General features: G+C 63.4%; 61 protein-coding genes (2 of these 61 cut by a window edge). 39 read left to right on the top strand and 22 right to left on the bottom strand.

Going from position 1 to position 55543, the window contains the following annotated elements; genetic code table 11:
• The 5 genes from ACO06J_RS03345 to ACO06J_RS03325 all read left to right on the top strand — a co-directional run.
• On the top strand, positions 1–31 hold the 3' end of the coding sequence (locus tag ACO06J_RS03345) for a hypothetical protein (RefSeq protein ID WP_421759279.1). 1877 nt of this gene lie to the left of the window's left edge; only the last 31 of its 1908 coding nucleotides appear in the window; the start codon falls outside the window, past its left edge; its stop codon occupies positions 29–31.
• Positions 32–167: 136 nt separating this feature from the next.
• A complete protein-coding gene (locus ACO06J_RS03340; protein ID WP_421759278.1) occupies positions 168–596 on the top strand; it encodes a CBS domain-containing protein in 429 nt (142 codons plus the stop codon).
• Between the two features lie 370 nt (positions 597–966).
• Positions 967–1614, top strand: coding sequence for a Spy/CpxP family protein refolding chaperone (locus tag ACO06J_RS03335; RefSeq protein ID WP_421759277.1), 648 nt, complete (start codon positions 967–969; stop codon positions 1612–1614).
• Between the two features lie 222 nt (positions 1615–1836).
• On the top strand, positions 1837–3069 hold the full coding sequence (locus tag ACO06J_RS03330; protein ID WP_421759276.1) for an aminotransferase class V-fold PLP-dependent enzyme: 1233 nt from the start codon (positions 1837–1839) through the stop codon (positions 3067–3069).
• Positions 3070–3093: 24 nt separating this feature from the next.
• Complete coding sequence (locus ACO06J_RS03325; protein ID WP_421759275.1) at positions 3094–3996, top strand: DMT family transporter; 903 nt, start codon at positions 3094–3096, stop codon at positions 3994–3996.
• Here the strand turns inward: ACO06J_RS03325 and ACO06J_RS03320 are convergent.
• Positions 3989–4384 carry a DUF2147 domain-containing protein gene (locus ACO06J_RS03320; protein WP_421759274.1) on the bottom strand — a complete coding sequence of 132 codons (396 nt, stop codon included), beginning with the start codon at positions 4382–4384 and terminating at the stop codon, positions 3989–3991. The genes ACO06J_RS03325 and ACO06J_RS03320 overlap by 8 nt on opposite strands.
• Before the next feature lie 340 nt (positions 4385–4724).
• Here ACO06J_RS03320 and ACO06J_RS03315 point away from each other — a divergent pair, with 340 nt between their 5' ends.
• Positions 4725–5333, top strand: coding sequence for a thymidine kinase (locus ACO06J_RS03315; RefSeq protein WP_421762441.1), 609 nt, complete (start codon positions 4725–4727; stop codon positions 5331–5333).
• Entirely contained in the window at positions 5323–5712 is a 390-nt protein-coding gene (locus tag ACO06J_RS03310) for an acyl-CoA thioesterase (RefSeq protein ID WP_421759273.1), read from the top strand. The genes ACO06J_RS03315 and ACO06J_RS03310 overlap by 11 nt, the downstream gene beginning before the upstream one ends.
• A 4-nt stretch (positions 5713–5716) precedes the next feature.
• On the opposite strand, the gene ACO06J_RS03305 is transcribed toward ACO06J_RS03310, so the two are convergent.
• On the bottom strand, positions 5717–6718 hold the full coding sequence (locus ACO06J_RS03305; RefSeq protein ID WP_421759272.1) for a MerR family transcriptional regulator: 1002 nt from the start codon (positions 6716–6718) through the stop codon (positions 5717–5719).
• A gap of 225 nt (positions 6719–6943) precedes the next feature.
• Here ACO06J_RS03305 and ACO06J_RS03300 point away from each other — a divergent pair, with 225 nt between their 5' ends.
• From ACO06J_RS03300 to arfB, 3 genes are all read left to right on the top strand, one after another.
• The gene (locus ACO06J_RS03300) at positions 6944–7570 is read left to right on the top strand and encodes a peptidase inhibitor family I36 protein (protein WP_421759271.1); all 627 of its coding nucleotides are present in this window, start codon (positions 6944–6946) and stop codon (positions 7568–7570) included.
• A gap of 126 nt (positions 7571–7696) precedes the next feature.
• Positions 7697–8332 carry an SH3 domain-containing protein gene (locus tag ACO06J_RS03295; protein WP_421759270.1) on the top strand — a complete coding sequence of 212 codons (636 nt, stop codon included), beginning with the start codon at positions 7697–7699 and terminating at the stop codon, positions 8330–8332.
• A 63-nt stretch (positions 8333–8395) separates the two neighbouring features.
• Positions 8396–8854: an alternative ribosome rescue aminoacyl-tRNA hydrolase ArfB gene (arfB, locus tag ACO06J_RS03290; RefSeq protein ID WP_421762440.1), complete on the top strand. Its 459-nt coding sequence runs from the start codon at positions 8396–8398 to the stop codon at positions 8852–8854.
• Between the two features lie 65 nt (positions 8855–8919).
• Here the strand turns inward: arfB and ACO06J_RS03285 are convergent, their stop codons facing one another.
• Positions 8920–9072: a hypothetical protein gene (locus tag ACO06J_RS03285; RefSeq protein WP_421759269.1), complete on the bottom strand. Its 153-nt coding sequence runs from the start codon at positions 9070–9072 to the stop codon at positions 8920–8922.
• Between the two features lie 176 nt (positions 9073–9248).
• Between ACO06J_RS03285 and ACO06J_RS03280 the strand changes: the two genes are divergently transcribed.
• Positions 9249–9929: a DsbA family oxidoreductase gene (locus ACO06J_RS03280; RefSeq protein ID WP_421759268.1), complete on the top strand. Its 681-nt coding sequence runs from the start codon at positions 9249–9251 to the stop codon at positions 9927–9929.
• A 111-nt stretch (positions 9930–10040) separates the two neighbouring features.
• On the opposite strand, the gene ACO06J_RS03275 is transcribed toward ACO06J_RS03280, so the two are convergent.
• Positions 10041–11015 (bottom strand): NAD(P)-dependent alcohol dehydrogenase, encoded by a 975-nt coding sequence (locus ACO06J_RS03275; protein ID WP_421759267.1) that lies wholly within the window; start codon positions 11013–11015, stop codon positions 10041–10043.
• Between the two features lie 261 nt (positions 11016–11276).
• Between ACO06J_RS03275 and ACO06J_RS03270 the strand changes: the two genes are divergently transcribed.
• Both ACO06J_RS03270 and ACO06J_RS03265 read left to right on the top strand, forming a co-directional pair.
• Positions 11277–11654, top strand: coding sequence for a VOC family protein (locus ACO06J_RS03270; RefSeq protein WP_421759266.1), 378 nt, complete (start codon positions 11277–11279; stop codon positions 11652–11654).
• 46 nt (positions 11655–11700) lie between these two features.
• Positions 11701–12660: a homocysteine S-methyltransferase family protein gene (locus tag ACO06J_RS03265; protein ID WP_421759265.1), complete on the top strand. Its 960-nt coding sequence runs from the start codon at positions 11701–11703 to the stop codon at positions 12658–12660.
• Between the two features lie 111 nt (positions 12661–12771).
• Here the strand turns inward: ACO06J_RS03265 and ACO06J_RS03260 are convergent, their stop codons facing one another.
• Both ACO06J_RS03260 and ACO06J_RS03255 read right to left on the bottom strand, forming a co-directional pair.
• Positions 12772–13590 (bottom strand): type ISP restriction/modification enzyme, encoded by an 819-nt coding sequence (locus ACO06J_RS03260; RefSeq protein WP_421759264.1) that lies wholly within the window; start codon positions 13588–13590, stop codon positions 12772–12774.
• Positions 13527–16001, bottom strand: a complete 2475-nt coding sequence (locus ACO06J_RS03255) for a type ISP restriction/modification enzyme (protein WP_421759263.1) — start codon at positions 15999–16001, stop codon at positions 13527–13529. Before ACO06J_RS03255 ends, ACO06J_RS03260 begins: the two co-directional genes overlap by 64 nt.
• A gap of 356 nt (positions 16002–16357) precedes the next feature.
• Here ACO06J_RS03255 and ACO06J_RS03250 point away from each other — a divergent pair, with 356 nt between their 5' ends.
• The 4 genes from ACO06J_RS03250 (at position 16358) to uvrB (ending at position 21351) form a co-directional block, all read left to right on the top strand.
• Entirely contained in the window at positions 16358–16975 is a 618-nt protein-coding gene (locus tag ACO06J_RS03250; RefSeq protein WP_421759262.1) for a hypothetical protein, read from the top strand.
• Positions 16962–17315, top strand: a complete 354-nt coding sequence (locus ACO06J_RS03245) for a transcriptional regulator (protein WP_421759261.1) — start codon at positions 16962–16964, stop codon at positions 17313–17315. Before ACO06J_RS03250 ends, ACO06J_RS03245 begins: the two co-directional genes overlap by 14 nt.
• Positions 17316–17837: 522 nt before the next feature.
• Complete coding sequence (uppS, locus tag ACO06J_RS03240) at positions 17838–18530, top strand: polyprenyl diphosphate synthase (protein ID WP_421759260.1); 693 nt, start codon at positions 17838–17840, stop codon at positions 18528–18530.
• Between the two features lie 442 nt (positions 18531–18972).
• The gene (gene uvrB, locus ACO06J_RS03235) at positions 18973–21351 is read left to right on the top strand and encodes an excinuclease ABC subunit UvrB (RefSeq protein ID WP_421762439.1); all 2379 of its coding nucleotides are present in this window, start codon (positions 18973–18975) and stop codon (positions 21349–21351) included.
• Between the two features lie 528 nt (positions 21352–21879).
• Here uvrB and ACO06J_RS03230 read toward each other — a convergent pair.
• Both ACO06J_RS03230 and ACO06J_RS03225 read right to left on the bottom strand, forming a co-directional pair.
• Positions 21880–22512, bottom strand: a complete 633-nt coding sequence (locus tag ACO06J_RS03230) for a DUF2290 domain-containing protein (RefSeq protein WP_421759259.1) — start codon at positions 22510–22512, stop codon at positions 21880–21882.
• Positions 22509–24626 carry a DEAD/DEAH box helicase gene (locus ACO06J_RS03225; RefSeq protein ID WP_421759258.1) on the bottom strand — a complete coding sequence of 706 codons (2118 nt, stop codon included), beginning with the start codon at positions 24624–24626 and terminating at the stop codon, positions 22509–22511. Before ACO06J_RS03225 ends, ACO06J_RS03230 begins: the two co-directional genes overlap by 4 nt.
• 550 nt (positions 24627–25176) lie before the next feature.
• On the opposite strand from ACO06J_RS03225, the gene ACO06J_RS03220 reads away from it, so the two are divergent.
• Positions 25177–25782, top strand: a complete 606-nt coding sequence (locus ACO06J_RS03220) for a hypothetical protein (protein ID WP_421759257.1) — start codon at positions 25177–25179, stop codon at positions 25780–25782.
• A 212-nt stretch (positions 25783–25994) separates the two neighbouring features.
• Here the strand turns inward: ACO06J_RS03220 and ACO06J_RS03215 are convergent, their stop codons facing one another.
• Positions 25995–26927 carry an IS110 family transposase gene (locus ACO06J_RS03215; RefSeq protein WP_421758802.1) on the bottom strand — a complete coding sequence of 311 codons (933 nt, stop codon included), beginning with the start codon at positions 26925–26927 and terminating at the stop codon, positions 25995–25997.
• A gap of 874 nt (positions 26928–27801) precedes the next feature.
• Complete coding sequence (locus tag ACO06J_RS03210; RefSeq protein WP_421759256.1) at positions 27802–29250, bottom strand: xylulokinase; 1449 nt, start codon at positions 29248–29250, stop codon at positions 27802–27804.
• A gap of 103 nt (positions 29251–29353) precedes the next feature.
• Between ACO06J_RS03210 and ACO06J_RS03205 the strand changes: the two genes are divergently transcribed.
• The 7 genes from ACO06J_RS03205 to ACO06J_RS03175 all read left to right on the top strand — a co-directional run bounded on the left by ACO06J_RS03205 (position 29354) and on the right by ACO06J_RS03175 (position 34965).
• On the top strand, positions 29354–30280 hold the full coding sequence (locus tag ACO06J_RS03205) for a substrate-binding domain-containing protein (protein ID WP_421759255.1): 927 nt from the start codon (positions 29354–29356) through the stop codon (positions 30278–30280).
• Between the two features lie 56 nt (positions 30281–30336).
• Positions 30337–31764: a sugar ABC transporter ATP-binding protein gene (locus tag ACO06J_RS03200; protein WP_421759254.1), complete on the top strand. Its 1428-nt coding sequence runs from the start codon at positions 30337–30339 to the stop codon at positions 31762–31764.
• Entirely contained in the window at positions 31761–32717 is a 957-nt protein-coding gene (locus ACO06J_RS03195) for an ABC transporter permease (RefSeq protein ID WP_421759253.1), read from the top strand. The genes ACO06J_RS03200 and ACO06J_RS03195 overlap by 4 nt, the downstream gene beginning before the upstream one ends.
• 148 nt (positions 32718–32865) lie before the next feature.
• Positions 32866–33183 carry a hypothetical protein gene (locus ACO06J_RS03190; protein WP_421759252.1) on the top strand — a complete coding sequence of 106 codons (318 nt, stop codon included), beginning with the start codon at positions 32866–32868 and terminating at the stop codon, positions 33181–33183.
• 143 nt (positions 33184–33326) lie between these two features.
• Positions 33327–33866, top strand: a complete 540-nt coding sequence (locus tag ACO06J_RS03185; RefSeq protein ID WP_421759251.1) for a pyridoxamine 5'-phosphate oxidase family protein — start codon at positions 33327–33329, stop codon at positions 33864–33866.
• Positions 33867–34044: 178 nt separating this feature from the next.
• On the top strand, positions 34045–34416 hold the full coding sequence (locus ACO06J_RS03180; RefSeq protein WP_421759250.1) for an SH3 domain-containing protein: 372 nt from the start codon (positions 34045–34047) through the stop codon (positions 34414–34416).
• 141 nt (positions 34417–34557) lie between these two features.
• Positions 34558–34965 (top strand): SH3 domain-containing protein, encoded by a 408-nt coding sequence (locus tag ACO06J_RS03175; protein ID WP_421759249.1) that lies wholly within the window; start codon positions 34558–34560, stop codon positions 34963–34965.
• A 23-nt stretch (positions 34966–34988) separates the two neighbouring features.
• Here ACO06J_RS03175 and ACO06J_RS03170 read toward each other — a convergent pair whose 3' ends face one another.
• On the bottom strand, positions 34989–35429 hold the full coding sequence (locus ACO06J_RS03170) for a hypothetical protein (RefSeq protein ID WP_421759248.1): 441 nt from the start codon (positions 35427–35429) through the stop codon (positions 34989–34991).
• 159 nt (positions 35430–35588) lie between these two features.
• On the opposite strand from ACO06J_RS03170, the gene ACO06J_RS03165 reads away from it, so the two are divergent.
• The gene (locus tag ACO06J_RS03165; protein WP_421759247.1) at positions 35589–35993 is read left to right on the top strand and encodes a DUF2177 family protein; all 405 of its coding nucleotides are present in this window, start codon (positions 35589–35591) and stop codon (positions 35991–35993) included.
• Positions 35994–36004: 11 nt separating this feature from the next.
• Here ACO06J_RS03165 and ACO06J_RS03160 read toward each other — a convergent pair whose 3' ends face one another.
• Together ACO06J_RS03160 and ACO06J_RS03155 are read right to left on the bottom strand one after the other, a co-directional pair.
• A complete protein-coding gene (locus ACO06J_RS03160) occupies positions 36005–36952 on the bottom strand; it encodes a DMT family transporter (protein ID WP_421759246.1) in 948 nt (315 codons plus the stop codon).
• 66 nt (positions 36953–37018) lie between these two features.
• Complete coding sequence (locus ACO06J_RS03155; RefSeq protein WP_421759245.1) at positions 37019–37327, bottom strand: hypothetical protein; 309 nt, start codon at positions 37325–37327, stop codon at positions 37019–37021.
• Positions 37328–37483: 156 nt separating this feature from the next.
• On the opposite strand from ACO06J_RS03155, the gene ACO06J_RS03150 reads away from it, so the two are divergent.
• Both ACO06J_RS03150 and uvrC read left to right on the top strand, forming a co-directional pair.
• Entirely contained in the window at positions 37484–38272 is a 789-nt protein-coding gene (locus ACO06J_RS03150; RefSeq protein WP_421759244.1) for an SDR family oxidoreductase, read from the top strand.
• A complete protein-coding gene (gene uvrC / locus ACO06J_RS03145) occupies positions 38233–40146 on the top strand; it encodes an excinuclease ABC subunit UvrC (RefSeq protein ID WP_421759243.1) in 1914 nt (637 codons plus the stop codon). Before ACO06J_RS03150 ends, uvrC begins: the two co-directional genes overlap by 40 nt.
• On the opposite strand, the gene ACO06J_RS03140 is transcribed toward uvrC, so the two are convergent.
• Both ACO06J_RS03140 and ACO06J_RS03135 read right to left on the bottom strand, forming a co-directional pair.
• Positions 40143–41264, bottom strand: coding sequence for a serine hydrolase domain-containing protein (locus ACO06J_RS03140; protein WP_421759242.1), 1122 nt, complete (start codon positions 41262–41264; stop codon positions 40143–40145). The genes uvrC and ACO06J_RS03140 overlap by 4 nt on opposite strands.
• Before the next feature lie 163 nt (positions 41265–41427).
• On the bottom strand, positions 41428–41571 hold the full coding sequence (locus tag ACO06J_RS03135; protein WP_421759241.1) for a DUF1127 domain-containing protein: 144 nt from the start codon (positions 41569–41571) through the stop codon (positions 41428–41430).
• 268 nt (positions 41572–41839) lie between these two features.
• Here ACO06J_RS03135 and ACO06J_RS03130 point away from each other — a divergent pair, with 268 nt between their 5' ends.
• The 5 genes from ACO06J_RS03130 (at position 41840) to ACO06J_RS03110 (ending at position 45015) form a co-directional block, all read left to right on the top strand.
• Positions 41840–42301 carry a MarR family winged helix-turn-helix transcriptional regulator gene (locus ACO06J_RS03130; RefSeq protein ID WP_421759240.1) on the top strand — a complete coding sequence of 154 codons (462 nt, stop codon included), beginning with the start codon at positions 41840–41842 and terminating at the stop codon, positions 42299–42301.
• A gap of 225 nt (positions 42302–42526) precedes the next feature.
• Entirely contained in the window at positions 42527–43600 is a 1074-nt protein-coding gene (locus ACO06J_RS03125) for a 3-deoxy-7-phosphoheptulonate synthase (RefSeq protein ID WP_421759239.1), read from the top strand.
• 149 nt (positions 43601–43749) lie between these two features.
• Positions 43750–44319: a CDP-diacylglycerol--glycerol-3-phosphate 3-phosphatidyltransferase gene (gene pgsA, locus ACO06J_RS03120; protein WP_421759238.1), complete on the top strand. Its 570-nt coding sequence runs from the start codon at positions 43750–43752 to the stop codon at positions 44317–44319.
• Positions 44316–44567 (top strand): molybdopterin converting factor subunit 1, encoded by a 252-nt coding sequence (gene moaD / locus ACO06J_RS03115; RefSeq protein ID WP_421759237.1) that lies wholly within the window; start codon positions 44316–44318, stop codon positions 44565–44567. Before pgsA ends, moaD begins: the two co-directional genes overlap by 4 nt.
• A 1-nt stretch (position 44568) precedes the next feature.
• A complete protein-coding gene (locus ACO06J_RS03110) occupies positions 44569–45015 on the top strand; it encodes a molybdenum cofactor biosynthesis protein MoaE (RefSeq protein ID WP_421759236.1) in 447 nt (148 codons plus the stop codon).
• A gap of 10 nt (positions 45016–45025) precedes the next feature.
• On the opposite strand, the gene ACO06J_RS03105 is transcribed toward ACO06J_RS03110, so the two are convergent.
• From ACO06J_RS03105 to ACO06J_RS03095, 3 genes are all read right to left on the bottom strand, one after another.
• Positions 45026–45868, bottom strand: coding sequence for a hypothetical protein (locus ACO06J_RS03105; RefSeq protein WP_421759235.1), 843 nt, complete (start codon positions 45866–45868; stop codon positions 45026–45028).
• A gap of 5 nt (positions 45869–45873) precedes the next feature.
• Positions 45874–46701 (bottom strand): hypothetical protein, encoded by an 828-nt coding sequence (locus ACO06J_RS03100; protein ID WP_421759234.1) that lies wholly within the window; start codon positions 46699–46701, stop codon positions 45874–45876.
• 133 nt (positions 46702–46834) lie between these two features.
• Positions 46835–47725 carry a branched-chain amino acid aminotransferase gene (locus tag ACO06J_RS03095; protein ID WP_421759233.1) on the bottom strand — a complete coding sequence of 297 codons (891 nt, stop codon included), beginning with the start codon at positions 47723–47725 and terminating at the stop codon, positions 46835–46837.
• A 139-nt stretch (positions 47726–47864) separates the two neighbouring features.
• Between ACO06J_RS03095 and ACO06J_RS03090 the strand changes: the two genes are divergently transcribed.
• Positions 47865–48386, top strand: a complete 522-nt coding sequence (locus ACO06J_RS03090; RefSeq protein WP_421759232.1) for a MarR family winged helix-turn-helix transcriptional regulator — start codon at positions 47865–47867, stop codon at positions 48384–48386.
• A gap of 37 nt (positions 48387–48423) precedes the next feature.
• Here ACO06J_RS03090 and proC read toward each other — a convergent pair whose 3' ends face one another.
• The 4 genes from proC to ACO06J_RS03070 all read right to left on the bottom strand — a co-directional run bounded on the left by proC (position 48424) and on the right by ACO06J_RS03070 (position 51132).
• Positions 48424–49242: a pyrroline-5-carboxylate reductase gene (gene proC, locus ACO06J_RS03085; protein WP_421759231.1), complete on the bottom strand. Its 819-nt coding sequence runs from the start codon at positions 49240–49242 to the stop codon at positions 48424–48426.
• On the bottom strand, positions 49239–49742 hold the full coding sequence (locus ACO06J_RS03080) for a YbjN domain-containing protein (protein WP_421759230.1): 504 nt from the start codon (positions 49740–49742) through the stop codon (positions 49239–49241). Before ACO06J_RS03080 ends, proC begins: the two co-directional genes overlap by 4 nt.
• Positions 49743–50077: 335 nt before the next feature.
• On the bottom strand, positions 50078–50791 hold the full coding sequence (locus tag ACO06J_RS03075) for a metallophosphoesterase family protein (RefSeq protein ID WP_421759229.1): 714 nt from the start codon (positions 50789–50791) through the stop codon (positions 50078–50080).
• Positions 50788–51132 (bottom strand): accessory factor UbiK family protein, encoded by a 345-nt coding sequence (locus ACO06J_RS03070; protein ID WP_421759228.1) that lies wholly within the window; start codon positions 51130–51132, stop codon positions 50788–50790. The genes ACO06J_RS03075 and ACO06J_RS03070 overlap by 4 nt, the downstream gene beginning before the upstream one ends.
• Positions 51133–51238: 106 nt before the next feature.
• Between ACO06J_RS03070 and lgt the strand changes: the two genes are divergently transcribed.
• The 5 genes from lgt to ACO06J_RS03045 form a co-directional block, all read left to right on the top strand.
• Positions 51239–52054: a prolipoprotein diacylglyceryl transferase gene (gene lgt, locus ACO06J_RS03065; RefSeq protein ID WP_421759227.1), complete on the top strand. Its 816-nt coding sequence runs from the start codon at positions 51239–51241 to the stop codon at positions 52052–52054.
• Positions 52047–53120: a class I SAM-dependent methyltransferase gene (locus ACO06J_RS03060; RefSeq protein ID WP_421759226.1), complete on the top strand. Its 1074-nt coding sequence runs from the start codon at positions 52047–52049 to the stop codon at positions 53118–53120. The genes lgt and ACO06J_RS03060 overlap by 8 nt, the downstream gene beginning before the upstream one ends.
• On the top strand, positions 53121–53900 hold the full coding sequence (gene pgeF, locus ACO06J_RS03055) for a peptidoglycan editing factor PgeF (RefSeq protein WP_421759225.1): 780 nt from the start codon (positions 53121–53123) through the stop codon (positions 53898–53900).
• A 139-nt stretch (positions 53901–54039) separates the two neighbouring features.
• Positions 54040–54972, top strand: coding sequence for a ribose-phosphate pyrophosphokinase (locus ACO06J_RS03050; RefSeq protein WP_421759224.1), 933 nt, complete (start codon positions 54040–54042; stop codon positions 54970–54972).
• Positions 54973–55112: 140 nt separating this feature from the next.
• Positions 55113–55543, top strand: partial view of a YciI family protein gene (locus tag ACO06J_RS03045; protein WP_421759223.1) — the 5' portion only. It continues 10 nt past the right edge of the window; the window shows 431 of its 441 coding nt (coding positions 1–431); it begins with the start codon at positions 55113–55115; the stop codon falls past the right edge of the window.

Here is a 55543-nt window from a genome sequence, read left to right as displayed (position 1 = left end):
CGATCTCAAGGCAGCAGCACCCACTAAGTAGTCACACGCGCTAACCCTTGGTCTTCGCAGCAGTTTTGCTGCGGAGACCACCTGACTGTCCACCGCTGCATCTTTCTGACTATTGTCCTCGTCTCTCTCCGGGCGCACAATGACGACCCGTGAGGAGGACCAATACGATGCAAGTCGACAATATCCTTCAGACCAAAGGCCATGACGTCATCACCGTCGAGGCCGGCGCCCCGCTCTCTGAAGCCGTGCGCATGCTCAACACCCACAAGATCGGTGCCGTCGTCGTCGTCGATGCCAAGGGCAAAGTCGCCGGCATCCTCAGCGAGCGCGACATCGTCCGCCGCCTCGACAAGGACCCGGTGGCACTGCTCGCCTCCCCCGTCCGCAACGCCATGACCGCCAAGGTGATCACCACCACGTCGGCTGCCTCCGTGTCGGACCTGATGGAGCAGATGACCCGCCACCGCATCCGCCACATCCCCATCGTCGACAGCGGCAAGCTGGTCGGCATCGTCTCGATCGGCGACGTCGTCAAACGCAAGATCGAGGAAGCCGAACAGGAAGCCCTGGCCCTCAAGGAATACATCGCCGGTTGACCGTCGAAATTCACGAGGAAGAAGGCCCCCTCACCCGGCCCTTCGGTCCGACCTCTCCCCCAGGGGAGAGGTAAGGCTGAGGCACGATCTAGCCGCCCCACACCTCTCCCTTTGGGGGAGAGGTCGACGCGTAGCGTCGGGTGAGGGGGCCTTTTCTGCGCCGCCTTCGGAAGCGTCGCACTGCGATCCCGGCACCGCAAAGACCGGTTCTGGCCACAGGCTAGGCAAGTTTGCAAAAGCCCCCCAAACCTCACCAAACTCTCCAATCCTTCACCTTCCGGCAACGCTGGGGATAGGCGAAGCGCTCTAGTTTGGTCTGCGTCGGGTTGGGTTGCCCGGCCATTGAGCAAACCACCTAGAGGAGACCACAATGACCCCTACCCGCGCCAGCGCCATCGCCGCGCTTGTTACCGCAATCAGCCTCACCTCGTTCGCCCCCGCTGCCTTCGCCGAAGGCCCGCAGCGCCCCGGCGACAATGGCGGCCAGCGCAATCACCGCATGCTTGAAGCCAAGGCCCAGCCTGGCGGCATGAAGCGCTTCGAACTCGTCGATTTCGCCTGCAACGCCAAGGCCGCCGACCGCATGGATGGCCGCTACGACAAGCTGGCCGAGCGTCTGAAGCTCACCGCCGACCAGCAGAAGTTGTTCGACACCTTCCGCACCACGGCACTCACGGCGCAGACCAAGTTCAACGACACCTGCAGCACCGTGCTGCCGGAAAAGTCTGCCGACAAAGCCCAGCGCCCTGATCCCATCACCCGCATGGAAACTCGCCTGAAGGTCGACGAAGCGCGCCTCGCAGCAATGACCAGCGTCCTCCCCGATCTCAAGGCCTTCTATGCCAGCCTCACCGACGCGCAGAAGCAGCAGCTGACCCGTGGCCATTTCGGCGGCCGCCCCGGTGATGTTGGCGACGCCGGTGATTTCGGCATGCAGCCCCCCGGCGCACCGGGTGCTCCCGGTGGCCCGATGGCTCCTGATATGCCGGCACCGGGCGATGACGGTTTGGACGGTTGACCTTCCTGAGGTGCGATCATTGGGACGAAACTCCCGCGTCACGATCGCACCGCTGACCAGGTGGTGACCGGAGGTCCCATGCCCCCAACCCAGTAATCCGGTCCACCAACCGTTCAATGAAGCCCCGGCCACCCTCGCCGGGGCTTCTTCCTTTTCCCCTGTTGCCCTTGGCGGGGGCGTCGGTTAACCAGATCAGGCCCTGCACACCGAGGCTTGCCCAAAATGACGTCTTCGCTGCCGCTCGATCCTGCCCTCATTCGCGCCGAGTTCCCGGCATTCGAACAACCGAGCCTCGAGGGTTGGGCCTTCTTCGAAAACGCCGGCGGCTCCTATATGTCGCGCCAGGTCTTCGACAAGCTGCAGCACTATTTCCTCGCCACCAAGGTACAGCCCTACGGCTTCTACCTTGCCTCGCGCGAAGCCGGCGCGGCCATGGACCTCTCCTACCGCCGCATGGCTCAGGCCATGAACGTCAGCCAGGAGTGGATCCATTTCGGCCCCTCCACCTCGGCCAACACCTACACGTTGGGCAATGCCTTCGGCGCCTGGCTCAAGGCGGGCGACGCTATCGTCGTCACCAATCAGGACCACGAGGCCAATTCCGGCGCCTGGCGCAAACTGGCCGACCGCGGCATCGTCATCCGCGAGTGGAAAGTCGACCCACAGACCGGCCACCTCGATCCCGCAGCCCTCGACAAGCTGCTCGATTCCAAAGTCCGCGTCGTCTGCTTCCCCCACGCCTCTAACATCGTCGGCGAGATCAACCCCGTCGCCGAGATCGTCCAGAAGGCCAAGAGCTTTGGCGCGGTCACCGTGGTCGATGGCGTCTCCTACGCCCCGCATGGCCTGCCAGACCTCCTCGCGCTTGGTTGCGATATCTACCTGTTCTCCGCCTACAAGGTGTACGGCCCGCATCAGGGCATTATGGCCATCCGTCCCTCGCTGGCCTCAGAGCTCCCCAACCAGGGGCACTTCTTCAACGAGACCCAGCCGCGCAAGCGCCTCGTGCCCGCCGGCCCCGACCACGCGCAGATCGCCGCGTCTTCAGGTGTCGTCGACTATCTGGAGCGCGTCGCCGCCCTCGCGCCGGATACCCCCGGCGCCACCCCGTTCGTCAAAGCCCACAACGCCATGCGCGCCCAGGAAGTGGCGCTCCTCGAGCCGCTCCTCGATTTCCTTCGGTCGAAAAATAACGTCCGCCTCATCGGCCCATCCGACCCGAACCTGCGCGCCCCGACCATCGCCCTCGGCCTCAACGAACTGGCGGTCACCGTTGCCGACCGTCTGGCCAAGCACAAGATCATGGCCGGTGGCGGGCACTTTTATGCCTATCGCCTGCTCGAGGGCCTCGGCATCAATCCTGGCCACGGCGTGCTCCGGCTCTCGTTCACCCACTACACCAGCCCGGCGGAGATCGATCAGCTGATCGCCGCCCTCGACGTCGAACTGAAGTAAGGCGCCGCCAGCCTTCATTCCCTGATGTCCCGCCCTGTCGCCGTCCTGTTGATGCTGCTCGCCACCGCGATCTGGGGGCTCGCCTTCGTGTCGCAAAAATCCGCCATGGAGAGCATGGGCCCGCTGACTTTTTCAGCCGCCCGCCTCTGGCTCGGCGCCCTCGCGCTCTCCCCGCTGGCGCTCCTGGAATACCGTCGGAAGCGGCCCAACGGCCCTGCCCTCACGCGGCGCCAATGGGGGCTCGTTGTCCTCCTGAGCGGAGTTTTCCTCTGCGCTTCGCTGCTGCAGCAATATGGCCTGCTGTTCACCACCGTCACCAACGGTGGCTTCCTCACGTCCCTCTATGTGCTCACGGTACCCATCATCGCCTGGGTTGCGCTCCGGCACCGTCCCCACCCGGTCATTTATGCCGGCGCACCCCTGGCTCTCCTCGGCATCTACATGCTGAACGGCGGCCTCGATGCCTTCAACCTTGGCGACGTCCTGCTCATCGTCAGCGCCGTGTTCTGGGGCGGGCACGTCTTTCTTGTCGGGCTCCTCGCCCGCGATACCGGACTGCCGGTTGTGATTTCAGCGCTGAGCTTCGGCCTCACCGCCATTCCCATCACCATTCTCTGCTTTGCTTTTGAAACGCCGACGCTCGCCGGCATGGCTGGCGGCTGGGTGCAGATCGCCTATGCCGGGCTGCTCTCGACGGGCGTGGCCTACACGCTGCAGGCCATAGGCCAGCAACACGTCCCATCCTCGAACGCCGCCATCATTCTCTCGTCGGAAAGCCTGTTCGCGGCGCTCGCTGGCGCACTGCTCCTCAACGAACGCCTGAGCATTCTCGGCTATGCGGGCGCAGCGCTTATCTTTTGCGCCATCATCCTCGTCGAAGCCGTGCCGGCGCTCAATGCGCGCCGGGCCCGGCCCGCCGCTACTTGATCCGATTGAGCTTGATCGTCTTGCACACCACCAGATAGGCGCAACCGCTCATTTCGAGCACGTCGGGCCCCTTGAGCGTGAAGGTCGCGTCCGCCGTCTGCCCGAAGAGGTTCAGCTGGCCTTGCCAGCTCTTGTCACCCTTGGGCTTAGCCCCATCGACGATATTTTTGCCCAGATACGGCCGGTTCTTGGGCTTGTCCGCTCCGGCGCGCAGCGCCACCAATTGCAGGCACAAGCGCTGTTGGTCGTCTCCGCAAAGCGTCGCCTGATAATCGGATTCCTTGTTGTCCGGCTGCCAGACCCCGACCACCGATGTGTCTACCGCCAATGCCGGCGCCGACAGCCCAGCCACCAGGGCCAGCGCCCCCATTACCTTGAAAACCTGCATGACTTGCTCTCCAAGTACCCTTGCGAGTGCCCACCCGTATCGCTTGGCTAGTCGCACATAGTGACGTGAATATGATCGCCGCGCGTCACATGAGTGTCACGTCTTAACAATAACTTACCAATACTCGGGTTGTCCCCCAACACCTCGGGTTTTTGCCGGCCGCTCCCGCCAACACTTGCGGCCGGAAACTTCCTGCGGGGCCACTGACGCCGCCAACCGTCCGCCCCGCGCCGATCCTATCTCGGCATCTGATCGGCCGCCCCCGCCAGGCGGCCGATTTTTTGTTGAGAGTGCCGCTTTGTCCTCGCAGCCGGGGCGCGGCTACGGCACAAAGGCCGCCATGGCCAAGCTCTACTTTTCCTACTCCACCATGAACGCCGGCAAGTCGACGCTGCTGCTGCAGGCATCCTATAACTATGTCGAGCGCGGCATGCGCACGCTGCTCTTCACCTCCTCGCTCTATGCCGAGGGCGATGTCGGGGTCATCTCCTCGCGCATCGGCATTTCTGCCCCTGCCGAAATGTTCAACAGCGAGGACGATCTGTTCCAGCGCATCAACGATCACGTCCAGGAATCAAAGATCGATTGCGTCTTTGTCGACGAAGCCCAGTTCCTCACTGCTGATCAGGTCTGGCAACTGGCGCGCGTCAGCGACCGCCTCGATATCCCGGTCATGTGTTTTGGGCTCCGCACCGATTTCCAGGGTAAGCTCTTCCCCGGCTCCTCCGAGCTTCTCGCCGTCGCCGATGAGCTGCGCGAGATTCGCACCATCTGCCACTGCGGCCGCAAGGCCACCATGGTGGTCCGCCGCAATACCGATGGTGGCGTGCTCACCGAAGGCAACCAGGTGTCGATCGAAAAGTCTGTCTATGTCTCGCTCTGCAGGCGACACTGGGAAGAAGAAATTGGCCGCTGGCCGCCCAAGGGACCGCTCCACCATGACCACTGATCTCGCCCCCGAGCCCGTCGGCACCCTCACCATCCGGACCCTCGCCATGCCCGCCGATACCAACCCGGCAGGCGATATCTTCGGCGGCTGGGTGATGAGCCAGATGGATCTTGCCGGCGCCATCGCCGCCGTCGAAGTGGCGCGCGGCCGCGTCGCTACCGTCGCCGTCGAAGCGATGACCTTCATCGCCCCGGTCAAGGTCGGCGATATCCTTTGCGTCTACACTCACGTTGAGCGCATCGGGAACACTTCGGTCACCATCAGCCTCGAAGCCTGGGCCCGTCGCAACCGCATCGCCGACCGCGTCAAGGTCACCGACGGCCGCTTCATCTACGTCGCTCTTGATGAAGCCGGCAACAAGCGCCCCATCCCCCGCTGACCGCTCACCCCACCTGCGGCCGAAAAGCCACCACACCCGCAGTCCTCGCCCGCACCTCTGGCGTCGCGAGGCACATCTCCAGCGCCTCGTATCCCGGCGCACCCGGATAGGGCTGCACCAGTATTGGCGGACTGTGATTAGCCGGGCAGTAAAGGATCGCCTCGCCGGCCCCCACCGCTGCGAGATCCAGAATGGCACTCGACCGCGTCATCAGGAACAGCGGCCGCGCCCCGGCCCCACCCGCCCGCAGGTATCCAATCACCGCCTCCTGTGTCGCCTGGTCCAGCCCGTCCTCGACCATGTCGACCACCACCGCGGTGGCGCCCTCAACATCGATCCCCTGTAGCAGAGCCACCAGGGCATCCGACACAGTAGCGCCCTCCTCGAGGAGCCACCCCAGAGCCCGATCGACAGCCGCGCTATTGCCTGCGTTACCGCGCTTGCGCTCCAGCCCGAGGAACACTCCATCCGGCAGTTCCTCTGCAATCCGCTTCGCCAGCCGTGTCTTGCCACTTCCCAATGGGCCAACAATGTAGGTGATCGGCCGCAGCGTATTGAGCTCGAACCACTCCCCGCCCCACGGCCACGGCAGCGCAAATCCAACACCAACTGGCCCCAGCTTCCCCAGCGCCTCGACAATCTCAACGACCGCCGGCCGCTCTCCCTCAGCCAGTCGCGCCCGCAGGCGCCGCAGATTTTCGATCGCCAATCCCAGATGGCCGGCGTCCCCCTCCAGCTTAGCCTGGTGCGCCGCCAGTACTGCCTCGAGCTCGGCGGGATTGCCTGCCAAGACGCGACTGACTTGAGCGAGGCTCAATCCAATCCCTCGCAGCGCCACCACCTCTGCAGCACGCTCCATGTCCTCCGGCCCATAAGCCCGCCACCCGGCGGCGGTGCGCCCCGGCGTCACAAGGCCACGCTGTTCATAGAGCCGCAGCGCCTTGGCCGAGACCCCAAGGCGCGCCGCCGCGGCAGACGAACTCAGGTATTGAGCAGAAGAACGCACGACTCACCTCGTTAGTGATTGACGGGCATATCCATCCGTCCTGTCCCAGGGGCCGGGTCAACCCCCGCCATTTATATCGATTTCCCCCGCGCCCAGGCGTATGACTGCTTTGCCGATGCCAACGTCTGGACGCCCACCGATTGGGCGACGCGGGACTTGGCGGGAAGAGACTAGGGAATTATTCCGCGCGGCAGACCACTGCCTGCGCCCAGAGGGAACAGCATCATGAAATCGATCTTCAAACTGGCCGCCGCTGCCGTCGCGCTGCTGGTGGGCCTGTCCGTGGCGCCGGCCTTTGCCGCCAACGCCTATGTCAACCAGACATCCAGCGTCTACAAGAAGGCCACCAGTTCCTCGGTTGTCATCAAGACCATCGGCAAAGGTTCGCTGGTGACCGTTCTGGACTGCCAGGGCAACTATTGCCTGCTGCAGCTGCCCGGCCCCGACGGCTGGATCAAGCAGAGCCGCCTGAGCGGCCTCAAGGGCGGCAAGCCCTCCTCCAACGTCCCGTTCAGTTTCGGCCTCAGCATTGGCGGCAACGGCAAACCCTCGATCTCCATCGGCATCGGCAACAACGATGAGCCCCCGGTGATCGTCGAAGAAGACAAGGTTTGCTTCTACAAGGGCGTCAACTTCACCGGCAGCAGCTTCTGCGTCGAGCCCGGCGACTCCGATGACGGCCTGACCGGCAGCTGGGATGACAACATCTCCTCGATCAAGGTCTACGGCGAAGCCGAAGTGACCGTCTGCAGCGACGAAGATCTGGACGGCATCTGCGCCAACATCCACTCGTCCAAGAAGTCGCTCCCCGGCGCGCTCGACGACGAAATTTCGTCCTACGAAGTCAACTGACCTCATATTTCGCCAGACATGAAGCGCCGTCCCCCAGGGCGGCGCTTTACTTTTGCCGAGGGGGAACCAGAGGCATTGGCGTGCGTTTGATCCATGCGGGAAGGTAATTCATTCCAAGGAACAAACATGACCCCCATCAAATCCCTCGGCTCAGTCGCAGTGCTGTTTGCCACGCTCCTCACGCCGTCGCTCGCGCAGGCTGCCACCGCCACCAGCGCTGTTAACGTCCGCAGCGCGCCCGTGAACGGCGCCATCGTTGACACCCTCCGTCCCGGCCAGCAGGTCGAAATCGACCGCTGCCAGTCGAACGGCTGGTGCTACGTGATCAAGTCCGGCCCCGACGGCTGGGTCTCGGCCAATTACCTCAGCAATGACGGCGAAGACGATGCCCTTCCGTCACGTCCGTCGCGCCCCAGCGCTGATGTCAGCATCGGATTCTCGGTTCCCGGCTTCAGCTTCCAGATCGGCAATGGCGGCTTCGACATCCGTCCCGATCGTCCGACACGTCCCGGCCGCAACGACCAGGTCTGCTTCTACGAGGACAACAACTTCCGTGGTGACAGCTTCTGCGCCCGCCCCGGTGAGCGCCTGAGCAGCATCGGCAACTGGAACGACGAGATTTCCTCGATCCGCGTCCGCGGCAATGCCGAGGCTCTCGTCTGCCAGGACAACAACTTCCGCGGCCGTTGTGTCGTCGTCACGCGCGACATCCGCAGCCTCGGCTCGGCCAACGACCAGATCTCCTCGATCCGCGTCCGCTAACCTCTGCCAATCGGGCGCCGCCTCACCGGCGGCGCCCCTCACATTTGACACGTCCTGTGTTAGATTGCGCTCCGCACCGGAGCCCGCGCCATTTCCGAATCCATTCCCATAACCGAAACGCTGAGCCTGCCGGTCAGCGAACTCGATATCACCTACACCCGCAGCCCCGGCCCAGGCGGACAGAACGTCAACAAGGTGTCGAGCGCCGCGCAGCTCCGCTTTGACCTGAAGCACTCCCCCTCGCTCCCCGATGCGGTCAAAATCCGCGCCGCCGAACTCGCCGGCAGCCGCTTCACCAAGGACGGCGAGATCGTCATCTTCGCCGCCCGCTTCCGCGCCCAGCCGAAGAACCGCGAAGACGCCATCAATCGGCTGGTCGAACTGCTGCGCGCCGCCAGCATCCGCCCGAAATTCCGCACGCCCACCCGCCCCACCCTCGGCTCAAAGAAACGCCGGCTGGAAACCAAGGTTCAACGAAGCGCCACCAAACGCGCCCGCAGCGGCAAGGTTGCGCTGGACTAACCTAGTTTCCCTCTCCCCTTGAGGGAGAGGGTGGCGCGCAGCGCCGGGTGAGGGGAAGTTCCCCCCTACAGCGTCAGCGGCACTTTCGGCACCATGTTGCCCACCAGCATCAACACCGCCAGCGTGCACAGGAACCCCGCACTGAGCGCGATCAGCTTGACCTGCATCGCACCAACGACCGCTCGCGCCGGGGGACCCGGCGGCATATTGGATGGCATGATCGGGGAAACCTTCCGGTTGAGGCGCGATCCTCGCGCCAAACCACGTTACGCCCTGCGCGACCCGATCCCTAGCGCATTCGCCCGCAGCGGCGGCTATACGTGCCAGTTGCGCTAGATCAACCTGTTGCCGACCATCCTTGCTAGTGTCGCCCCACACCCCACGTGAGCCACCCATGTCCACCATCCACGTCACCTACTTTTCCGATGTCCTCTGCGTCTGGGCCTATGTGGCGCAGCCGCGCCTTGAAGAACTCAAGCTCCAGCATGGTCACCAGATCGCGCTCGAATATCGCTTCTGCTCGGTCTTCGGCGACGCGCATTTCAAGCTCGATACCGCCTGGCGCGAGCGCGACGGCTTTGCCGGCTATGCCCGTCACGTGCAGACCACCGTCGAGCGCTTCGGCGCGCCGCTCCACCCCGACACCTGGCTGCGCACCCGCCCCGCCTCCTCGATGAGCCCGCACCTGTTCCTGCGCGCCATCATGGATTGGGAGCGCGAAGTGGTGGGCCCCGCCGGCGCCCTCGATCGCTCCGAACAGGCAATCTGGGCCCTGCGCAAGGGCTTTTTCGCCGATGGCCACGACATCGGCCGCCATCAGGTGCAGCGCGCCCTGGTCGCCCCGCTTGGCATCGACCTCGACGCCGTCGAACACCGCATTCTCTCCGGCTCCGCCTTCGCCAGCCTCGCCGCCGACTACCAGGAAGCCGAGAAATCCCGCGTCGAAGGCAGCCCCACCTTCATCCTCAACAACGGCCGCCAGAAGCTCTACGGCAATATCGGCTTCCGCATCCTCGACGCCAACATCCGAGAACTCCTGCGCCACCCCAACGCCGACGAAGCCAGCTGGTGCTGAGCCAGGCGCCGGCCCTGATCCTCCCCTGTCGAAGACGGGGGAGGGGGACCGCCGAAGGCGGTGGAGGGGGCGCGCCCCACGCTCGGTGTCTTGCCCCTCACCCAGCCCGCCCTACCCCGCCACCCGCAGCACCACGTTCCCCCGCTTGCGCCCACTATCCACATACCGATGCGCCTCAACGATCTGATCCAGCTCATATGTCCTGTCGATCACCGGCCGCAGCGCCCCCGCCTGCGCCAGGTCGATCGCGAAGGCCACGTCGGCGCTAGTCGGGGTGAAGCTGATCGGCAGCACCCGCGTGACGCTCCGCCGTCCGTTCTTTTTGGCATTCAGCATGCCCTCGAGGTCGACAATCACAAGCAGCAGCGTTCCGCCCGGCTTCAGCGCAGCGCCTGCCCGCTCGAACGGCGCGTTGCCGACACACTCGAAGATCACGTCGTAGCGTTCTCCGCTGGCAGCGAAATCCGTCTCTGCATAGTCGATCACCAGATCGGCTCCGAGGCTGCGCACCAGCTCGGCATTGCCTGCGCTGGTCACCGCCGTCACCACCGCGCCAAAATGCTTGGCGACCTGCACTGCCGCGCTCCCCACCGCGCCGGACGCGCCATTGACCAGCACCGCATCCCCCGGCTTGATCGGGCAGCGCCGGATGCACTCGGACACCGTATGCCCGCCGAACACCAGCGCCACCGCATCCTCAAAGCTCATCTCCGCCGGTTTTGCCACCAGCGCTGCATCCTGTTTGAGGCACACGTATTCGCCGTGCCCGCCAAAGTGCACACCGGTCAGCCCCACCACGGCATCGCCAGGGCTGAACCGCCTCACGCCGGCACCCACACCCTCCACTACGCCCGTCACATCCATCCCGAGGATCTTCTTGCGCGGCGCGAACACCCCCAGCACCAGCGGCCCAAAGAACCCTAGCCCCTTGGGCAGGTCCCGTGCCCGCATCCGGTGGTCCGCCACGCTGACGGTTGAGGCCATCACCTTGATCAGCACCTCTCCGGCCTGCGGCACCGGCTTCGGCACCTCCTCGATCCGCACCACCTCCGGCCCGCCAAATCGCCGATACACCGCCGCCCGCATCGCCTGCCCCTCCAGATCACGATGCAGATCAGATGGGGACCGCGCCGCAGATTGCAATTGTGTGCGGCACCGCATCGGTCAATTGCCGCTAGGAGTGTGACCGGGTGGAGATCTTCCGACCTGACCCGCACCCCACCCTCATGCCAGCGGCAACGCCCCTGAGCTTGTGTCGGCCGCTGGCGCGCCACTGGCGACATCGTTGCCTCGTTGGCGGTGGAGTCCTACAATCACTGCGCTCAACGTCATGCGAGGAGGCATGCCATGTTGTCACAGCGCAGTGTATACCCCACCATCCCGGCGTCAGACCTATCCCGCGCCCAGCGATGGTACGAAGAAAAGCTCGGAATGAAGCCGAGGCTCGTCGAGCCGATGGGCGCGATTTATGACGCCGGCGGCGGAACAGGCTTTCTCCTCTACCCGACATCCAATGCGGGTCAGGCCCCCAACACATTGATGACCTTTTCCTCAACGGACGTTCACGCCGACGTCGTTGCTCTTCGTGCACGCGGCGTCGTGTTCGAGAACTATGACTTTCCGGGCCTGAAGACTGTGGACGGCGTAGCCAAGTTCGGCGATCGCGAAGCGGCGTGGTTCCGGGACTCGGAGGGCAACATCCTTGCCTTGGGAAGTCGGGACTAGGGGAGCCGGTACGGGCTCGGTCATCTGCATTGCCGGGGAGGCGGGTGTGACGAGACGACGTGAACCACTGCCGCAGTTGAGTGGCACGCGCTACCTTACGGACGGTGGCGTCGAGACGCACCTGATCTTCAACGAGGGGCACGAATTGCCGCAATTCTGCGCGTTTGTGCTCAACGACAGCGAGGCCGGCCGCGAGGCGATGCGTGACTACTACCGTGCATACCTGCCGATCGCCCGGCGTGCCGGCCTGCCGTTCCTGTTTGATACCAATACCTGGCGGGCCAATCCCGATTGGGGTGCGCTGGTCGGTTATGACGCTAGCGGCTTGAGCCACGCCATTCGCACGTCGGTCTCTGTCTGCGAGGAGGTTGCGGCCGAGTTCGCTTCAGAGGGCGTGAGTTCCATCATCTCTGGCATGATGGGCCCGCGGCGGGATGCCTGGAAGTATGATGCGGTCATGACGATCGGTGAGGCGGTGGATTACCACGCGCCGCAAATCGAGATATTTGCCGACACCTCAGCAGCCTATGTGACCTGCCTGACGCTGACGAATGTTCCGGAAGGTGTCGGCATTGCCCGGGCCGCCGAAGCTGCAGGAATGCCGGTTGTCCTGTCCTTCACCCTTGAGACCGATGGCAACCTGCCCGGCGGGAAGCTCCTGCGGGAAGCGATCTCCGAGACGGACGACCTCACCGGCGGCTACCCCGCCTACTACATGATCAACTGCGCGCATCCGGTGCACTTCGACAGGTTGGCTGCGGCCGACACGGCAGGGCTCGCAAGAGTGATGGGACTTCGGACGAACGCCAGTGCGAAGAGCCATGCGGAACTCGACGAGTCCCCAACGCTTGATCGTGGCGACCCGCAGGACCTGGCTCGCCGCTATGCTGGCCTGCTCGGCTTGATGCCGCAAATCAGAGTCATCGGGGGCTGCTGCGGGACCGACCACCATCACATCTCGGCCGTCGTCGATCAGCTTGCCATGCAAACGCAGGGACCGCGATAGGCGGTGAGGGGTCCACTGATCCTCCCCTGTCGAAGACGGGGGAGGGGGACCAGCGAAGCTGGTGGAGGGGGCGCCCCAAGCTCCGTGCTTCCCTGCTCCCCCCAGCCCGCCCTACCGTCGCACTCGCTTCATCGCCTCGGTGATCGCCACCGTCTCGACACTCACCCGCGTCACCCGCCCGATCAGGTCGATCACCTTCTCCTTGTAGTCGGCAAAGCGGTAGGTGTTGAACTTCTCGCGGATCGTCGGGTCCTTGGGCGTCTTTTCCTTGTACTGGTCGAGGATCCACTCGACGCCCGAGCGATTGCCGAGCTTGTAGGTCCACACCTCTGGCGGAATCCCGCTGAGCTCGGTCTCGCTGTCGAGCCGTATGGTGCCATTGTCCTTGTCGGCCTTCAGCATCGCCTTGGGCTTGACGCCCGCCGCCTTGGCCCGCTCGTCCACCACATCGGCCCGCCGCACCGGCCAGGGCTCCACACTCTCGTAGCCGATATGCAGCGCCATCAGCCGCTCGCCCCAGCCCACCCAGCTCCAGAAATCGCGATAGAACGGAATGCGCGGAAACTCGCGCTTGAGGTTCAGCGCATATGTCTCGCGGTAAACCGGGTCATGCAGCACGGCATAGACGTAGTGGAAAATGTCATCCTTGCTCAGCTGCCGCCGCTCCTTCTTCCCCCTCTCCCCTCCGGGGAGAGGGTCGGGGTGAGGGGCAGTCGCGACGGATGAGGCCTGATCCTCCCCCGCCTGCGGGGGAGGACCAGCGGAGCTGGTGGAGGGGGCGGCAACAGGCTCAGAGTCCTCCGCTCCACCCTCGCCCCGCGCCGGATCAAGCCCCCCATTGACCCCATACGCCTTCTGGAACTGCTTCAGGCCCCAGTCGGTGATGTTGTCGATGCGGGTGCCGTCTTTAGTGAAACGGAAGCGGGCCACTTGCTGATAGGCGTCGATTGCCGCGCCGAAATGAAGTCAGCAGGACCATCGGTCGCAAGAATGCACGTACCCGTCCTCGAGCCCTTGTCGTTGAAAGCGATTGCACGGTTTTCTTCACCAAGGGGAAACATGCTCGAAAGCGATCCCAACTCATCGACAAAGAGAGGTGACTGGTAGAACCAGCGCGAAGCAAACGGACGATAGTTTGCTCGGCGGAGTCTCACACCATCAAACAGCTCGCGTCGGCCTTGCGACAGTCTCCGCTTGAGATTTCTTGACCACTTGATCGGCGCCGAGAATTCCTTCGAATCTGCGGGAACCGCGCTGTACCTGTCAGTCAGTAATTGCGCCTTGTTAGCTCCATCCGTCTCGGTTGTTGAGTATATCCACTCGTCTCGGTTTGTTGAGATACCAAGCGAGTAGTCCTTGAAGATCGCACGTTCGCGCGATGGCCAAGTGGTAGTCTTGGTTTCTTTATCGCCAATGGGTGCGAGGCCGTCCCAATCGTTCTCGGATTGCCCTACCCAGCTGTTTTGCTTGTCCGGCTCGATACGTTCAAACCCGAGCGTTTCCAACTTGGAGTTCGAGGGGAACGACAGCTTCTCTTCGGCGGTATCCAACTCAGGCCTTTGGAGGTACGCGATCCGAGCGCGAACTGCTCTTGACCTGCCTCGCTTCACCAAGAAGGAAATGGCGACACCGGTCTGGATACCGAACACATTGTGCTTTGTGCCAGACAGCTTTGGATTGGCGCGAACATCCCCGCCCAGGTCGACGACATAGATTTCGGAAAAGTCTTCTGCCAGCACCTTCCGAAAACCATCGAATGTTCGACTGTCGATAAACTTGCGATTGGTCACAAACGCAAGCACGCCCTCATCGCCTAACCGATCGCTCGCCCAGCGGAAGAACCGCGCATACATGTCGTAGAGCTTGGTCTTTTGCGCTGTGCTCTGCGCGATGTAGGTCGATTTGATCGCCGCATCGATGTGCGGATAGGTCCGGTTCTTGTTGTTGTCGTTCTCGTTCTGCTGGTTGGCGTTGTAGGGCGGGTTGCCGATGATCACCGAAATCTTGCGCCGATTCTGCCGCTTCACCCGCTCGATGTTCTCGTCCGATAGCCCGGCAAACAGATCATGCTGGTGGCCGCGCTTGACGCCCAGCCCGCCGATATTGTCCAGCGTGTCCACAAAGCAGAGATTGGGGAACTCGGCATATTGGCCGGTGATCGCGGCATACGTCGCCTCGATGTTGAGGTTGGCGACATAGTAGGGAAGGATAGCCACCTCGTTGGCGTGCAGCTCCTCCTTGTACTTTTTCTTGAGCTTGTCCGGCTGGCCGCGAAAATGCTCCAGCAGTTCGCAGATGAAGGTGCCGGTGCCCGTCGCAGGGTCGAGGATTTCGACGCCCTCGTCGATCAGCGCCTTGCCGAAATGCTTCTGGGTCAGCCAGTCGGCACCATCGATCATGAACTTCACGATCTCGTTGGGCGTATAGACCACCCCGAGCGTATCGGCCTTCTTCTTGTCGTAGACCTTATAGAAATTCTCGTAGATGACCTTGAGAAAGCTCTGCTTTTCGCTGTGCCTGGTGATCAGTGCCGCCGTCGAGCGGATCGTCGCGTAATAGGGCTGGATCGCTGCCAGCGTGTCGCGCTTGATCGCCCCGGTGAAGAACTCCGCCTCCAGCCGATAGAGCTCCTTGGCGATGTTGTTCTCGCGGTGGAAATCGCCCTCGTTGAACACATGGGCGAAGATTTCCTCGGTGAGGATGTGCTGGATCAGCATCTCGCGCACATCGGCTTCCCCGAGCGTGGGGTTGATGGTGTCCTTGGCGTGGGCAAGAAATACGTCAGCCGCCGTCTTGAACCCGGGATTTGTCGCATAGGCGCTGTCGATCTTGCCGCGCAGCGCCTCCAGCACATCAGGCAGGTCGGTCTTGAACTGCGCTACGGCCTTCCGGAACTCGTGGATTTCCGGCCGCTCGTGCTCGAAGAACAGCTTCAAGAGCCGCAGCAGTTCGTCGCCCTCGGTCATCTTGCAGCGCATCACAGGCTGGCGGTTCTGGATCAGCACGGCCTCGCGCGAATCCTCGAAGATGATGTTGTCCTGCGGGTAGCCCTTCTTGAGTTTTTTCTCGATCTCCTCATCGAGATCGTCGGACTCGTCCTTGGCTTCCCAATAGCCCAGAGGCACCCTCAGATCGTGGAGGATCGTGCCATCGGGCCGGATGCGGTTCTTCTGCGGCGAGGCGAACTCATATTGCGCGATGAACTGCAGGTTCTTCTGGCGCGACCAAGCTTTCAATAAGTCCTTGAAAGCTTCGCTGATGACGCCTTCCGTTGACGTGCCGGAAAACTTGCGGAGCCGGTCAATCTCGTTGAAGTAATCTTGAACTAACTGCCGGCTCATGCCCGATCCCCACTCAGAGATCAGCTACAGCACACACCGCCCCACCCCAGCAACCCCTACCCCGCCACCCGCAGCACCACGTTCCCTCGCTTGCACCTTCCATCTCCCCTCCTACCTTGGCCCTCTTCTCCCCGCCCCCGCACCATACCTGCCAAGCACAACCCCGCCTGCCACCCAATGCCTGCTCAGCCCCCAAAGCCCCCTCCCTCAGACGCCCCTGACAACGTTGGCAGACCCGCGACCGAACCTGGCGTCAGCGCGGCCCCCCCCCTACACGAACACCTCGCCCTCCTCCCGCCGCAATTTGCATCCCAATATGCTTTGCGTTGCAAACCAGTTTGCACCCGGAGGACCCCGTGCCCGATCTCGACAAGGCGCTTGCCGATATCCACGAAATCCGCAGCCGCATTGCGGCCGAAAGCGATTTCCTCGGCCTCGGCCCCACCGCACTGGCGTTGAGCGGCGTCCTCGCCCTTGCCACCGCCTCGCTGCAAACCCTGCTGCTCGCCGGCGCCCCCGCCGACCCGGTGCCCTACTTTGCCGCCTGGGTCGCCACCGCCATTGCCGCCGTGCTGCTGCTGGGCAGCGAAATGCTTCGCCGCTCCCGCCGCCACCACTCGCGCCTCACCGACTCGATGATCCAGCACGCCGTGCTGCAGTTCGTTCCGGCCGGTGTCGCCGGCGCCGCGCTTCTCGCAGTATTCGCCCGCTTTGCACCTGAAGCGCTCTGGCTGCTGCCCGGCCTCTGGCTGCTGCTCGTCAGCCTTGGCATCTTCGCCTCGGCCCGCTCGCTGCCGCGCCAGATGGTGTTGGCCGGCGCCTGGTATTTCCTCTCCGGCTTCACCGTGCTGATGCTGGCCGCCGCCGATCACACCGTCTCGCCCTGGAGCATGGGCCTGCCCTTCTTCGTCGGTCAGATGTTCGTCGCCTTCATCGTCCACCGCGCCTCGGAGGCAAATCATGTCCGCCAGTGAAGACGCCCCCTTCGCCTATGACGGGCTGGACCGGGTGATCCACGAAAAGGCGCGCCTCGGCATCCTCACCTCGCTGGTCAGCCGCCCCGAAGGCCTCGCCTTCAACGACCTCCTGAAACTCTGCGGCCTCACCCAGGGCAACCTCAGCCGCCACCTGCAGGTGCTGCACGAAGCCGGGCTCGTCGAGATCACCAAGGGCTACGACGCCAACCGCCCCCTCACCACCGCCACCCTCACCCAAAAGGGCCGCCAGCGCTTCCTCGATTATCTCGACGTCCTGGAACGCGTCGTCCGCGACGCCGCCCGCGTAGCCCCCGAACTGAAACTCAAGCCGGCATGACGCCTGGCGGTGGGTAGACCCTCTCCCATCGCCGCCTGTCCCACCCTCTCCGCCCCCTGCCCCCCAACCCACCCTCTAGTCTCACCACGCCCCTTACCCCTCACCATCGCGCCTGCCCCCTAACCCCTAAGCCTCACCACGCCGAACCCTCGCCCCTAACTCTCCGCCTCTCCGCCTCTCCGCCTCTCCGCACCTCCGATCCTCCGCCCCTCCAATCCTCCAATCCTCCACCCCTCCAATCCTCCCCCCCCACCCCACTCGCAAGGTTTGCAATACAAACTAATCTCCACCCCCAACCCTCCAGCCTTCCTCGCCTGCGCAAGCCTTCCCGCGCCTCCGCCTAAGCCCTTCCCGAGCCTCCGCCTCTCACTTACCTCCTCCACCCCTGACTTCAGCTTCGCCATCCCCTTCGTCGCCCTCCCCACTACCCCCAACCCTCACCCCCAGCCTTCCCCCTGCAACCCCACCTCCCCCCAACTCCCTCCTCACCCCACACCCTCAACCCCACTCACGAGGTTTACAATGCAAACTAATCTCCAACCCCAACCGATCTCCCCCTTTCACGTCGCCATCATCATGGATGGCAATGGCCGCTGGGCCGAGAACCAGGGCCTGCCGCGCCCCGTCGGCCACCAGGCCGGGGCCCGCGCCGTCCGGGCCGTCGTCCGCACCGCCGTCGAACAGGGCGTCACCGCGCTCAGCCTCTACGCCTTCTCGTCCTACAACTGGCGGCGCCCCGAGGAGGAAGTCGCCGGCCTGATGGCGCTGCTCCGCCACTTCCTCACCATCGACGTCCGTGATCTCCGCGCCCACGGCATCCGCATCAGCGTGCTCGGCCGCCGCGACCGCCTGCCGCTCGCCCTCGCCAAGGCCATCGCTGTCGCCGAGCGCTCCACCGCCCGCAACACCGGCCTCCACCTCCGCATCGCCATCGACTATTCCTCGCGCGACGCCATCCTCGCCGCCGCGCAGCAGGCACCCGATCTCTCCCCCGAGGCCCTCGCCACCCGCCTCGGCACCGGCGATGTCGATCTGGTCATCCGCACCGGGGGTGACCGGCGCCTGTCCGATTTCCTGCTCTGGGAATGCGCCTATGCCGAACTGTTCTTCACCGACGTCAAATGGCCCGACTTCACCCCCGCCCACTTCACCGCCGCCCTCGGCGATTTCGCCAAGCGCACCCGCAGCTTCGGCGGCCTGATGGAGAGCGCCTGAGCCGTTCCCATTCCGTTCTTCAGCGTGCTACGATAAACTTCCACGACGGCCACTGACAGATTCTGGCACCGCGCCTATCTATAGTGTCCGCTGTCAAAGGTCTTTTACCCTGCCTCGCCTCCATGGGCGAGGGCCGCGCCTCGCGGCCGGGGGAGAAGCCAGTCACCGCTGCAAGTCGCCATCGTCAGCCTGGATCGAGTTCGCCATGCCGCCCAAAAAGCCCGCTGCCACCGAGTTCTCCATCGATGATTTCATCGGCGACATCGAAAAGGCCGAGGCCGACCGGCTGAACCAGCGCCTCCCCCAGGAGCGGCTGAAGAACAAGCGCGCCCTCGACAACGCCGCCCGCCGCGCCGCCGAAGCCAACGGCACCGGCATCCAACCGCTGGTGGCGCAGCCGCTCGAAAAGCCCAAGAAATCCGCCCGCTCCGCCGCGACCGGCATGCAGCTCAAGGCTCCGAAATCCAAGGCCAATTCCGTCGAGCGCCCGGATTTCGGCGGCATGGGCGAAACCGCGCAGGCCGGCTTCGGCCACGTCCCGTCCAGCCAGCTGAGCGCCCGCGAACTCTCCCCCATCGCGGCAAAAGACCCCGAAGTCCTCGCCCAGCTCAACGAGACGGTCAAAACCGCCAAGCGCAAGGCCAACATGCCTGGCCAGAGCCTCGCCGGTGCGCAGACCGTTGGCATCTCCGCCACCGTCCGGGCGCTGGAGGACATCATCCTCCACGGCCGCAAGGAGGTGGAGGGCAACAAGGAGTGGAAGCCCCACCGCCCCGCCCCGCGCCAGAAATCCGAAGGCGGCATCCCGTTCGAGCTCGTCACCGTCTACGAGCCCGCCGGCGACCAGCCCACCGCCATCGCCGATCTCGTCGAGGGCGTCGACAATGGCGAGACCGATCAGGTCCTGCTCGGCGTCACCGGCTCGGGCAAGACCTTCACCGCCGCGCAGGTCATCTCCCGCACCCAGCGCCCCGCCCTCATCCTCGCGCCCAACAAGACGCTGGCGGCGCAGCTCTATGGCGAGATGAAGACGTTCTTTCCCAACAACGCCGTCGAATACTTCGTCTCCTACTACGATTACTACCAGCCCGAGGCCTATGTCCCACGCACCGACACCTATATCGAGAAGGAATCCACCATCAACGAGCAGATCGACCGCATGCGCCACTCGGCGACGCGCGCCCTGCTCGAACGCGACGACGTCATCATCGTCGCCTCGGTGAGCTGCATTTACGGTATCGGCTCGGTCGAAGACTACACCGCCATGACCTTCGACCTGCGCAAGGGCCAGAAGGTCGACCAGCAGGAGCTCCTCCGCTCCCTCACCCAGCTGCAATATAAGCGCGGCGACGCCAGCTTCGTCCGCGGCACTTTCCGCGTCCGCGGCGATACCATTGAACTGTTCCCCGCCCACTATGAGGATGCCGCCTGGCGCATCACGCTCTTCGGCAACGAGATCGAGACCATCTCCGAGTTCGATCCGCTCACCGGCAAGAAAGCCTCCGACCTCCTCAGTATCCGCGTCTTCGCCAATTCCCACTACGTCACGCCGCGCACCACGCTTTCCGCCGCCATCAAGGAAATCCGCAAGGAGCTCGCCGCGCGCCTCCAGGAGCTCAACGGCGCCGGCCGCTTCCTCGAAGCCCAGCGCCTCGAGCAGCGCACGCTCTTCGATCTCGAAATGATGGAAGCCACCGGCTCCTGCGCCGGCATCGAGAACTATTCGCGCTACTTCTCCGGCCGCAAGCCCGGCGAGCCGCCACCGACGCTGTTCGAATATCTCCCCGATAACGCGCTGGTCTTCATCGACGAGTCCCACGTCACCGTCGGTCAGCTCGGCGCCATGTATCGCGGCGATTTGCGCCGCAAGGCCACCCTCGCTGAATACGGCTTCCGCCTCCCCTCCGCCATGGACAACCGTCCGCTGCGCTTCGAGGAATGGAACGCCATGCGCCCGCAGACCGTCTATGTCTCGGCCACCCCCGGCAGCTGGGAAATGGAGCAGGCCGGCGGCGTCTTTGCCGAACAGGTCATCCGCCCCACCGGCCTCATCGATCCGCCGGTCGAGATCCGCCCCGCCAAGAACCAGGTCGATGACGTCGTCGATGAGATCCGCCAGGTCGCCAAGGCCGGCTACCGCACGCTCTGCACCGTGCTCACCAAGCGCATGGCCGAAGATCTCACCGAATACATGCACGAACAGGGCATTCGCGTGCGCTACATGCACTCCGATATCGATACCATCGAGCGCATCGAGATCATCCGCGATCTCCGCCTCGGCGCCTTCGACGTGCTGGTCGGCATCAACCTCCTCCGCGAGGGCCTCGATATCCCCGAATGCGCGCTGGTCGCCATTCTCGATGCCGACAAGGAAGGGTTCCTCCGCTCCGAAACCTCCCTCATCCAGACCATCGGCCGCGCCGCCCGTAACGTCGATGGCCGCGTCGTGCTCTACGCCGACAACATGACCGGCTCCATGGAACGCGCCATCGCCGAAACCTCCCGCCGCCGCGAAAAGCAGGTCGCCTACAACCTCGCCAACGGCATCACCCCGCAAAGCGTCAAGTCCAACATCCAGAACATCGTCGACAGCGTCTACGAACAGGACCACGTCACCGTCTCGATCGGCAAGGACAAGACCGGCCGCGAAAAAGTCCAAGCCGGCGCCAACCTCGCCGCCGTCATCAAGGACCTCGAACGCGAAATGCGCGAAGCCGCAACGAACCTGGAATTCGAAAAGGCGGCACGGCTCAGGGACGAGATCAAGCGGCTGCGGGAGATGGAACTCGATGTACTTGACGCCGGAACGACGGACGCATAGCGGCCGGCACATCAGTCCAGTGGACTGATGTGAGTGAACGGCGGCCACGAGAGCTACGCTCGAGTGGCTAGCCGCCGACTAACAGCGCCGCGCCCCCTCCACCGCCTTCGGCGGTCCCCCTCCCCCGCAAGCGGGTGAGGACCCGACTGAAACGCCGGCCCCTCTGGTCCTCCCCCGTAAAACGGGGGACTTCGCCGCCGGTCGACCAAAGGTCGATGAAAAGCTCCTGTGGAGCTTTTCAAGACAAGAAGGCCATGAGAGCTTTGCTCGAATGGCTAGAACCATGCGAAGCATGGTGGAGGGGGCAAGTGCGGGAACCAGCGAAGCTGGCGGAGGGGGCCAGTATCTCCCGGCGATCCCCGACCGAAGGTCAACGAAAAGCTCCAGCGAAGCCTTTCAACGCAAGAACGCCACGAGAGCTACGCTCGAGTGGCGAGCGGGGGATCAGCGGCGAAGCGACAGCCTGACGTTTGCCCCTAGACAATTGTTGTTCGTGCGCTTTTTTGAAGACCCGTTAGCGCTGCTGCTCTATAGCGGCACTTTGATATATGATCGCTTCGTATCATCAACGGAAATATGGCTACTTGAGTTTGCCGAAGGCTTAAGTGCAGCGAGCGGTTCGATGAAGGCTGGATAAAAGCAGTCAATCAGGAAGAAGAGAAAATCCTTCAATCCGAGACTTCCCGATACCGGCATACGGCAATCTGCGCCATTCAAATGCAGATGCGAATATGGGTGACGCGGCGCGAAAGATGCCGGATCATATTCAAACCGTAGCATCGTTCGCCTTGGCGTCCTCAGATAGTCAGCGGCAGGAGGCAGTTCCCCCAACCCCTCACCGTTACCAACGTCCAATGAAACAACGGGGGGAACATAACTATATCTGTGCCACGTAATAGCGTCATGTTCCATAATATACTTGACGCTAACTAACGCCCCATCATACAACATCAATGAGTAGCGCCCTTCGTCGAACATATCAGCATAATGACGCAGCGAGTTCTCGTAGTCCGTCTCAAAGGCTGCTGTCCGGCGGGTGTCACCGACTTCAACTAGGTAACTTGACCTTCCTAACTTAGTCTCAACAATTCCCTTGCTGTTGACGACAAAGCCGGCCTCTATAAGCTCGGCAATTAGCACGTTTAACTTTCCCACCTTCACTTAATCAACCCCTTCAGGGTCTTTAGCACATCCGGTGGTAAATCTTGAATATCAAGTTTTCCACTCTCTAGTCGGCCGATCACTCTTGAAAGTGATTCCAAGTCTGATTCGATGGCAAGGCCTTCAGGCGTCCCAGCTACTCTATATCGAGTCTTTATTTTCGTGAGTTCTGATTTGGTTGGATATTTAAAAGTTAATCTATAGTCATCGCCACTTATCAAGGAAAATTCTTCTGTCAGGGCCTCCATCCGATCGCCGACGCCCGTTACTCTTACCCAAGCACGCGAGCGCGTTATCGCCGTGAATAACACGTTACGAAGTGTTCCGATATTGTACCCCTCCGCACAATAGTCTGCGTTTACAACGTAAACCATCGACGCCTCATTGCCCTTCGCTCGGAAGATATGCGTCAAAGCGATAGATTTCGGGCTAAATACCTCGTCTGCACTCTCCGTCACGCCAACTAGATGTGACCGCACCTTTCTCTTCGATAGAGCCTTCATGAGTTCGGCCGAGGTGCTGCGGATTGTCTTGGTCTCGCAGAAGATAACTAGAATGTCGTCGTACTCAAGCTCATCGTCAGTGACATTCTTTTCTATCTGTTCGGCAATCCAGTCGTACTGGGCCTGCACGTCACCGAACTTCCGGAACTTGGTTGCATCAGAGGGAGTTAGATATTGAGAGAAGAATGTCGGAGTCGACTCCGCACCTCGGACAAGAGAAACCTTCTTTCCCAAGGCTAAACTGCCCTCACTGACGTCGTATCCAATCTGCCTCCAAGTGTCTGGAGACTCAAACATTTGCACTAGCCCTCGAGACCTCGCCACGCCGAAACCAAGACCATGCGCAGTCGAAAGACTCCATGGCGTATTGCGATAGCAGACGGGTAGAGTGATATCTTGTTTTGGCTGCCCCTCCTGGTTACTTAGGGTTACACGAGCCCTGCCACTTTTGTTGCGTCCGAAGAGCCGCTCGGGCGACGCCATTTCAGTGTCATTTAGCGTTTGAAGCTCATCATATGCATAGACAATCCGGTGGGGCGCACTGGTAAACATGTAGGCAAGCTCAAAAAACCCCTGCGGAAGGTCCTGCGCTTCATCAATCAGTAGAACGTCGTACAGAGATTCGATCTTGGGATCGTTGTCGTTGATAAATTTCAACAACTCATTGATGACGCCCTGAAACTCCTCCCCGTATCCCCAACGTTGCTTTGCGTATCTATAGTCCCTGACGGGGGCGCCCACGGCAGTCGCCATCTCCGCATATACGCCCCACGAATAACTACTGCCCCAAGAGTGCAGAATATTTACCTTGGACCAATCCGGTTCGTCGCGAATAAATTCGTACGAGAACCTCGTTACTAGTCGAGTGAACTGCTGATATAGAGACCGCGTGTAGAACGTTATCGCAATTCGCCACTCGGGATTCTTTAGGTGCAGGTAAGAAGCTTTCATAGCCAAGACAATTGTCTTTCCGCTACCAGCAAGTCCTCTAATTCGTTGCGGCCCTCCGGGAAACTCAATCGCTGCTCGCTTTTGAGATGCGTCCAGATTGGCGATCTTTGACTCAATTTCCTTGAGGACTTTCCCACGAGAGTTCTGCTTCTTGACTCCTTGTCGCGCCTTGCGCGGACGAAGGGTGGCCGCGCGTTCAACTACAGAATTCACGATCGCTAATGTGTCTCCCTCCACAAGTGGCAACTCCGACAGAGATCCTGCTATGTCGGAGATCGCCCACACCAATACATCGTCGTCTTGGTAGGTGACGTTGTCGGTAATGGTAACAACTACTGGATCCAGAACAAGCTTCCGACGCGCGACTAGACTCTTTTCCAGCGCAAGTTTCGACGTCAAAGCGGCAAATAATTGGTTCTGTCGGTCAATCAATTTATCAGAAGGTGCGCTTCCATCGTCAAAATCTGATGAAAGGTCCATTGCAACAATACCGCCAAAACGCGATACGAGTAGAGCATCAACTTCGACATTTCCAGCAGTCGAGTTTAATATCGGATATCCTATGTACAGTGTACCAACAGTTTCTAGAGTCTTCACGGCTGACACCAGATCCTTCTGGAGATCAGTAAGTGCCACATCGCCATATACGATTTCGATCATCGCCGCGCCCTAGAACAAAAAAAGAACAACTATCAGCTGGCACGTCTCAGTTCAAGAGCCGGTCAGAGCAGTGACCCTAATGATCCGGTTCTGTGGTGAGAAGGCCTCCTTTCACCTAGAGTCGTCGATATTCATAGCCGCCCCCAGTCCTGCAACCCGCCGCCCCCGGCAATAGCTCCCATCTGCATCTGCCCTCCCTCCCCACCCTCACGCCCCTACCGACAAACCGTCCCGCGCAGCACCCCATCCCTGTCCGCGTCCAGCCGCCAGCCCCAGCTGCAATTGGCGAGGGTGTATAGCGCCTCCGCGCACGAGCCGATCTGCGTGCAAGAACGCCTAGACGGGCACGATCCGCCCGGCGCCTCCACCAGCGCCACCGGCGCCGCTTTCACCCCTGCCCGATTCATCGGCGTCCGCCGGCGCCGATCCTCAATCGCCTGCGGAGACAGGCACAGGCGGAGTCCGTCCTCGTTCGGCCACCACCCCACCTTATCCCCGCGTCCACACCCCGGCCTATCCTCTGCGCCTCACCCATCGCGAGGATCATCCCATGCCCAGGCGCTTCGCCAAGCCACCCCACCCCACCACCACCGCTGATGAGACTCGCCTGCTGCGCGAACTCGCGCCGCTGCTCGATCGGCTGGCCGACGACACCTGGACGCTGGCCCAGCGCCATCCCGCCCGCGCGGCCCCGCCGTCGCTCACCGCCGAGGCCGGCCGGCTGCTCGGCGTGGTGCGTCGCCTGCTCAGTCGCGAGCCCGGCCACCGGCTGCTGCCGCTGACCCTGCCGCCCGTCACCACCCTCTCCGCCCTCGCCCTGTCGCTGCGCCAGGCGCAGGCCGCTCTCGCGCCTGTCATCGCGCGCCACGCCCCGCCCGCGCCGCGAACCCTCGCCGACGAGATCGACGACATCGCCCGGCTCGAAGCCCTCGTGCTGCGCGGCTTCGCCACCAATCTCGCCGAGAGCCACAAGATTCCGGTGCCGGCCGCGCTCCGGCCGGCTCCGTCCCCTCCGCCGCCCCCGGCGCCGGGTCGGCCGCCCTCACCCAAGCCGCTTGTCCGCAAGACGATGCTGAGCCGCGAAAACCGCCGCCGCCGCACCCGCCGCGTCGCGCCGCTGGCTCTCAGTCCCCTCGCCCCTCAGGGGAGAGGGTAGCGTCGCTAGGCCCGACAAGGCCGTAGCAGAGCTTGGGTGAGGGGCGAGGAGCCCCGGTGGGCGCAGGTTGTCCACTGGCTCCGCACACCCCACCCCATCCCTCCCCATCAAGGGAGGGAGTCTGAGGGGCCGGGTGAAGGCCCTCAGTCACCGTTCTCGCCAAACGCACGGCCTCCCTTCTCCCCTTGAGGGAGAAGCGACTGTCTTGTTGGTCAAGCTGGTGACCATGGTTTTTTGTCCCTGACGATGGCGTTGAGGATGGTGAGGAGCTTTCGAGCTGTGGCGACGATGGCGACAAGCTTTGGTTTGCCTGCGGCCACGAGCCTGTCCCGGAAGGCCTTGAGGGTGGGATTATGCCGTGCGGCAACGAGGGCGCCCATGAACAGGGCGGTGCGCACGGCAGTGCGGCCACCACCGATAAGGCTCTTGCCGCGCCATTTGCCGGACTGGCGGGTATAGGGGGCGAGCCCGGCGAGGGCCGCGACTTGCTTGGGATTGAGCTGTCCCAGTTCGGGCAGTTCGGCCAGCAGCGTGCGGGCGATGGTCTTGCCGATGCCAGGCACCGAGGCGAGCAGGTTCTCCTTGTCGCGCCACACAGGGGTGTCACGCACGGTGGTATCTATATGGCGGTCGAGGTCTTTGAGCTCGTCCTCCAGCGTGGTTACAATGCGGGCGAGCGATGTGCGGATCAGCCCCGGTGCTGCCTGCTGGCGCCGCATGCGCTCGGCAGCCAGCATCTGCACCAGTTGCCGGCGTCTGGCCATTAGCGCCGCCAGATCCTCGGTGTGCGCATCGGCTATCGGCCTTGGCTCAGGCTTTACTGCCGCAACGAACAGCGCGATGAGGCGGGCATCGATTGGGTCGGTCTTGGCCTTGAGCCCGATGGCCTGGGCGTAGTGCCGGACCTGAGCGGGGTTGAGCACCACCACCGGCAGACCTGCGGCAGCAAGTTCGGCCACCGCCAGCCGCTCATAGCGGCCCGACGCCTCGATGCCGACCGACACAAGCCCCTCCAGCCTGCGCAGCCGCTCGACGAGTTCACTCGCGCCAGCCTCGTCATTGCCGGACACAAGGCTCTCGCCCAGCGGATGGATATATACATCCAGCCGCGCCTTGCTCACATCGATACCTACGGTGATCTCCATCTTGTCCCCTCCTTGCCTAAGCGGGCTCGCCTTGTTGCGGCCCCGGCGACTGTTCGGGATCGATGGATCGATGCCAGGCGCCCCTCGCTTCTCCACGAGTTTTTCAACTCCTGGTGCCATCGGGCTGCCCGGCATCACCGCAGCGCTATCGATATCAGATAACTGCGGGATCAAGTTACAAGGTGCCCGTAGGGCGGATGAGGGGTCCGCGACGCATGGCGTCGCGCGATCCGAGCGGAGTGAGGAGCGACATCGGCCCATCCTTCCCCTCACCCGCCCGCTGCGCGGGCACCCTCTCCCTCAAGGGGAGAGGGAAAGTGAGCCTCCCCCCTAACCCCCTGATCCCCCACCATTTCCCCCAACTTATCCCCGCAGGTTCCCCCTGCCCTATACTCCCTTCACTGCCCCCGCGCTGGACGGGATCGCGAGCGAACGGTTTGCGGGGACAGGGTCGGATGGAGGGTGTCGCGCCCTCCTTGCCGAAGTTCCGGCCGGCCGGATGCCTTCTTTTTGGAGGCGAGGGCCGCCAGTGGTGTCACGGCCGCTTTCGGGCGGCCAGGGGCCGAGCTCCCCTCACGGGGAGCCGGGGTGCCTGCGCAGAAACGTCCGGGGTCTTGGCTCCGTGGATCTGGACTGCGGGGATAAGCCCCCTCCTTCGGGAGGCCGGTCGGAGCAATCCGCCGGTGGCCAGGCACTGCGGTTCCGGGGAAATCCCCGCGGTCCGCCGGAGCGAGGTGGAAACGTCCGGTCGCGCCGGCGGGGCAAGGCCCTGCCACTACACCTGCGGTCTACCGCTGGGGCCAAGCCCCGCCGGCGCAGTCCTCCTGCCGCATCCCCCGAGGGCCCTCGCCCGCCGGGCGCTCTTGCACGCCGCTCACCAGCCCGCGTTGAACCCTTGGAGCCCGGCATAAAGCGCGCGATACTTGCCGAACCGCTCCGCGTAAAACCCCCCAAATTCCGCCTGCGGCTCGAACACCCGGTCAAACCGGATCAGCGCCGCAATCGCTTCGCTCAAGGAGCCCATCGCGCCGCTGCCGATCCCCGCGAGGATCGCCGCCCCCAGCGCCGCCGCATCCGCCCCTTCGACGCGCTTCAGCGCAAACCCCAGCACATCCGCCTTCATCTGCGTCCACGTATCCGACCGCGCCCCGCCACCGCCGATATGCGCGACACTCAGCTGCTGCCCGGCCGAAGCCTCAAGCGCCTCGAACGCCCAGCGCACCGAAAACGCCACGCCCTCCATCACCGCCCGCGCCATTTCCGGCGCCCCGGCGCCACCATCGAGCCGCGCGAACACCCCGCGCGAGGCGCTGTCCCAGATCGGCGCCCGCTCCCCCTGCAGGTGCGGCAAAAACATCGGCAGCCCCGCCGACGGCGCCACCTCCGCCGCCATTGCGGAGAGCTCCGCCGGCGTCCGCCCCAGCACATTGGCAAACCACGCCAGCGCCGCCCCGCCCGCCTGCGTCGGCGCCGCATGCATGGTGATCCCCTCGTAGGCCGGAAACAGAATCACCCCCGGCGTCGGCCGGATCGTCGCGCTCACAATCCCGGCAATCTCGCTGGTGCCGCTCTGCAGCATCGCGTCGCCATCCGCCGCGACGCCCAACCCGAACATGCCGCCCCACGCATCCATCGCCCCCACCACAACCGGCGTCCCGGCACATGGCAGCCCTGCCTTCACACGCCCCGCCACATGCGTGAACGGAAAGAGCGGCGGCAACACCTCCGCCGCCCGCGGCACCAGGTCCAGCAGCGGCGCCACATAGCCCGCCCGGTCCACCAGCCCCACCGCGGCAATCGGGTCGCTCCCCACCGCGCCCGTCAGCTGCATCACGCAAAAATCCTTGGGCAGCAGCACATGCCGCGTCCGCGCAAACACCTCCGGCTCCGTCCGCGCCACAAAAGCAATCCGGCTCAGCGCGTGGCTCGCGTCAATCGGCACCGGCCCCCCGAACCAGGCGAGCTTGTCCGCCGCAGTCACCCGCGCATCGATCCCCGCCGCATCCACTGCCGGCCGCCCATCCTGCCAGGTGATCGCCGGCCGCACCGGGTTGCCGCCGCCATCGACGAACACATGCGTGTTCACCTGCGAGCAGATGCCGATCCCCTGCAGCCCGCCAAGGTCATCGCCCGCCGCAAACACCGTCAGCGCCTCCAACACGCTCGCCATCCAGTCCGCAGGCTGCTGCTCCGCCGCCCCCGGCGCCGGCCGCGCCATCGCATGCGGCCGCGAAAACTCCGCCAGCCGCCGCCCCGTCAGGTCGATCAGCACCGCCTTCACCGCTGTGGTGCCCACGTCAATGCCGATCAATGTCGCAACCAAGTCCCGTCCTCCGCATAAGCCCGTAGCAGGCCGCGCTTGCCTTCCCTATAGTGGCAACAAGCGCAAGGAAAACAATCGCGCGGGGCCAAGGAGGGCTTCCAGAATGCTCAGCAAATCACTTCGCCGCACCCTGTTTGCGGCAACTGCCGTCGCAGCGGCATCCATCACCGGTGCGGCGCTCGCCGCCAAGGTCGCGGTGATCACGCCTTACCTGTCCCAGCCGGGCACCCAGTTCTATGTCGAGGCCTTCCAGGGCGTCGCCAAGGACAAGGGCTGGGATGTTAACGTGATCGACACCCAGGGCGACGTCGCCGCCGTCATCGCCCGCATCGAAGACATGGTGACCCAGAAGGTCGATGCCATCGTCATCAACGTCGATCCCGCCCAGGTCACTGCCGGCCTCGAGGCCGCCAAGGCTGCCAACATCCCGGTCTTTGGCATGGATGCCGGTGCCGACGCGCTGCTCGCCACCAACGTCACCTCGAACGGCTACGCCATGGCCGCCGAAACCTCGACCTACGTGGCCGATCGCATTGGCGGCAAGGGCAACATCGTGATGTTCGTCTTCGACGCCTTCCCGCCCGTCCAGGCGCGCGGCGTCGTGGCCAGCGCCGTCTTCGGCAACTTCCCCGACATCAAGATCCTCGACAAGGTCACCCCCGACGTCGCTGACGGCGGCATCGCCGATAGCCGCGCCAAGATGGAAGCCATCCTCGCTGCCAACCCCACCCCCGGCTCGATCAGCGCCGTCTGGGCCGCCTGGGACCAGCCGGCTCTGGGCGCGCTGCAGGCCATCGAAGCGGCCGGCCGCGACAAGGAAGGCATCGTCATCACCGGCATCGACGCCAACCCGCAGGCCCGTGACGAAATCGCCAAGGGCGGTAATTTCGAAGCCTCGGTCGCGCAGGACTTTTCGGGCATCGGCGCCGCAACCGCTGATGCGGTCGCGCGCGTCCTCGGTGGCGAAACGCTGAAGCAGCGCGTCATCTACGTGCCGACCAAGCTTGTCACCGCCGCTACGGCCAAGTGAGACCTGCGTAACACCTGAAAGACCGGGCGGGCCTTCGGGTCCGCCCTTTCCGCGCCATGGCCCTCCTCTCCCTCGAAAATGTCTCCAAGGCCTATGCGGGCATTCCGGCCCTGCGTGGGGTCGATCTCGCCATAGCGCCCGGCGAAATCCACGCCCTGATGGGCGAAAACGGCGCCGGCAAATCCACCCTGATCAAGATCCTCGCCGGTGTCGTCGCGCCCGATACTGCCACTATCCGCATTGATGACGTCCCGGTCACCATCGACAATCCCGCCGCTGCCCACCGCCACGGCCTGCGCTTCATTCATCAGGAACTGAGCGTCGTCCCCGCCCTGTCGGTCGCCGAGAACATTATGATGGGCCGCCCCTATCCGCGCCGCCTCGGCGCGCTGGTCGATTGGCGCGCGCTCAACGCTATGGCTCGCAAGGCTCTCGAAACTCTCGGCATCACCCATATCGATCCACGCAAAAAACTGGCGCACCTCTCCATCGGCGATCGCATGCTGGTGAAAATCTCGAGCGCCTTCCTCGCCGGCGAAACCCCCGCCCGCCTCTACGTCATGGACGAGCCGACCGCAGCGCTGACCCGCGAGGAATCCGAGCGCCTGTTCGCTGTGCTGCGCGAAATCAAGGCCGCCGGCAATTCTGTACTCTACGTCTCCCATCGCATCGACGAGGTCATGTCCCTCTGCCACCGCGCCACCGTGCTGCGCGACGGCCGCCCCATTGATAGTGGAGAGCTCGCCAACATCACCCACGACGATCTCGTCGCCCTGATGATCGGCCGCAAGGTCACCGAGGCCTATCCGCCCGCCCAGGCCGCCCCCACCAAGGACCCCGTCCTCCAGCGCCCCGATCTCACCGTCCGAAAGGGCGAAATCATCGGCATCGCCGGCCTCGCCGGTGCCGGGCAGACCGAACTGCTGCGCCAGATCTTCGGCAATCCGCAAAAGGCCTGGAAGGCCGGCATCGCCTACGTCCCCAAGGAGCGCCGGTCCGAGGGTCTCGTCACCTCCCGCCCCATCTACCAGAACATCACCCTCCCCCATCTTCAGGCGCAAAGCCTCGGCGGCACCTGGCTCACCCCCCGGCGCGAGCGCCAGTTTGCCACAAGACTCGGCGAGGATGTGCGCCTCCGCGCTGCAGGCCCCAGCCAGCTCGTCTCCGAGCTCAGCGGTGGCAACCAGCAGAAGGTCGTCTTCGCCAAGGCGTTGGGCGGCGTCCCCCGCCTGCTTCTGCTTGACGAGCCGACCCGCGGCGTGGATGTGGGGGCCAAGTTCGATATCTACGCGATCATTCGCGACATGACCGCCAAAGGAATGGCCGTGCTGCTAGCCTCATCTGATCTGCCCGAACTCCTCGGCATGGCCGACCGCATCGCCATCATGCGCGATGGCCGCATCGCCACCATCGTCGATGCCAAGGGGCTCACCGAAGAGGCCCTCCTCAACCTCTGCTACGGCCGCAGCGCGGTGGCCGCATGAGCCTTTTAAAGTTCCTCCGCCGCTACGGCACCCTCACCGGCTTCGTCCTGATCCTCATCTTCTTCTCGTTCCGTCTGCCCGACACCTTCCTCACCGCCCAGAACTGGCTGAACATCACCCAGCAGCTCTCGATGCTCATGGTCGTCGCCTCCGGCATGACCATCGTCATGGTGATGGGTGATTTCGATCTCAGCGTCGGCTCCATCGCCAGCCTCTCGGGCATCGTTGCCGCCATCCTCTTCAGCCTCGGCTATCCGATCTGGCTCGCCCTCGGATTGGCGCTCCTCGCTGGCCTCGTCGGCGGCCTGATCAATGGCGCGCTGGTGAGTTTCGTCGGCATCCTGCCCTTCGTCGCCACCCTCGCCACCCTAACCATCTTCTCGGGCGCCGCCTTCGTCATTTCTGGCGGCAAGACCATTTCCGGCCGTGCCATCCCCGAAGCCTTCGGCCAGTTTGCCCGCGACGGCATCGCGCTGGGCCCTGTGACGCTCCCCAATCTCACCATCGTCGCAGTATTGGTCGTGGGGCTCGTCTGGGTCCTCCTCGAACAGACCACCTTCGGGCGCCGGCTCTATGCCATCGGCGGAAATGTCGAAGCGGCCTATCTGAGCGGCGTGCCCGTCCGCCGCCTCAAGCTCATCGCCTTCTCGCTCACCGGCCTCAGCGCCGCCGGCGCTGGCCTCCTCTACGCCAGCCGCGTCGCCTCGGCCAACCCCACGCAGGGCTCCGGCCTGATGCTTAACGCCATCGCTGCAGTGTTCCTCGGCGTCACCATGAGCGAACAGGGCGAACCCCGCATCCTCGCCACCGTTATCGGCGTCCTGATCCTCGGCGTCCTAGACAACGGCCTCACCCAGATGAGCGTCGATTCCTACGTCCGCCAGATCCTCGTCGGCGCCATCATCGTCATCGCCGTTTCCGCCAGCTCCATCACTAAAAGTAACCGGCGTTAGGAAAGCGCCTGCCCGCGGTAGCGCTGACGTACGCATGGTGCCCAAGGGGGTCGGAACGCATCACTTCCCTTGATTCCACCCATCAACCCCGCTGCGTTGACGCGCCCGCCTGCCACGGCGAGGATCAGTGAGATCACGGAGCCCAGCCTTGTCCACCGCCCGTCCACTTCGCCCCGCGCCTGAACCCGAGCCCTCCCGCTCGAATGGCGGCCCGCCGCTCGATGACGATCCCCGCCCCTGGGGCAGCAAAGGGATCGGCAGTTATTTCGAATGGAAGGCAGCCGAGGACGCCATCTGGAAAAACGTCCCCTACGACATCGCCATCATGCGCGCCCGCCGCGCCGAAGCGCTCGGCCTCACCTATCGCGAATACACACTCGAAATCCTCGAACGCGGCCGCTACCTCAGCGCCGCCGACACCGACCGCATTATCGAGATCAAGCGCAGGCGGCCGCTCCCCGACTAGGCCACGGGTTCAAAGCCACCCTCAGCCTTCTGCAGCATCACTCCCGGGGCGTCGCTGCCCGCGCACTGCCGCACCATTTCCTTTCTCATCCGCAACCCGATGCCGGCTTCTTCGTTAGCCCCTCACCAACAAGGAGATTTCCCATGGCTCACGAAGAAGCAAACCTTACCCCTGCCGAGATCGCCGACAAGGCCTGGCATCTGGCTGAAAAGATCCGCTTCCCGATGTTCACCACCTGGGACGGCGAGCGCCAACGCCTCCGGCCCCTCACCTCCCACGTTGATCGCGACGCCCACTCCATTTACTTCCTCGTCGGTAAGGATGGCGGCACCACACTCGCAGCCGCCACCGGCGCGCCACCCCTGACGCTGGTCCAGCAGATCGAGAAGTTCTCCACCGTGACTCTAGGTTTCGTCGATCAGGGCGGCTCCGACTACCTCGCCATTTCGGGCCAAGCCGTCGTCAGCAACGACCGCGAAAAGATCCGCGAACTGTGGACGCCCTTCGCCAAGGCCTGGTGGGAGAGCGCCGACGATCCCGATATCCGCCTCATCACCGTCACCCCGGAAAACGCCGAACTCTGGGATGGCCCCAGCAAGCTCATCGCTGGCGCTATCATGCTCACGGCAGCAGTGACTGGCGCCAAGCCGGCAGTCGGTGATCACGGCGCCGTTCGGCTGTAGAAACCACCTGTGCCCGCATTCCGGAAATCCCGGGGTGCGGGCCGCCTTCTACCGCGGATTGCCGCCGTCGACGCGCCGTTGCCAAGATAAACAACGGTTTCATCCCCGGTTCAGACAGCAAGTCCTAGTGTCACGGTCAAGGCAGAGATGCCAACAACCCAACACAAGGACCACCAAAATGATCTCCCGCACAATCAAGACCGTCGCCCTCGCCGCCGCCGTTCTGGTGGCCACCGCTGGTGCCTCTTTCGCTTCGCAGTACGCTTGGGTCGACCAGGACGCCAACGTCTACTTCAAGCACAAGACCTCGTCTTCGGTCGTCAACTACGTCGAAGAAGGCCAGAAGGTGAAAATCCTCTCCAGCTGGAACGGCTGGTACTTCATCAAGGTTCCCGGCGACGACGGCTGGGTGAAGGCTTCCAAGCTCGACTTCCACCCTCACTGGGATGACGCCGATTACGACTATCCCGATTATCCCGGCTACCCGGTCGGCGGCTCGTTCTGCGTCGGCGGCAGCCACGCCTCGTTCTGCCTCGGCACCAGCTACTAAGCTCACCTGACGATTTCTGCCGCGCCGCCGGGGCTTCCCGGCGGCGTTGGCGTTTCTGCGTTCAGGTCCGGTTCAGGATAGCTGGAGCACCGTTGGCATGGCCTAGGGGGCTATCGTCAACCACCATCACGGGAGCGTTCCATGTCCCTCAACCGCACTTTGCTAACTCTCGGAGGCGCCGCCCTGGCGCTTGCCCTCGGAACCGCCGCCGCCTCGGCAGCCAGCGCCTTTGCCTCAAGCACCGTCAACGTCCGCTCCGGTCCGGGCACCGGCTACGGAATCGTCGATGCGCTCTATCCGGGCGAACGTGTCGATGTGGACCATTGCCGCGGAGCTTGGTGCTTTGTCGAAAAGCGCGGCCCCGATGGCTGGGTCAACGCCAACTACCTGACGCAGGATCGGGATCGCTGGGACGACCGCTACGACGATGACGAGGATCCGTTCCCGTTCTATGTCGTGCGCCCGCACTTCCGCCCATTCCACCAGCCGATTCCGCGCAGCCAGGTCTGCGTTGGCGGCTCGAACGCCAGCTTCTGCATTACCGACTGATCACGCCAATGTGCTGCGGGCCTTCACTCGACCCGCAGCCGCTCGGCATCAATGCCATGCGCAGCCAGCGGCTCCTTGGCGCGGCGGGTGATGAACTCGTTGATCCCATAAAGCACCAGCCCGGCCAGAAGCACGGTTATGCCGAATCCCCGCGCGCCGTCCTGCGTACCCACCAGGATCGCACCGAAGAACCCAACCACCCCGCCGCCCAGCAGCAGGTACCACTTGCGCTCCATTTGCAGCCTTAGGTTCCGCGCACTGGAAAGCAGCAAATCCTTGAGTTCCACATCAGTCATCTGGGCCAGCTCGGACGTGCCGCCCTCCCGCCGGATGGTCTGCATATAAGCCTCAACCCGGCGCTCGATCACGTCCTGCCGTTCAGCCTCCCGCCGCCCCCGCATCAGGTAGCTGACGACCAGGGCAACCACAGCAACAGCCAATACAATTTCAATCAGAACCGGCATGGCAACTCCCCTTGGGAAAGGCGCAAATTCAACGTCACGCGCCACAAGTGCTCTCGCGTCACCGCCAATTCAAGACGCTGCGAAGTGATCTTATCCCCACGCTCCTGCGTTGCAGTATAATCGCTTCGCTTCACCGGGATTGGTGCGGCAGCCAGCCAGATGGATGACATGACCCGCTACCTGATCCTCTACCTCGCCTGCGCCGCAATCTTCTTTCCGGCAGATTTCGTCTGGCTCACGCTGAGCTCGAAAAATCTCTATCGCAAGGAGCTCGGCGACCTGCTCCTAGAGCAGCCAAATCTGGTCATCGCGGCGGCCTTCTATCTTGCCTACGTCGCCGGCCTCGTCATTCTGGTTGCCGCCCCGGCCGAGGGCGATGTCGTCAAGGCGTTGCTGATGGGCGCGGTCCTCGGCTTTGTCGCCTACGGCACCTACGACCTGACCAATCTCTCGACAGTCCGCGGCTTCACCCCCACGGTCGCGGCCTTCGATATGGCGTGGGGCACCACGGTCAGTGCGCTCACCGCCGCCGGCGGTGTCTGGATCGCGCGCTGGTTCACCTGATAGCGGCTATATCAATGGGGCGGCGTTTCCTCTTCCGCCGCGACGGGCGCCGCCTTCCTCCCCCGCCGGATCAGATAGCGCTCCCGCCCCATCACCACGAGCCCCGCACCGACAATCACCGCGCCTCCAATCAGCGCAATCGGGTCGATAAGGTGCCCGAACACGGTATAGCTGAGCACAATCCCCCACGGCAGCGACACATAGTTGAACGGCTGCAGTGTGCTGGCCGGGGCGCGCGACAAGGCAACCATCATCAGCCCATGCGCAGCCGTCGAAGTCACCATGATCGCAGAAATAAACAGCAACGACTGCAGGGTAATCGGCTGCCAGAAGAACAGCCCCACGGCACTCGTCAGCACCAGCCCGCCAACCCCGACAAAGACCATGCTGGTCGCCGTGCTGTCTGTAGCCGAGACCTTGCGGGTCAAGGCGAGATAGGCCGCGTAACAGGTCGCCGACAGCACGCCCGCGATCACGCCCCAGTCGATCGGCAACCCGCCAGGCCGCACGATCACCAGCGCCCCGCAAAACCCAACGAGCACTGCAACAAACCGGAACAGCCCCACCTTCTCGCCCAAAATGGGGATCGCAAGCAGTGTCGCCAGCAGCGGATAGACCAACACAATCGCCTGCAGCTCAGCGAGTGGCACGGTCTTCAGCGCCACCGCAAACAGCCAGATGTCGACCACCAGCAGCACGACGCGCAGCCACTGCAGCACCGGCTGCCGCGATCGGAATGCCTGCTTCAACGGCGCCTGCCGGCTCACCAGGAACAGGGAGAACGCCGCAAATGCCCAGAACCGTACCATCGCCAACTGGAACGGCGAATAGTCCTGCACCAGCAGTTTGGAGATCGCGTCCTGCACGCCAAAGATGATGACGGCCAACAGGTTCAGCCCGATGCCCATGGCAACATTGTCGGCGCGGCGGCGCGGGGCAACAGGGGTTTCTTGCGACACGGAACTACTCAGCAAACGCGCCCCGGGCCGGATCGGCACGGGGCGCTGGAAAGAAAGACAGTCAGCCTATTTCATCGTCGCGTTCTTGATCGCCCCGGCAATGGCGGTCAGCAGGCCGCCACCGACAAGCCCGGTCACGCCATTGCCAGCCAGGGCTCCGATATCGAGCCCGCCTGAACCTGCTGCGACCGATCCCAGCATACCCGACAGCCCGGGAATCTGGGCAGCAAGCCACGTTCCGATAAATCCGCCAACTGCGCCGGCGATGGAGTTACCCACCGGTCCGAGATTGAGCTGCTTGATGACATTGCCAATGACATTGCCCCCAACACCACCGCCAATCAGCTGTACAAGAATAGGTACCAACGCTTCCATGTGATGACCCCTCCAGGTTCAATGCGGCCAAATCCCCTCCGGCCGCACGACAAGCTTAGTCCACATGCGTTCGTGTCGAAAGGCCTGCAGCCACGCTTCGCACCGCCTAGCGGAATTGAAGCAACCCGGTCAAACGCCTATCTTGCACACCGACTCATGAGCCCAACCACGCCACACTCTCCGGCCTCCCCGCCCGTCGCCCTCGTAACTGGTGCCGCCGACCGCATTGGCGCGGCAATGGCGCGCCGGCTTGCGCATGCCGGCTGGGCGGTCATCATCCACTACCGCGCCTCGGCGGACAAAGCCGAGGCCGTCGTCAAAGCCATCCGCGACGCCGGCGGCAAGGCCGCTGCGGTGCAGGCCGATCTCGCCAACCGCAGTCAACGCGCCGGGCTGATCTCTGCAGCAGCGCGCCACTTCGGCCCGCTCAGGCTCCTGGTCAACAACGCCTCGAGCTTCGAACGTGATGCCGCCGTCGATCTCGACGAGGCGCTGTGGGACGCCCACTTCGCCGTCCACGCCGAAGCGCCGGCCTTCCTCGCCCGCGATTTCGCCAACCAACTGCCGGCGGGCGCTGAAGGGAACATCGTCAACATCATCGACGAGCGTGTCCTCGACCTCTCGCCCGCCTTCTTCAGTTACACGCTATCCAAGTCAGTGCTCTGGACCATGACTCGCACCCTCGCGCAGTCCCTCGCCCCGCGCATTCGCGTCAATGCCATCGGACCCGGCCCCGCCGTCCCGCCGCCGCATGTCTCGCAACAGGCGCACGAAAAGCGGTCCGCCGAACTGCCCCTCGGTCACGCCGCGGATGGCGAAGGCATCGCCGACGGCCTCATGGCCATCCTCTCGCTCTCCACCATGACCGGCCAGATGATTGCGCTCGATGGTGGCGAACATCTCGAATGGCCCGATCGCCGCGGCCCGACGGCACGACGCAAATGACCGATCCCGCGCCGCTGTCCGGTCCGGAGGTCATCCGGAACTTCGTCAAGACCTTGCCCACCGCTCCGGGCGTCTACCGCATGTTCGATGCGGCGGGCGAAGTCATCTATGTGGGGAAAGCCCGGAGCCTCAAGGCCCGCGTCACCAACTACACCCGCCCCGAAGGCCTCGATATCCGCATCCAGCGCATGATCGCGGCCACCTGCAACATGGAGTTCGTCCTTACCGAGACCGAGGCCGAAGCGCTGTTGCTCGAAGCCAACCTTATCAAGCGGCTGAAGCCTCGCTACAATGTGCTGCTGCGCGACGACAAGAGCTTCCCCTACATCCTGATCGCCACCGATCACGAAGCCCCGGAACTCCGCAAGCACCGCGGCACCCGCCGCGCCAAGGGTCACTATTTCGGCCCCTTCGCCTCGGCCCTCGCCGTCAAGCGCACCATCAATTCCCTGCAGAAGGCGTTCCTCCTCCGCACCTGTTCGGACAGCTTCTACAAGGGTCGCACCCGCCCCTGCATCCTCCATCAGATCAAACGCTGCTCCGCCCCCTGCACCGGCGAAATCTCGCTGCCCGACTATGCCGAACTCGCAGAAGAAGCCCGCCAGTTCCTCTCCGGCAAATCCAAATCCGTGCAGGACCACCTCGCAGCCGACATGAACAAGGCCGCCGAAGCCCTTGATTTCGAGCGTGCCGCCCTATTGCGCGACCGCATCTCGGCACTCGCCCAGGTGCAGGGAGGCAGCGACGCCGTGGCCCGCACTGTCGAGGAAGCCGACGTCTTCGCCATCTCCCACGAAGCGGGCCAATTCTGCGTCCAGGTCTTCTTCTTCCGCGCCTTCCAGAACTGGGGCAATCACGCCTTCCGACCACGGGCCGACGCCACGCTCGACGATGTCGAAGTGCTCGAGGCCTTCATCAGCCAGTTCTACGAAGACCGCACCCCGCCCCGCCAGATCCTGCTCTCGCATGCGCTCACCGAACCGGCTCTGATGGAGGAAGCCCTCTCAAGCCGCGCCGGCCACAAGGTCAACATCCTGGTCCCGCAGCGCGGTGAAAAGCGCGAGCTGGTCCAGCACGCGGTCGACAACGCCCGAGAGGCCCTCGGCCGCCAGCTCGCAGAAGGCGCCACCCAGAAAACCCTGCTCGATGGCGTCGCCAATCTCTTCGGCCTCAACGAGCCCCCGCGCCGCATCGAGATCTACGACAACTCGCATATCTCCGGCACCAACGCCGTCGGCGCCATGGTCGTCGCCGGTGTCGACGGCCTGTCGAAAAAGCACTATCGCACCTTCAACATCAAAAGCACCGAGATCACCCCCGGTGACGACTTCGGCATGATGCGCGAAGTTCTGACCCGCCGCTTCACCCGCCTCGCCGCCGAAAGCGCCCCCGACGAGGAAGGCGACGAAAGCGAAATGCCGGATTGGCCCGATGTCGTCTTCATCGACGGCGGCGCGGGCCAGCTCAACGCGGTGCGCGAGGTCATTGCCGAACTCAACCTCCCCCGCGAGGTCACCTTCATCGGCATCGCCAAGGGCGAGGAACGCGACGCGGGTCGCGAGAAATTCCATATGGAAGGCCGCGCACCGTTCATGCTGCCGCATCGCGATCCGGTGCTCTACTACGTCCAGCGCCTGCGCGACGAAGCCCACCGCTTCGCCATCGGCACCCACCGGGCCAAGCGCCAAAAGGCAGCGATCAGCAACCCGCTCGATGAAATCGAGGGTATCGGCCCCACCCGCAAGCGCGCCCTGCTCCAGCGCTTCGGCTCGGCCAAAGCCGTCAGCCGCGCCGCCCTCGCCGACCTCACCAGCGTGCCGGGCGTCTCCAGCCAGCTCGCCCAGCAGATCTACGACCACTTCAACGGTAGCTAGAGTTTTCCATAAACGGCGCGGCGAAGACTGTCCGGAAACGCCCCCATGCACCCCTCCAGCGCCGTGTTGCTCAGCGACACCATGGTAATCCCGGCCTCACGATCAACCATCCAAGTATTGCCATAGACCCCGCCCCATTGCACCGCGCCTTTGGCGAGCGTGATGCCGGCGGCGGCTGGATCGAACGCCACCGCGCCAAAATACCCGAACCGCATGCCGGGCTCGCTCTCAAGCTCACCGATCTGGTTGGCGAACCCTGCCGCAGCCAGGTCCGGACTGAGCACCGCCCCGCCACCCCGCGCCAGCGTGTCGAGCAGCACCATTACATCGTCCGCCGTTCCAGCCATGCCCGCCCCGCCGGACTGAAAAGCCTTCGGGTTGAAGATGCGAGAAGGCGAAAACCCCGCCTTCCAGCCGGCCTCACCGGGCGCATAGTACGGATCAGGCATCCGGATGGCGGCACCACCGGGCTCTGCATTGTCCGCATAGGAGACCGCCAGTCGGCCTGGATCGGTGACGTGGAAGCAAGCGTCGCGCAGCCCCAGCGGACCGCAGATATACTCGTCGACCGCTGCCTCCAGCGACGCACCATGAACCTTCGCCAACACCGCACCGAGAATATCGGTGCCAATCGAATAGCTCCACGCTTCCCCCGGGGCGAAGGCGAGCGGAACGGTATTGTGGGGCGTAAAATTCGCCTCGAAATCGAGATCGGTGTCGACAATGCCAAGCGTCACGGCACTGTCCTGCTCCAGCGCGGGATCGTACCCAAGACCGGATGTATGCGTCAGCAGGTGCCGGATCGTGATCTGCGCCACCTCGCCACCCGGCGTCAGCGGCCGGAACCACTGCAGATAGTCCCGCACCAGATCGTCGAATCTCAGCTTTCCGCGCTCGATCATCGCCAGCGTCGCCGCAGCAACGAACGGCTTTGTCACTGATGCAAGGCGGAAGATCGTATCATCACGCACCGGGGTCCCGGCCTCGCGGTCGGCATTTCCGGCGGCACGGCGATAAATTTCCTGGCCATCCTTCCGCACCAGGACAACCGCGCCCACGATGGACTGACGGGCAATGGCGTCATCAATGACGCGCTCAAGGCGGGCAGAAAGGGACAATTGGAACTCCGGCAACGCATCTGGAAGGTGAGAAGCGACTTTTGCGGGAGTGAGCCGTTCAAAGGCAACCGTAATGCGCCTCGGCGACCAGCGGACGTTCCGAAGCGCACAAAAGCAAAAGGCGCCCATCGAGGGCGCCTTGTGAGCTGCTTTCGCAGGCTGCTTAGATGGCAGCAGAGCGAGCAACAGTCTTGATGTCTTCGCGAGCGATACCGAGATCACGCAACTGAGCGCTGTTGAGCTGCGAAAGCTCACGGACGGTGCGGTTGTAGGCGGCGAACTGCGAAAGCTTCTGACGGATGTTCATTTTTAGTCCCCTTCTGTTTGGTGACTTGTATATAGGCCCGCCTAGCCGACTTGAGCAGTCGTGTATATCTCAAACAAGCTATGCATTTAACGCATGCAAGATTAACTGGGATTAAGTTCCGATTAACCATGGCTGGGTCTTGCGGTCGGAGCAAACCAGCGCAAATCTCCGCGCGACGCTTGCTCCACTGGCATATTATCGGACAGAAGACTCTCTCCGAGAGGCCCTCTTCGAGGTAGTCGCGATGGAATCAAAAGGACTGCACCCGGTGGCCGACCCTCAGAACGCATACCTCCTGCGCGACATGACGCGCGATCTGCTGCTGTCCGGCCGGCTCTGGCGCAAGATCGCCCGCGAGACCGCGAGCAAGCACGGCATGTCGGAAGCCGCCTCTTCCCCGCTGATCTGGATCGATCGCCTCGGCGGCGCCGTGCGCCAGAACGCGCTCGCCGAAGCCATCGGCATCGAAGGCGCCTCACTCGTCCGGCTCATCGACGAACTGCAGGCCTCCGGCCTCGTGACACGCGAGCCCGATGCGTCCGACCGTCGCGCAAACGTCGTTTCCTTCACCGCCCGCGGGCGTGAGGTGATGGCCGAGGTCAACCGTGACCTGCTGGCCTTGCGGGAAGAGGTCTTCGCCGGCCTTCCCCCAGGCGACATCGAAGCCGCCATGCGCATCTTCGCCGCCATAAAGGCCGCTGCTGCCGAGCGCGGCAACAGCGCGCCGTGATGGCAACCGTAAATCACCCCCGTGACAAGTGCATAAAGCTGCGATACACACTCGCCCCATGAACCTCCGCGCCACGTTTTCGTACTGGTATTTTAGCAACGGAAGCCGCTGGCAGCCGGAGGGGTGCGTTTGATCTAGAAAACAAACGAAGAATTCCCGAACCGCCGCCAGATCACCTGGCGGCTTTTTTGTCGCTGGGTCCCAAATCCGAGGAGCCTACGACAAATGCTTAAATCCACCGACGACCTGCGCATCACCGAAATCCGCGAGCTCAGAACGCCTGAAGAGGTCGTCCGCGAGTTCCCCCGCACAGATGCCGCCACCCGGACCGTGCTGACCTCGCGTCACGCCGTGCACAACATCCTCCACGGCACCGATGACCGCCTGGTGGTTGTGGTGGGCCCCTGCTCCATCCACGACCCCATAGCCGCCATTGACTACGCCAAGCGCCTCACCGGCCTACGGGAAAAACTCTCGGGCTCGCTCGAGATCATAATGCGCGTCTATTTCGAGAAGCCCCGCACCACCGTCGGCTGGAAGGGGCTGATCAACGACCCCGCCCTCGATGGCAGCTTCGACATCGACAACGGCCTGCGCCTCGCCCGCTCACTGCTGCTCGACGTCAACAATCTCGGGCTCCCCGCAGGCTGCGAATTCCTCGACATGACAACCCCGCAGTACTTCGCGGATCTCGTTGCCTGGGGCGCCATCGGTGCGCGCACCACCGAGAGCCAGATCCACCGCGAGCTCGCCTCCGGCCTTTCCTGCCCCGTCGGCTTCAAGAACGGCACCGATGGCAACGTCCGCATCGCCCTCGACGCTGTCAAATCCGCGAGCCAGCCCCACCATTTCCTCGCGGTTACCAAGTCGGGCCGCTCCGCCATCGCCGCGACCGCCGGCAATAACGACTGCCACATCATCCTGCGTGGCGGCAAAGTGCCGAACTACGACGCCGAAAGCGTCAATGCCGCCGCCACCGAGTCTGAAAAGGCCGGCATCCGCCCGGCCATCATGGTCGACGCCAGCCACGCCAACTCTTCCAAGAAGCCGGAAAACCAGCCTCTGGTGCTCGACGAAGTCGGCGCCCAGATCGCCGCCGGTGACAAGCGGATCGTCGGCGTCATGATCGAGTCCAACCTCGTCGCCGGCCGCCAGGACCTGATCCCCGGCAAGCCCCTGACCTACGGCCAGTCCATCACCGATGGCTGCATCGATTGGGACAGCACCGTCGCCACCCTCGAAAAACTGGCCCTCTCGGTGGAAGAACGCCGCCGCGCCACCGGCCAGTTGGTGGCCTAACCTTCCTTCCCTCTCCCCTTGAGGGAGAGGGTGGCGAGCGAAGCGAGACGGGTGAGGGGAAGTGCAAAAGGCGCCCGCTCACCCGTTAGTCTCTGGGCGCAAGACGACCCACCCTTGACCCCGCCGCAATCCTGCGGTTGTGTCCCCCCATGCAAATCCCAGCGCAACTGACCACCATTCCCAATATGTTGACCCTCTCCCGCATCGCGGCGATCCCGGTCATCTGCCTGTTCGTCGCCAGCGGCTGGGACTGGCTGCGGTGGTTGGCACTCCTGCTTTACATCGCTGCAGCCGTAACCGATTGGCTCGACGGCTTCCTCGCCCGCCATATGAAGCTCAACTCCGCCCTCGGCAAGATGCTCGACCCCATCGCCGACAAGCTGCTGGTCGCCGCCCTTCTCGTCACCCTCGCCTGGACCCGCGACCTCAACGGTTTCGACCTGATCGCGGCAGTCGCCATCCTGATGCGCGAGATCTTCATCGCCGGCCTCCGCGAATATCTCGGCAACCGCGCCATCGAAGTGCCGGTAAGCCTTCTCGCCAAGTGGAAGACCACCGCCCAGCTCGTCGCTCTGGCTCTAGTGATGGCCGCCCCCATGCTGCTCGGGCTCGGGTTCATCAGCCACGTCGTGCTCTGGGTCGCGGCCGGCCTTACGCTTTGGACCGGCTGGGAATACCTTCGCGCCACCTGGCCGCACCTCTCAGGACCCGAAATATGAAAGTCCGCTACTTCGCCTGGTTGCGCGAGCGTCTCAATTGCGGCGAGGAAGAGGTCAATCCGCCTGCCGAGGTCGCCACAGTTGGCGACCTGATTCAGTGGCTCAGAAGTCGCGACGAAGCCGCTGATCTTGCAATGCAAAAGCCAGAGTTGGTAAAGGCCGCCATCGACAACGAGATCGTTCCGCACACCACCCTTCTCGGCAACGCCAAGGTCGTCGCACTGTTCCCCCCCATGACGGGCGGCTGAGATGTCTGTCCGCCTCATCGAGGCCCCATTCGACCCCGGCGGCGAGAGCAACGCGTTCCTTGCAACCAGCGCCGGGGCTGGCGCAGCGGTGACCTTCACCGGCCTCGTCCGCTCCCGCCCCGAAGACCCAGTCTCGATCCTCACGCTGGAATGCTACCCCGAACTCGCTGAGGCCCAGATCGGCAAAGCGATCGCCGAAGCCGTCACCCGCTTCGGCCTGATCAAAGCCACGGTCATCCACCGCTTCGGCCCACTTTCCCCTGGTGATCCGATCGTCCAGGTCATGACCCTCGCGCCACACCGCCAGGCGGCCTTCTTGGGCGCCGAGTTCCTGATGGACTACCTCAAGACCGACGCCCCCTTCTGGAAAAAAGAAGCCACCCCAACCGGCGACCGCTGGGTCGACGCCAAAGCCCACGACGACACCGCCCGCCGCCGCTGGGACTAGCTAGCTCAGATCAGGTGTCGAGCACCCGTTCCAGGTACATTCGGATGTCGCGTTTCGAGAACTGCTCGTAACCGCGCTGCTCCAACTCTTTACGCGCGGCTTCATTGCCGACAAGGTCGACAATTCCCTGCACCAGTTCCTTGTCCGGCAATCCAGCGATGCCGGCCCTTATGTCATCCTCGATCACCGTGTCGTCGTCGAGGACCGAGGCTACGGCCTTTCGATTGGCCATCAGGTACGATGCGCGCACAACCTCGAACACTTTCGCACTTGTAAAATAAGATCGATTGGCGACCACCTTGCTACGTGCGATCAACTCGTCTCGGGCCGCGCCGTAGAGGCCGGCAACGAACACTACCGAAAGCCCGGCATGTGACAGACGGTCGAATAGTATCAACCGGTCACTATTGGGCATTCCGTAGATAAGCACGTCGATTTCTTGTTCAACCGGTCGATTTATCCGTTCAAGAACCGGCGCATACCCCACGGGCACCAGCCTTGGCGTAAATGCAGCATCAAAGGTCTCCCAGAACTCGCTGTTAAAAGGGCTGTAGTCCCAGATCTGGAAGGTCTTGGCGCAAAAATCCATCGTGCCATAGAGCTTACGCGCGCCACGCAACTGCTCGAGATTGTAGACTACGCTGTCTGCCGGCAATTGCTCCAACGCCTCGATCGGCATCAGGTAGCTGCCAAATGCGATGTTTATGGCGCCCGGTTCAATGCGGTTCACCGCACGGGTGACCTGATGCCCCAGACTCGTCAAGCCCCACTCAAGTGTGTCTATAAGTTCGTTGTACCCACTGAGCATATGGACCGTCGGATCGCCGATGAAGTGCAGCAAATGGAACCGCATGGAACTCACCCACCAAGCGCAGCGGTGAGCGCCGGCCGCGCATCGTGCTGGCGGAACAAGGCGAAGGCGCGCTCCTCCAAAGACCGACGTGCCGCAATATTGGCCACCAGATGCTGCACAGCCCCAAGGACGTGCTCTTCTTCAACCTCGATTACTGCATCCCGAAGAGACTGGGTTGTGCGGCTGCCACGCACCAAGGTGCTCACCACCGCCTTGCTATTGGCAAGCGGCAAGCTGAACCGCACCGAAGGTGCAGCGTGAGACCGGTCGTCAACGATCGCTAGCACAACCTTGGAACGAGATATCAATTCGTCCCTCAACGCTCCGAACAGCCCATGCGCGAACACGCATCGGCTTTTGTACATGACAAGCGTCTGGAACAATTTCAGCCGCAGGGTCGTTGGCGCGCCAACCAATACCGCGTCTATGTCCTGCTCCTTTGGCTGTACCAGGCGCCGCAGGACGGGGGCATACCCAAGCGGAACGAACCGCACCCCGGGAATGGCCGCCGCTCCGTCCGCTTCGCAATCCCAAAGTTCGAATCGTCCGGAAAGTGTCGAGTACAAAGATCGCAATGCGTCGTGATTTGGGCCTGTGATCCGGCCTAGATTGTAAAACACCGTGTCTGGCCGCAGCTTCGGGTAGAACTGTTGCGGAATGAGGTGCCCACCAAACAGGATTGTTCGCCTGTCGGGGCTCAGCTTGTTGAACCCATAGGTCACATCATGCCCCAGATCCTGCAACGCCCATTGGATCGCTCCAATCGCGTCACGGTAGCCGTGCATCCAGTTGGTCTTTGCCCCTTCCGTGAGGTGCGCTAGATGCAATTTCAAGATTCATTGCCTTATCTGACCGGGCGCTGGCCTAGGAGAAAAGTGAACCCCACGATCTAGCGTCGCGGTAACCGAAGCAAAAGCATACGGGCCGCTGAAGCGACCCGTATTATATCGGAATTGCCCCTAAGGCTTACTCAGCAGCAACCTTCTTTGGCGTCACAGCTTCCGTATACGCATTGATCAGCGTCGTGCAGGCCTTGGCCGGCTTGAACGTGAACTCGCTCACCTGTGACACGGGCGTCAATTCGGCGGCCGTACCCGTCAGGAAGCACTCGTCGAACTTCGACAGCTCTTCCGGCTTGATGTGCCGCTCGATGACCTTGTAGCCATTCTCCTTGGCCAGCCCGATCGCTGTCTGCCGGGTGATGCCATTGAGGAAGCAATCCGGCGTCGGCGTGTGGATCTCGTCGCCCTTGACGAAGAACACGTTGGCACCGGTCGCCTCGGCCACATAGCCGCGATAGTCGAGCATCAGCGCATCGGCAAAGCCGTTCGCCATCGCTGCGTCTTTCGACAGCGTGCAGATCATGTAGAGGCCGGCTGCCTTGGCCGTGCACGGGATTGTTTCCGGGCTCGGGCGCTTCCATTTGCTCCACTCGAGCCGGATGCCCTTGAGCTTTTCCTCAACCGAGAAGTAGCTGGGCCAGACCCACGACGCGATCGCGAGATGTACCTTGTTGTTGCGGCCGGGAACCGAAAGTTCCTCCGAGCCGCGCCACGCCACCGGACGCATATACGCATCGACCAGGTTGTTCTTCGCCAGCACCTGCCGGCAGGCCTCGTCGATCTCATCGGCCGAATAGGGAATGGTGAAATCGAGCGTCTGGCCGCTCTGGATCAGCCGGTTCGTATGCTCGCGCAACTTGAACACTTCGCCGCCATAGGCGCGCTGGCCCTCGAACACACAGCTGGCATAGTGCAGCCCGTGCGTAAGCACGTGAATCTTGGCATCTCCCCAAGGGACCATCTGACCATCAAACCAGATCCAGCCCTCGCGCTGGTCCATCGGCACGCCTGCCATAGCTATTCTCCCACTCCTTCGGTGCAGTCCCTAACCGGACCCGCATGTTGTTTGGCTGCAATCCTGCCCCACCCACTTGCCCTTGGCAAACTGGATTGGCTTTGTGATAAGGCAAAGAGGCGATTGCGATGAGGTGACAATGCCATCGGGCAAAATAAATGTCAACAAGGCTGACATAAATTTGGCGCCGGCCACACAGCCGGAGCTTCCGCTCGATGTGATGGGGCTGTTCTTCTTTGCCTATCGCGATTTCGTCGGCGACGCCGACCACATGCTTGAAAAGCAGGGCTTTGGCCGCGCCCATCACCGGGTGCTCTACTTCGTCAACCTGCGCCCCGGCATGCCCGTCGCCGATCTGCTCGATATCCTCAAGATCACCAAGCAGAGCCTCGCGCGCGTCCTGCGCCAGCTCGTCGACAACGGCTATGTCGAGCAAAAGACAGGTGAAACAGACCGCCGCCAGCGGCTGCTCTATGCCACCGCCAAGGGCCGCGAGCTGTTCGAGACGCTGTCCTCGACCCAGACCAGCCGCATCGCCGCCGCCATGCAGGCGCTTCCCGCCGAAGGCAAGCGCACCGTGCTGCAGTTCTTCGTCGGCATGGTGGAACCGGAAGACCGTGGGCTGCTCGACCAGCTCAAGCTGACCGAAGACCTGAAGTAAGGAGACGAAATGTCGGCCTTTGAGCCTCGGCGAGTCGCTAGCCGCGTCCCAGTTCTTCAGAGCGCCGTCGTGCCGCCTCGACGGCCTTATCCATCAACGGCGCGAGCCCATCCGGCGCCATCAGCACCGCCAATGCCTCGGCCGTCGTGCCCTTCGGCGAAGTCACATTGATCCGCAATTGCGATGCTGATGTCTCAGGCTCAGCGTCCATCAATGCCGCTGCGCCCGTGACCGTCGCCCGTGCCAGTTGCATCGCCTGGTCGGGGCCAAATCCCTGCCGCTCTGCCGCCGCCGCCAGCGCCTCGACCATGTAAAACACATAGGCCGGCCCGGATCCGGATACTGCCGTGACCCCGTCGATGCTGGCTTCGTTCTCGAACCACAGCACCTGCCCCGCCGCTTGCAGCAGTGAGTCGGCTGTTTGCCGATCCTCGGCGGTGATCGACAACCCGACCGCCCCGCTGATGCCACGGCCAATCTGCGCCGGCGTATTGGGCATGGTGCGGATGACGCGCTTGGTCCCCAGTGCTGCGGCAATCCCATCGAGCGAAATACCCGCCGCGATTGAAATCACCAGCGTGTAGGCGCCAACGATGGGCTGGATGTCCGCCATCACGTCGTAGATCACCTGCGGCTTGACCGCCAGGACGAGCACATGCGTCAAGACGCCAAGCGGGCTGCTCAGCAGCCGCACGCCATGGGTGTCGGCAAACTCCCGCGCGTAATCTGAGGGGATGGGGTCACACAACACCAGCCTGTCCGCCGGCAGACCGCCCGCAATCCAGCCGCGCGCCAACGCCAGCCCCATCTTGCCGGCCCCGACCAGAACGACGGGGCCGATATCTTTGAGTGTCAAGCTTCGCCTACCGTCTCGAACATTACCTGGCTGAGCGCGTCTGCCGCGTTCTTTCCAGCCCATATCACGAACTGGAACGCCTGGTAGTACAGATCGCAGCTGTCCGTCGCCGAGCGCAGCAGCGCCTCGCATTGCTGCGGCGTCACCTCGGCCCCTCCGCTCAGGAGATGTGAATTGCGGAACAGCACCACGCCTTCGCCATTCCACATGTCGAAATGGCCGATCCAGAGCTGCTCATTGATCAGCGCGATCAGCTGCTTGACCTCGGCGCGCCGCATTTCCGGCACGCGGAGATCGAACGCCGCCGCGATATGGAGCGACTCAAGGTCCTCCATCCAGTTGAACGACACATGGTAGTCGGACCAGTTGCCGCGCACCGAAATGGAAATCTCGTCGGCATCCTGCCGCTCGAAGTTCCAGTCATTGATAGATGCAATGTGCTCGATGATGTCCACCGGATGCACGCTGCGATCGGGTTCGATTTCGAGGAGAAGTGGCATTGGTTTAGCGTCCCATTGGGCGATGCGTTTGAAGGCTTGCCGGTCAGACCCGGCACTTACGCGGTATTCGAAGAACTGGCCGCACGCGGAAGAGCCTACGAATCGTCCTATGGGGGCAAACTACACGGGGGTTTCGATTCCGGGCATTCGGCCACCACAGCCTTCCAAGGCTTTCTTCTGTGGATGATCCGGCGGGAAGGGTTAACAGACCCTTAACTGGCCGAGTCTGTCCCCAGCCCTGTTGGCAGATTTTGGCACAGGCGGCGCTGCCCGACTCGCGCTATGCTGCGCCGCGCCGTGTGACGAAACTGTCGCATGATCAGCAGCACCAGCGTTCAGAGACCGCGTGGACTGATCCAGCCCCCGGAAATCGCTTCGGCCCAGTTGTCGTAGCCCTTGTCCCGGGCCTGCTTCGCCGCAAGTTCGTGATCATATGGAATGGCCCGCAACTGCGTGCTCCACCGCCCGCCCCGCTTCTCAATAATCGCGTACCTCGCGTCCGGCGAGCCGATCTCGAACGGCAGCCCGACGCTTCCCGGATTGACCACAAGCCGCCCATCCTTGAGCCGCACGCTGCGCGGCACGTGCGTGTGCCCGCATAGCAGCACAGGGTAATCGAACCCCGCGGCGTGGCCCTCGATAGTCGATGGCGGGAGCAACGTCACCGTTTCGCCAACAAACCCATCGAGCCAGCCCGTATTGTCGTCGAGCGGCGTGCCGTGGCTGAGGAGGATTTGCCCGTCCAGCACTTCAGTCGCTGGCAAAGCCGCCAGCCACGCATGCTGTACGGCGTTCAGCGTGTCCCGGGCCAGCGCATCGATGTGCCAGTCCTTCTCGCGCCCATCCGTGATGTAACGGTCGTGGTTGCCGCGCACCGAGGGCAGGCCCAACCCGATGAATCGATCCGCCACCCCTGCCGGGTCGAACGGCCCGCTGACGAAATCGCCCAGCGCGACGGTCGCATCGACACCCTCACGGGCGATGTCGTCGAGCACCGCCTCGAGCGCCAGCAGGTTCCCGTGAGCGTCAGAGAGGACCGCGACCTTCACTTGGCCGTAGCGCGCGGCTTGCTGACCTTGGGCTTGGCCTTTGCCCCCACCGGAGCGGAGGTCGTCCGCGGCTTCGGCGCCGCAGCAGCAGCCGCTTTCGGCTTGCCGCCCTTCAACTCAGCCACTTCAGCCTTCAGCGCCTTCAACTCGCTGCTGTGCGCCTGCACCAGTTCGCGCAGCGCGTCATAGTCCTCGCGCTTGACCAGATCCATGTCGGCAATCAGCCGCTCAAGCTGCGATTTGACCGCCGTCTCGATCTCGCGGCGCACGCCGTCTGCAACGCCGGCGGCATTGTTCATCAGCTTGCCCAGTTCGTCGAATATCTTGTTGCCCTGGCTCATCGCGTCCTCGTTTCGATCATCTATGCCGATATTTAGGCTCCGGGCAGCGCCTTGACCAGAGCCCGCCGGAGGCTAAAAGGTCTCACCTCACTCCGTGGAGCGCCGCGTGCCCTTTCCCGACATCAACCCGATCGCCTTCGAAGTCGGCCCGTTCGTCGTCCGCTGGTACGCCCTCGCCTACCTCGGCGGCGTCCTGCTCGGGGCCGCCTATGGCGCAACCCTGTTGGCGCGCCATGGCCTCTGGAAAGACAACCGCCCGCCGTTTGAGCCCGGCGCCATTTGGGATTTTGCTTTCTGGGCCGTGATCGGCATCGTCGTCGGCGGCCGGGTCGGCTACGTGCTGTTTTACAACCTGCCCTACTATGCCACGCACCCCGCCGACATCATCGCGGTCTGGGATGGCGGCATGAGCTTTCACGGCGGCCTCGTCGGCATCATGGCCGCCATGGGGCTCTTTACCCGCTTCAAGGGCGGCCGCATCCTCTCCTCGATGGACCTCTTGGGCGCCATCGGCACCATCGGCCTGTTCCTCGGCCGCATCGCCAATTTCATCAATGCCGAACTCTACGGCGCGCCGACCACCCTCCCCTGGGGCGTCGTCTTCCCCACCGATCCGGATGGCCTGCCGCGCCACCCCAGCCAGATTTATGAAGCCGCGCTCGAAGGCATCCTGCTCTTTGTCATCGTCCGCATCGCCACCCACCGCTTCAGCGCCCTGCGCAAGCCCGGCCTCGTCGCTGGCATCTTCGGCGTCGGCTATGCGCTCTCCCGCATCTTCGTCGAGTTCTTTCGCCTGCCCGACATCCAGCTCGGCTACCTCCTTGGCACCGGCTGGCTCACCATGGGCATGGTGCTGAGCCTCCCCATCCTCGCAGCCGGCATCGCCCTCATCATCTACGCCGAGAGAACCAGCCGTGTCTGACGCCCCCTCCCTCAGCGACCTGATCGACCTGCAGATCCGCGCCAACGGCCCGATTTCGCTTGCCACCTATATGGGTCTCGCGCTGACCCATCCGCGCGCCGGCTACTACACCGGCACCGATCCGCTTGGCGCCAAGGGCGATTTCATCACCGCGCCGGAGATCAGCCAGATGTTCGGCGAGTTCATCGGCTTTTACATCGTCAACCTCTGGCAGCAGTTGGGCGAGCCCAAGAGCTTCACCCTCCTCGAACTCGGCCCCGGCCGTGGCACCCTCATGCAGGACGCCCTGCGCGTTGCTGCCAAGGCGGAAGGCTTCATCGACGCGCTGCATCTGCAGCTCTTCGAAACCAACCCCGCGCTCAAGGCCCAGCAGGCCGAGCGGCTTGGCCAATTCAATCCCTATTGGGCCACCGAGATCGACGCCGTCGCCGAAGACCCGCTCTTTGTCGTCGCCAACGAGTTCTTCGACGCCCTGCCCATCCGCCAGTTCGTCAAGGGCACGAACGGCTGGCACGAACGTCTGATAGGCCTCCGCGATGGCAAGCGCGCCTTCGGCCTCTCCCCCACCCCGATCCCGGAAGCCGCCCTTCCCCCGGCCCTCCACGATTCTCCCGAAGGTGCCGTCTACGAAGTCAGCCTCGCCAGCGCCGATGCCATGCAACGCCTCGGCAAGCGGATCTCTGAGCTCGGCGGCGGCCTCCTCGCCATCGATTACGGCTACGCTGAGACCCAGGCCGGCGAGACGCTGCAGGCTATCCGCCGCCACGCCTTTGCCGATCCCCTGGAAACGCCTGGCGAGATCGACCTCTCCGCCCATGTCGATTTCGGCGCCCTCGCCACTGTCGCGACGGGTCTCGGCCTCAAACCCGCCCTCACCACCCAGCGCGATTTCCTCGCCCGCCTCGGCATCGTCGAGCGCGCCTCGGCTCTAGCCAAAGCCAATCCCGCGCAGGTCGATACCATTGCGGCCGCCCTGCGCCGGCTCACGGACGTCAGCGAAATGGGCACCCTGTTCAAGGTCTTTGCCGCCACGAGCGGTGAACTCGAACCCATCGGATTTGCGTGAATGACCATCCCGTTCGAAACCAGCCGCCCCCTCGAACGCCTGTCAGGCGTCCGCCACGGCTTTTTCGGCCGGCGCGGCGGCGTCTCGACGGGCCCGGTCTTTTCCTCACTGAACGTGTCTGAATCCTCCGGCGACCAGTTGAATCATGTTGCGGAGAACCGCACGCAAGCCGCTGGTATCCTTGGCTTTTCGCCCGACGCTCTGGTCACCATGAAGCAGGTGCATTCGGTCACCGTCCTTGAAGTTACCCGCCAGCCCGCTCCGGGCGAACGTCCCGAAGCCGATGCCTTTGTCACCAATGTTCGCGGGCTCGCCCTCGGCATCCTCACGGCCGATTGCACCCCGATCCTCTTTGCCGACCATGAAGCGGGCGTCATCGGCGCCGCGCATGCCGGCTGGAAAGGCGCCACCGGCGGCATCGCTGAAGCCACGGTGGCCGCTATGGTCGATCTCGGCGCCCGCCCCGAGCGCATCATCGCCGCCATCGGCCCCACCATTTCTGCTGCCAATTATGAGGTCGGCCCGGAATTCACCGCCGACCTGTTGCGCGCCCACCCCGATGCCGCCAATCGCGTCACCCGCCCCGACGGTGCCCGCGAACATTTCGATCTTCCCGGCTTCGTCTTCGACCACCTGATGAACGCCGGCGTCGGCATTGTCGATGACCTCGGCCTCTGCACCTATGCCGAGCCCAAGAAGTACTTCTCCCATCGCTTCGCCACCCATCATGGCACCACAACCGGACGCCAGATCAGCATCATTGGCCTCGGCGGCCTCTGAGCCCCGCCCGGCGCACACCAGACCTTCGATTTTCATTCACGATTCCGCCACAAGGCGCATTGCCTCAATCGATGCGGAACGTTACACAGCGCCCATCTGGAGCTGCCGCAGTTTGTGTGGCCTACTCGGAGCGCGCCCCGTGAAACTCGTCACCGGCAATTCCAACCGCGCGCTGGCAGAAGCCGTCGCCGGTTATCTCGAGCTTCCCCTCACAGACTGCACCGTCAAGCGCTTCGCCGATAAGGAAATCTTCGTCGAAATCCATGAGAACGTCCGCGGCGAGGATGTCTTCATCCTGCAGTCGACTTCGTTCCCGGTAAACGACAACCTGATGGAGCTGCTCATCCTCACCGATGCGCTCCGCCGCTCCTCCGCCCGCCGCATCACCGCCGTTCTCCCCTATTTCGGCTACGCCAGGCAGGACCGCAAATCGGCGTCACGCACCCCGATCTCGGCCAAGCTGGTCGCCAACCTGATCACCGAAGCCGGCGTCAACCGCGTCGTCACGCTCGATCTCCACGCCGCTCAGATCCAGGGCTTCTTCGATATCCCGACCGATAATCTCTATGGCGCGCCCGTCATGGTCCGCGACATCCAGAAGCACTACGACACCAGCAAGCTGATGATCGTCTCCCCCGATGTCGGCGGCGTGGCCCGCGCCCGTGCCACCGCGCAGCGCATCGGCGCCGATCTCGCCATCGTCGACAAGCGCCGTCCGCGCGCCGGTGTCTCTGAAGTCATGAACATCATCGGCGATGTCTCCGGCCACGCCTGCGTGCTCATCGACGACATCGTCGATTCGGGCGGCACCCTGGTCAACGCCGCCGAAGCCCTGTTGAAGGCCGGCGCCACCGAGGTCTCCGCCTACATCACCCATGGCGTCCTTTCAGAAGGCGCCGCCGAGCGCATTGCCGCCAGCAAGCTCAAGGAGCTGGTGATCACCGACTCGATCACCGCCACCGACGCAACCCGCGCGGCAAAGAACATCCGCACCGTCTCCATCGCCCCCCTGATCGGTGAAGCCATCGCCCGCACCGCCAGCGAGCAGAGCGTCTCTAGCCTACTCGACTAACCACAGGCCTCTCGGATCCTCCCCTGTTCGCATAAACGGGGTAGGGGGACCGGCAAAGCCGGTGGAGGGCGCGCGCCCACGCGCCGGTTCAAAAATCCCACCATCCCTGTCGAAATCGCGCCCCCTCGCCCGACATTGCCATGACGGGCTATGTTGCCTGCAGCCACGAGGACACTGCGATGAAGTACATGCTGATGCTCTACGCCGAGGAAAAAGTCGGCCTCGCCATTCCACCCGAGCAGATGTCAAAAGTCATGGAAACCATGGGCGCCTACCAGGCCGCGCTCGAAAAGGCTGGCGCCTTCATCATGACCTCCCCGCTCGCCCGCACCTCCGACGCCCGCACGCTCCGCATGGCCGGCGGCGAGGTGGTCTACCGCCCCGAGGGCGCGAAGGTCTTCGTCACCGAAGGAGGTGAACTCCAGGTTCATGATGGCCCCTACGCCGATACCCGCGAGCAGTTCGGCGGCTTTTATATGATCGAAGCCCGCGACATAGACGAGGCGCTCGCCTGGGCCGCAAAATGCCCTGCCGCCCAGTGGGGCGCGATCGAAGTCCGCGCCATGATGGC

It is taken from the genome of Devosia sp. (assembly GCF_965229025.1).
Lineage (GTDB): Bacteria > Pseudomonadota > Alphaproteobacteria > Rhizobiales > Devosiaceae > Devosia_A.
The sequence above is the reverse complement of the archived record's forward strand: the minus strand, read 5'-3'. Positions and strand labels throughout refer to the sequence as shown.

Bases quoted from the DNA above. Each gene is read 5' to 3' on its own strand.
- ACO06J_RS03340 (WP_421759278.1), top strand. From the start codon at position 168: ATGCAAGTCGACAATATCCTTCAGACCAAAGGCCATGACGTCATCACC.
- ACO06J_RS03335 (WP_421759277.1), top strand. From the start codon at position 967: ATGACCCCTACCCGCGCCAGCGCCATCGCCGCGCTTGTTACCGCAATC.
- ACO06J_RS03330 (WP_421759276.1), top strand. From the start codon at position 1,837: ATGACGTCTTCGCTGCCGCTCGATCCTGCCCTCATTCGCGCCGAGTTC.
- ACO06J_RS03325 (WP_421759275.1), top strand. From the start codon at position 3,094: ATGTCCCGCCCTGTCGCCGTCCTGTTGATGCTGCTCGCCACCGCGATC.
- ACO06J_RS03320 (WP_421759274.1), bottom strand. From the start codon at position 4,384: ATGCAGGTTTTCAAGGTAATGGGGGCGCTGGCCCTGGTGGCTGGGCTG.
- ACO06J_RS03315 (WP_421762441.1), top strand. From the start codon at position 4,725: ATGGCCAAGCTCTACTTTTCCTACTCCACCATGAACGCCGGCAAGTCG.
- ACO06J_RS03310 (WP_421759273.1), top strand. From the start codon at position 5,323: ATGACCACTGATCTCGCCCCCGAGCCCGTCGGCACCCTCACCATCCGG.
- ACO06J_RS03300 (WP_421759271.1), top strand. From the start codon at position 6,944: ATGAAATCGATCTTCAAACTGGCCGCCGCTGCCGTCGCGCTGCTGGTG.
- ACO06J_RS03295 (WP_421759270.1), top strand. From the start codon at position 7,697: ATGACCCCCATCAAATCCCTCGGCTCAGTCGCAGTGCTGTTTGCCACG.
- ACO06J_RS03285 (WP_421759269.1), bottom strand. From the start codon at position 9,072: ATGCCATCCAATATGCCGCCGGGTCCCCCGGCGCGAGCGGTCGTTGGT.
- ACO06J_RS03280 (WP_421759268.1), top strand. From the start codon at position 9,249: ATGTCCACCATCCACGTCACCTACTTTTCCGATGTCCTCTGCGTCTGG.
- ACO06J_RS03275 (WP_421759267.1), bottom strand. From the start codon at position 11,015: ATGCGGGCGGCGGTGTATCGGCGATTTGGCGGGCCGGAGGTGGTGCGG.
- ACO06J_RS03270 (WP_421759266.1), top strand. From the start codon at position 11,277: ATGTTGTCACAGCGCAGTGTATACCCCACCATCCCGGCGTCAGACCTA.
- ACO06J_RS03255 (WP_421759263.1), bottom strand. From the start codon at position 16,001: ATGAGCCGGCAGTTAGTTCAAGATTACTTCAACGAGATTGACCGGCTC.
- ACO06J_RS03245 (WP_421759261.1), top strand. From the start codon at position 16,962: ATGTCCGCCAGTGAAGACGCCCCCTTCGCCTATGACGGGCTGGACCGG.
- uppS (WP_421759260.1), top strand. From the start codon at position 17,838: ATGCAAACTAATCTCCAACCCCAACCGATCTCCCCCTTTCACGTCGCC.
- uvrB (WP_421762439.1), top strand. From the start codon at position 18,973: ATGCAGCTCAAGGCTCCGAAATCCAAGGCCAATTCCGTCGAGCGCCCG.
- ACO06J_RS03225 (WP_421759258.1), bottom strand. From the start codon at position 24,626: ATGATCGAAATCGTATATGGCGATGTGGCACTTACTGATCTCCAGAAG.
- ACO06J_RS03220 (WP_421759257.1), top strand. From the start codon at position 25,177: ATGCCCAGGCGCTTCGCCAAGCCACCCCACCCCACCACCACCGCTGAT.
- ACO06J_RS03215 (WP_421758802.1), bottom strand. From the start codon at position 26,927: ATGGAGATCACCGTAGGTATCGATGTGAGCAAGGCGCGGCTGGATGTA.
- ACO06J_RS03205 (WP_421759255.1), top strand. From the start codon at position 29,354: ATGCTCAGCAAATCACTTCGCCGCACCCTGTTTGCGGCAACTGCCGTC.
- ACO06J_RS03200 (WP_421759254.1), top strand. From the start codon at position 30,337: ATGGCCCTCCTCTCCCTCGAAAATGTCTCCAAGGCCTATGCGGGCATT.
- ACO06J_RS03195 (WP_421759253.1), top strand. From the start codon at position 31,761: ATGAGCCTTTTAAAGTTCCTCCGCCGCTACGGCACCCTCACCGGCTTC.
- ACO06J_RS03185 (WP_421759251.1), top strand. From the start codon at position 33,327: ATGGCTCACGAAGAAGCAAACCTTACCCCTGCCGAGATCGCCGACAAG.
- ACO06J_RS03180 (WP_421759250.1), top strand. From the start codon at position 34,045: ATGATCTCCCGCACAATCAAGACCGTCGCCCTCGCCGCCGCCGTTCTG.
- ACO06J_RS03175 (WP_421759249.1), top strand. From the start codon at position 34,558: ATGTCCCTCAACCGCACTTTGCTAACTCTCGGAGGCGCCGCCCTGGCG.
- ACO06J_RS03170 (WP_421759248.1), bottom strand. From the start codon at position 35,429: ATGCCGGTTCTGATTGAAATTGTATTGGCTGTTGCTGTGGTTGCCCTG.
- ACO06J_RS03165 (WP_421759247.1), top strand. From the start codon at position 35,589: ATGGATGACATGACCCGCTACCTGATCCTCTACCTCGCCTGCGCCGCA.
- ACO06J_RS03155 (WP_421759245.1), bottom strand. From the start codon at position 37,327: ATGGAAGCGTTGGTACCTATTCTTGTACAGCTGATTGGCGGTGGTGTT.
- ACO06J_RS03150 (WP_421759244.1), top strand. From the start codon at position 37,484: ATGAGCCCAACCACGCCACACTCTCCGGCCTCCCCGCCCGTCGCCCTC.
- uvrC (WP_421759243.1), top strand. From the start codon at position 38,233: ATGGCCCGATCGCCGCGGCCCGACGGCACGACGCAAATGACCGATCCC.
- ACO06J_RS03135 (WP_421759241.1), bottom strand. From the start codon at position 41,571: ATGAACATCCGTCAGAAGCTTTCGCAGTTCGCCGCCTACAACCGCACC.
- ACO06J_RS03125 (WP_421759239.1), top strand. From the start codon at position 42,527: ATGCTTAAATCCACCGACGACCTGCGCATCACCGAAATCCGCGAGCTC.
- pgsA (WP_421759238.1), top strand. From the start codon at position 43,750: ATGCAAATCCCAGCGCAACTGACCACCATTCCCAATATGTTGACCCTC.
- moaD (WP_421759237.1), top strand. From the start codon at position 44,316: ATGAAAGTCCGCTACTTCGCCTGGTTGCGCGAGCGTCTCAATTGCGGC.
- ACO06J_RS03110 (WP_421759236.1), top strand. From the start codon at position 44,569: ATGTCTGTCCGCCTCATCGAGGCCCCATTCGACCCCGGCGGCGAGAGC.
- ACO06J_RS03105 (WP_421759235.1), bottom strand. From the start codon at position 45,868: ATGCGGTTCCATTTGCTGCACTTCATCGGCGATCCGACGGTCCATATG.
- ACO06J_RS03095 (WP_421759233.1), bottom strand. From the start codon at position 47,725: ATGGCAGGCGTGCCGATGGACCAGCGCGAGGGCTGGATCTGGTTTGAT.
- ACO06J_RS03090 (WP_421759232.1), top strand. From the start codon at position 47,865: ATGCCATCGGGCAAAATAAATGTCAACAAGGCTGACATAAATTTGGCG.
- ACO06J_RS03080 (WP_421759230.1), bottom strand. From the start codon at position 49,742: ATGCCACTTCTCCTCGAAATCGAACCCGATCGCAGCGTGCATCCGGTG.
- ACO06J_RS03070 (WP_421759228.1), bottom strand. From the start codon at position 51,132: ATGAGCCAGGGCAACAAGATATTCGACGAACTGGGCAAGCTGATGAAC.
- pgeF (WP_421759225.1), top strand. From the start codon at position 53,121: ATGACCATCCCGTTCGAAACCAGCCGCCCCCTCGAACGCCTGTCAGGC.